This window comes from Idiomarina sp. PL1-037, from assembly GCF_034422975.1.
GTDB lineage: Bacteria > Pseudomonadota > Gammaproteobacteria > Enterobacterales > Alteromonadaceae > Idiomarina.
This window is the reverse complement of the sequence record NZ_CP139873.1, coordinates 975,061-1,032,731: the sequence shown is the minus strand read 5'-3', so window position 1 is coordinate 1,032,731 and position 57,671 is coordinate 975,061. Positions and strand designations below refer to the sequence as shown.

Sequence of the window (57,671 nt, the reverse complement as noted above, 5' to 3'; positions counted from 1 at the left end):
TTGGTGCGCTGTTGCGTAAGCATCCAGATTATCGTTACTTATTTGGCTCTGTCAGTATTAGCAACGCGTTACCAAAGGATGCGCAGGCCGCTTTAGTCAAATTTTACAGCAGCCATTTTCCACCGCAAACACCAATGGCCAGGGCGAACATTCCTTATCGTTTAAACACCGACTCAACGGTGCCTGACTTTACCGGTAACAACTACGCCGATGAATTTGTTCTGCTAAAAAGCTACATGGCGAATATCGGCTCTGCCATTCCCACGCTTTACAAACAATACTCGGAGCTATGTGAACCCGGCGGAGTGCAGTTTTTAGAGTTTGGCGTTGACCCGGACTTTAACCACTCGATAGATGGATTGGTGTTAGTGGATACCACCAAACTCAGTGCGAAAAAGCGCAAGCGTTACTTAGAAACGAGATAAGCACTAGCCTGCTGATACCAGTCGCCCAGTACAATACGTTTAGCGGGTTTGCCGTCACCGAGAGTGAAGCAATGCACTGCCGGACGGTGTGTGTGGCCATGAATGAGCTGTCTAACGCTGTGCTTTTCCATAACATGCAGCACTTCACTGTGCTGAGCATCCATTTTATAAAGCTGTTCCGGGGTTAGTTCAGGTCTTTGGCTACTGGATTTCTCCCGTAACCGGTTAGCAATACGCATACGCCAGGACAAGGGCAAGCTACGCATAATACCTTTGACCAGAGCATTCTGGATAATAGCCCGATAACGCAGGTAACCTTTATCCAGCGTGCATAAGGTATCACCATGCATCAGTAGTACCCGCTCGCCATACAAGTCAATGACCGTTTCATCAGGGAGAAGGGTTAAACCAACATCGCTGGCAAAACGCTCGCCCACCATGAAGTCACGGTTCCCGGCCATAAAGTAAAGGCGTACACCACTGTCCGTCATGTACTTCAGCTGATTTTTTACTTGCGCCGCAAATTCGCTGGTGTCGTCGTCGCCCAGCCAGGCATCGAACAAATCGCCAAGAATATAAAGCGCATCAAGATTAGTGTGTTGCTGACAAAAGTTATCAAAAGCAGCCAGAATATCTGGCCGCCCCGGACTTAAATGTAAGTCAGCAATAAAGCCGGTGGTCACGGAATCAGTCTTTAACCGACACACTTTCAATAACCACGTCTTCAACCGGCACGTCCTGATGGAAGCCCGCTGAACCGGTTTTCACGTCTTTAATGGTGTTTACCACGTCCATACCTTCTACAACCTCGGCAAATACGCAATAACCATAACCGTTAGGTGTTTCATTCTGAAAGTTAAGAAAAGCATTGTCGTTCACGTTGATGAAAAACTGAGACGATGCTGAATGAGGATCGGGCGTGCGCGCCATAGCTACCGAGCCAACCACATTCGGTTTTGCTGTCGGCGCTTCGTTTTCGATATTGTCGCGTGTTTCTTTTTGCTTCATGCCAGGCTCAAAACCACCACCCTGCACCATGAAGTTACTAATAATACGGTGAAAAATTGTGCCATCATAAAAACCGTCACGGGCATACTGTAAAAAGTTATCTACAGTCTTAGGCGCGGTTTCATTGTGCATTTCTAAAGTGATATCACCATGATTGGTATGTAAAACGACTTGCATTGAATGTACCTGTTTCATTGACTAAACCAGCCAATAGTGTACCAGAGCCGTACCATAGGTGGTATCATAAGCCCCCAGTTTTCATCGCTAACCGTTTAAAAGTAAGAGACACTATTTATGGCATTAACCGTATTTAACACCCTCACCCGCAAAAAGCAGTCATTTGAGCCTATTCAACCCGGCCACGTGGGTATTTATGTGTGCGGTGTTACCACCTACGACTACTGCCATATTGGCCATGCCAGAACTTATGTCGCTTTTGATATTGTTGTGCGGTATCTGCGAAAGTTAGGGTACAGCGTGAAATACGTCCGCAATATCACCGATCTGGACGATAAAATCATTAAACGTGCGGCTGAAAACGGAGAAGATTTTCATCAGGTTACTGAGCGCTTTATTCGGGAAATGCATAAAGATTTTGACGCGTTGAATTTAGTCCGTCCCGACATTGAACCGCGTGTAACCGGCCATATGGATGAAATTATCCAGATGATTGAACGCCTTGTTGAAAACGGCAACGCCTATGAAGCAGGCAACGGCGATGTTCTCTTTGATGTTTCTACATTTAACGATTACGGCAAGCTCAGTCGTCAGGACTTAGAGCAATTGCAAGCGGGTTCACGGGTTGATGTTGACGCAGCCAAACAAGATCCGCTCGACTTTGTGCTCTGGAAAAGCGCTAAGCCCGGCGAGCCCAGCTGGTCTTCGCCCTGGGGTGAAGGCCGCCCGGGCTGGCATATTGAATGTTCAGCAATGAATAAGAAGCACCTAGGCAGCACTTTCGATATTCATGGTGGCGGCTCTGACTTGTCTTTTCCTCATCATGAAAATGAAATAGCGCAAAGCTGCTGCGCGAATCAATCTGAGTACGTAAAGTACTGGATGCACAGCGGTATGGTGCAGGTCGACAATGAGAAAATGTCGAAGTCACTGGGCAACTTTTTTACGATTCGCAGCGTACTGGAACAATACGACGCGGAAACCGTGCGGTATTTCCTGTTGTCGAGCCATTACCGCTCACAGCTAAACTATACTCAGGAAAACTTGGATCAGGCGCATTCCGCTCTGGAGCGCTTATACACTGCATTGCGTGACATAACACCGCAAGCCGCCAGTGAAGAATTGCATAGCAAATACTGGCAGAGCTTTCAGCAGGCTATGGACGACGACTTAAACGCGCCGGAGGCCATGAGTGTGTTATTTGAAATTGCCCGGGAAATTAACCGCAACCGCGAGAGTGCTCCGGACGCAGCCGCGCAATTAGCGCACGTTTTACTTGAACTGGCTGAAGTAATGGGGCTGCTGCAACAGTCTCCGCAAGAGTTTTTACAAGGTGACGACGACGATGTCGCCAAAATTGAAGCGTTGATTGCCAAGCGTAATCAGGCCCGGGAAGATAAAGACTGGGCTGCAGCAGACGAAGCCCGTGATGAGCTAACCAACATGGGTGTTGTTTTAGAGGATGGTGCTGAAGGCACCCGCTGGCGTCGCGCTTAACCGACAAACTGATTAAGAGGTTTAACCTATGGCATTTGCACAACTGCAAATCGTCAGCTCACTGGCTGACGCATACTCAAAAGATGGTGCCGACGCACTTATCTTAATTGGAAATTTTGATTCTATTGACGATTCTGCTCTGGCTGAAACGATTCAGCAGGCACAAATTACCGATCAAAGAGTGGGAAAACAGCCTTTACTGTTACAGGCTGACGGTGTTCCGGGCCAGCGTTTGGTCGCTGCGCCTACCGGGCCGTTAAACCGCGACTTTGACGATGTTCGTCAGGTTTTCGATGCGGCACATGCGGCAGCAAAAGTTGCGCAAGATGCCGGCGCCCGACACCCGGTTATCGCGTTGAATAACGTCAATGTGAACGACGAGCGTTATCAGCAAGCCTTTTTAGCCGCTTATCTTGGCTTTTGTCAGGCACTTTATCAGCCACTGGAAGCTCGTGAAGCTCATGGTGAAGAAGCCATTGAACCGACTCAAAACGTCATTTTAGTTGGAGAGCTTGACGCTGAATGGGCCATGGCGGTTGAAGCCGGTAAACGCGTTGCCCGCGACCTTGCAGGTACCGAACCTGAGCGTATGGCACCACCTAAATTTGCTGAATATTGCCGCCAGGCCTTTGCTCACACTTCGGTCAAGGTCACTGTTATCGATGACTACCAGCAACTACAGCATGAGTACCCTTTACTGGCAGCCGTTGGTCGCTCATCAATGGCCGTAGAGCGTCATCGCCCTTGCGTTATTCGCCTTGAGTATCACGGCAACAACCCCGAGCGTACAGTTATGTTTGCCGGTAAAGGTATCGTTTACGACACCGGTGGTGCTGACTTAAAAACCGGTGGTCATATGGCTGGTATGAGCCGAGATAAAGGCGGTGCTGCAGGCGTTGCCGGCTTCTTAAAAACGGTTTCGGAATTACAGCCAGAGCACCTTAATGTGGTTGCTGAAATTGGCGCGGTACGTAACAGCATTGGTTCGGATGCTTTTGTGGCCGATGAAATTATTACCGGCCACAGCGGCAAGCGTGTCCGCATTGGGAATACCGATGCCGAAGGCCGCCTGATAATGGCCGACTTACTTTCGCATTTACGCGAAGAAGCGGCGAAAGCTGACGGCGAACACGAGTTATATACGGTAGCAACTCTGACAGGCCACGCAGCCCTTTCAAAAGGCCCATACAGCGCTCTGGTACCCAATGGCCATGCACGTCGTCAGAACCTGGCTCAGGCATTATTCGATGCAGGCGAAACCTATGGTGACCCGGCAGAAATATCCTGGTCGCGCCGTGAAGACTTCGACTTTGTTAAAGGCCGTACCCTTTGCGACGATCTGCTATCCTCCAACAACGGTTCTTCTGCTGCCACACCACGTGGACACCAATTCCCGATGGCATTTCTGAGCGGAGTATCCGGTCTGGACAATCATGGCATTGATAGTGAGCACCCGATAAGCTACATCCATATCGATATTGCCGGTAGCGGCGTAGAAGGCGGAGACTGGCAACACGGTAAACCAACAGCAGCTCCGGTTACTTGTCTGGCGGGTCATTACCTGAAGAAATAACTTTTACGAAAGCGCTTTATTGAAAACAATAAAAAAGCCCGGTTCCGCTTAACCAGAACCGGGCTTTTTTTATTTAAAATTTACGTTAAGAAATAAAGTCAGGGCCAAAACCATTGGTCCATAAAATGGCCGTTGTTGCCATAAGTACAACCATAGCAATAAGACCTGCGGTCACTACCGAGCTCGCGTACAGAAAACCCCGTTCTTCCGGAATGTGCATAATTACCGGTAGGCCTGAGTAAAGCAGGTAAACCGAATAAGCCACGCCAATAAGGAAAACGGACGCAACAAACCACAACTCAGGATAAACTGACGCTATTCCCGACATAATTACAGGAGTCGCCGCGTAGGCTGCTAATTCAAGCGATTTCGTATAACTGGGGTCGGCACCAAAGGTTTTTGCCATCCAATAAATTAAGTAAGCCAACGCAAACGTGGCTCCCAAAATACCAATATACATTGCAACGCCAAGCATAACACCACTGCTTTGGGTAAGATAAATGGACTCGCGTGCTCCAACGCTCCAGCCAATATGCGCTGACGCGTAGTAAGCGGCCAAACAAGGTAAAATTGCTACCAGTAAAATGTGAGAACACGAATAAAGAAAGCTCTCACGCTTGCTGTCTATCGATTTCCACTCTTGCACTGGATGGGCGTATAACCCCCAAATATGATTCAGTATCATAATTTCACTTCCCCATAGTTCGCGGTCATACCGCCGAATTCATAAATACGTTATAATTTTTGACGCGGGTACTGCTGAAAAATTCACCCCATGTATCTAATATTCAGCACCATCTGTATTCTGTCAAGGCCTTTTGTTATAGAACAAAGGGTTAGTTGTTAATTTATTATTACACTTTTTACGCCAAGAAGGATCGCTGTGAATTATAGTCTCGTCGAACCCTATCTAAATCTGCTCGACCCAATACACTCATTTTTACTTTGCCAGACGCCTTCAGAGTGGGTTAAGCAAGCGTCTATGGCTGAGAATCTGCCCGTCATTTTACTGGATCATTTACATTGTGAGTTAAAAGCGGCTCAAAGCGCAGCCTTATTGCTGCGCCGTTATGCCGTTAATAAAGATCACGGGCAAACCCTGCTTGACGCTCTGCAGCCATACGAAGATCTGGTTTATCGCGGCCTTGGAAATTTTCAGCAACTGAAACAAAGCAAGCAACTGTCTCACGCTTTACAAGCTGCTGAGTCACAACCGTACGCCGACGAAATTATTGATAAAATGTCCCGTTTAATACGGGAAGAGCTGCATCATTTCCAGCAGGTTCTTGAAATAATGCAGGCACGTGATGTACCGCTTTACAAGCTCAGCGCATCGCGTTACGCGGCCAGCCTTATTCGGCATGTACGTACTTACGAACCGCAGGCTTTAATTGATAAGCTAATTATAGGTGCACTTATTGAAGCACGTTCGTGTGAGCGTTTTGCCGCACTGGCTCCTTATCTGGATGAGGACATCGCCCGCTTTTATGTGTCCCTGTTACGTTCAGAAGCACGTCATTATCAGGATTACCTGGAATTAGCGCAAAAGCTAAGCGATACGGACATTACTGAGCGAGTTAATCAGTTCAGAGAGTGGGAGGCAGAATTGATTACGTCTGAAGATACTGAGCTACGTTTTCACTCAGGAGTACCGGTGCACGCTTGAATGTGCACCGGCTCTCGGAGAACAACCGGAGAAGTAACCGGAAAAAGCTCAGCAGTTAGAGCTCTTCCAGCTTTTTGCCAGCGTCTTTGTCGTGGTATACGTCTTCGTCAAAGTCGCCCTCTGAACGTGCCACCACACAACTGACCATAGCGTCACCGGTTACGTTAACTGCAGTTCGGGTCATATCCAGCAAGCGATCCACACCGATAATAAGGCCAATACCTTCAACCGGCAAACCAACTTGCTGCAGCACCATGGCGAGCATGATAAGCCCAACCCCGGGCACTCCGGCAGTACCAACAGACGCCAGTGTCGCGGTCATAATCACCATCAGGTATTCAGCAACGCCTAAGTCCAGCCCATATACCTGCGCAATAAAGACGGTAGCAACACCCTGCATAATAGCCGTACCATCCATATTGATGGTAGCGCCCAGCGGCACAGTGAAAGAACCTACGCTGTTACTGACGCCTAAACGACGGGTAACGGTTTCCAAAGTGATAGGCATGGTCGCATTACTGCTTGCGGTACTAAAGCCAAACAGTTGAGCGTCACGCATCTTACGCAAGAAAATTCCCGGTTTAACCCGGGCAAGAACGCGCATAAATAGTGGGTAAATAATTAAGCCATGAGCAATAAGCACAAACAGAACCAACAGGAAGTACTTGGCAAGACTGCCTATCATTTCCACGCCAATTTCTGTGAAAAGTTTGGCCATTAGTGCAAACACACCATAAGGCGCCAGGTTCATTAAGATAACAACCAGCTTCATGATGACCGAATTCAAATCATCGAAAAAGCCTTTTAAACGTTCACCCGGTTTGCCGACTAACGCCATAGAAATACCGAACAACAGTGCAAATACAATAATTTGCAGCATATTGCCTTCGGCCATCGCGTTGATGGGGTTATCAGGGAACAGATTAACAATGACTTCGCTAACAGACGGCGCTTCGCTGGGCTCAAAGCTTGCGTCCGAAGCACGCTCAATGCCGGAGCCTGGCTGCACCAGAATTGCCGAACTAATCGCAAAAGTAATAGCGATTGCCGTGGTGATCATATACATGCCAACAGCTTTTCCGCCTAAGCGTCCAAGCTTGCTGGGGTCACTTAAGGAACAAGTGCCGACCACCAGTGATACAAACACCAGTGGCACAACCAGCATTTTCAAAGAGGTAATGAATATTTGACCAACAACGTCGAAAAGACCGTTGGTTAAATACAGAGAAACCCAGGCATTATCACCGGCAACGTAACGAATAATGGTACCGAGAGTGATCCCAGCGACCATGCCGATAACAATGCGGCTAGTCAGGCTGAGTTTTTTCTTTTCGCTCATAAGCGTCCTTTATTATTCATTCTGAAAAACTGCGATAGCCTAGCAGAAAGCATTTAAATAAGCAGCTATAAAACTTTAAGCCTCGCTGAACACCTTCTATTGTGCGACATCTGACCGGGTTAAGGAAGATTTTAAGGTATGGATAATAACGGACATACCTTTTGCAAAACGTTCACTTAGCGGTTTACGGATAACATACTGTAATTGCAATACATCAAACCCCTTATGCTGTTTCATTAACCACGCGTCACTGGTTATCACTTCATCAATTAAGCCGAGATCTTTCGCTTCCTGACCTGACCAGACCTCGCCTGTTGCTACTTTGTCTATATCCAGCTCGCTGCGATTTTCCTGAACAAAAGACTTAAACTGATGGTGAATGGCCTCTAAATCCTGTTTAAACTTACGACGGCCTTCATCGGTATTTTCACCAAAAATAGTCAAAGTGCGCTTATATTCGCCCGCGGTTAATTGTTCAAAATCAACATTATGCTTTTTCAAAAGACGGTGGAAATTCGGTATTTGCGCCACCACACCAATTGACCCAATAAAAGCAAAAGGTGCCGCCATGAGCTTATGACCAACACAGGCCATCATATAACCGCCGCTTGCCGCCACTTTATCTATAGCAACATTAACGGTTAAGTTATGCTCTCTTAAACGCAGCAACTGAGCCGCCGCGAGACCATAACCATTAACCACACCACCGCCGCTTTCAAGTCTTACCAGTACTTCGTCTTTCTCAGTGGCCAAGTTTAGAATAGCGTTGACTTCATGGCGTAAACTGTCGACCTCTTTTGCATCCATGCTGCCTTTAAAATCAATAACAAAAAGGCGTTTCTCTTTGTTCTCCGCAGCCTTCTTTTTCTTTAACGCTTTTAGCGCTTTTTTCTGAGCTTTTTTATCCATAAGCTCAATTTTCAATTGCTCACTCAGCTCATTCAGCTCTTTAGATAAATGCGTGACTTGCAAATCGCCTTTACTCTTTTTCTGCTTCTGCGCCGCCTGAGCAATAAGGCCCACAATAAAACCAACAGCCACCACAATAATAGCGGCTTTTAGTAAAAAGCCTCCAATATCAGCAACAAAATCCATACCACTCTCCTAAAACGAAAAAGGCCAGCATAACTGCCAGCCTTTGAATACCAAGTGTTCAATAACCTGAGATTATTCTACCACTTCTTCGTTGGTTACTGGTAACTGCAACATGTCGGCTGCAAACCAGAAAGCAATTTGTTGCTGCATTTCTGCGGTAACTGCAGCAGATGGGCCTACGTCAACCAGTGAGCCGTGTTCTGCGTCACCACCAAAGCGAACAATGCCACGTACCGGTGTACCATCTTCAGACGTTGTCGTAGTTGAGATGCCTTCTAAATCTAACAGCGCAGCCAGAGGCTCGGTGCCACCAAGAGGAGGAACGTTATTTGGAATCACTGAATCACCGACCGCTTCTATCGCTAACAACGGTGTTCCGAGAGCTCTCAAACTTTTCGCATAATTAATTGGATCGGCAGAATCGACAACCGTTTGAGCGGCAAATGCAAACTGATTCAAACTCGCTTGAAGTTCAGCAACGGCTTCCGGGTCACCATTGGCTTCAAACTCTGCATAAGCGGCTGCTAAAAGTTCAAGATAAGCCGCTGTATTTTTCTCGATGCCAGCCGCCTCTGCTTGAGTATCGACGCTTTCCGCGAACGCCTCACTCGCGTTATAAGCAATATTACCTTTAATAACAGGTCCAAATTCTTCAGATGCAAGTAGGAAATTAGCTAAACTACCGCCAGGCATGCCAAGCGCAGACGCCTGCACTTTAAACATCGGAGCCAATGGCTCTAACTGGCTCTTACTAAACGGAGCATTCGCAATGGTTGTAAAGCCAGTTCCAGCAATGGCGCCTAATGAATGCCCAACAAAATGAACATCTTGAGCATTTATGGTGCTGCTATCAGGGAATGACGCATTACTTAAACTTAAGCGAAGGCCGATAAGGTCAGAAATTGATTGTCTGACGTTATCTCGCGTGGTCAGTAAGCTTTGTAAGTTCATGTAATTAATTGCACCGGCCTCGCTCGAAGCGTTGATTTCTCCGAAAGCTCTATCGCCATGCAGCGGATGATCAATTGCAACCATTGCATAACCTGCCACAGCAAGGGTTCCTGCAATTGCCGCAGCACTGTTCTTGTCTGCCGTAATGCCATGCTGAAAAATCACTACTGGCCAACCGTCGGCAGGAGCAGATAAAGGCTCTAAACCGAAGCTTGGACGTATCATGTTGGCTACAGCAACATTAGGTGTTGTCGCAAATACAGTAACCTCTTCATCTGATTGCTTTTCAGGAATTGGACTGTATTTAGTGACATGACGTTCCGGGTCAATTGGCTGATCATCTGAATCAGACAGATTAAAACACCCACCTTCATTTTCCATTACTAATAATTCTGGATTAGCCAGCATTTCCGCAGTAATGCCTGCTTCTGCCGGGTTTACTTCTCCATCTGCTACAGCATTAAGTATCGCAGCTGCGCTATCACATTTCGCTGTCCAGCGGCCGGTTAGTGGAGCAGTTGGGTTCTCCGCTGTAGGAACAGGAGAGTAATACGGTAATTCGACTTTACCGACATAAACATTAGCCGCAGATGCAACCTGAATCGCATCTTGACTGTATTTTTCTGGGTCCAGCAGATCACCAACGGTTGCAGCTCCGTCTGGGTGCGGGCCCAATCCTAATGCTGGAACTGCTCCCGCGGGAACTCGCTGAGCATACAAGCTTTTCACAGCACCTAAAGCTGTGCCTACTGACTGAGTAGTAAAGTTGGAGCTGTAAATGACATCTTCAGCGTCAACATTTGCCCCTACGGTCAATGCCGCTTCATAAACATTAATTAAGCTTTGTAAATTACGAGCATCATCTTCGTCCGAAGCTGGGTATTCAGCCACCGAACGTTTCATTAACGTGTATGTTTGCGATGCCTTTACACGACGACCTAAAGAGTCTTGAATATTGTCCGTTAACGCCACTAAATAGCCTGTTTCTGGCTCAAAAGGTTGCGTTGGAATAACGACAAAAGAGCCAGCACCTGTAGCTTGAACCTGAAAGTCCTCTCCATGAGTAAGTTCTTCACTAATTGAACAAACCGCCGCTGGGCTTGATGCAATGGTAGAGCTTTCACCGGCAGCTAACTGCGCTTCGTGTAAAGCGCCAACTACGGGGTTAGTTGACACGCAAGACTCAACGTCAACTTGTCCACCCTGAACAGTTTTGAATACTCGAACAGCGCCCTGAGCTTCAACACTTGCCGGATTCAATGACACTTGTTCACCATTTTGGTCAACAGGTAAAGAAAGCTCAAAGCTCAACGGCGAGTGAGTTCCCCAGCCATCAAGACCGTTCAACGCAATCCGTGTAGCTGCTTGAGCTGAGTTAGGATCACCAATTGGAAGCTCCAAAGTACCATCATTCTCACCCAACAAAATGTTTGTTGGAATTGGAATTTCACCATTCGACGGGTCAAAAACTACGCGTGACGCAGCAACACTAACTTCCTTTTCTGTAAGTGGAGCTTCGTCACCGCTACCACAGCCTACAAGGCTAAGTGCAGAACCAATTGCAAGCGGGAGTAATAATTTCTTCATGAGGTATCCTCAATTCTTTTTATGATTTGTTATTTTACGTCTTCTCTTAACGATTTTTATACACCTGTATCAAATAAGATGAAAGGCTTTTTACGGATTTTTCGTTCGTTTGCTGAGAAGTTACTCGAATATCGTTACAATAGCCCACTCACCCGACCACAGTCCAATGGTATTAAGAAACTGTTATGGAAATTAAAACCGTACATGATTATCAGGCAAGTCCTGAATTATTGAAAAATAAGGTTATTTTAGTTACTGGTGCAGGCGACGGCATTGGTCGTCAAGCCGCTCTGAGCTACGCTGAACATGGTGCCACAGTTATTTTACTAGGCCGCACTGTTAGCAAGCTGGAGTCGGTTTACGATGAAATTATCGCTCAGGGAAGCCCGCAACCGGCAATTATTCCGCTCGATTTAAAAGGCGCAACAGAAAATCATTACCGAGATATGGCGGCCACCATTGCGGATCAGTTCGGTAAACTTGACGGCGTGCTGCATAACGCAGGCCTGCTTGGCATTCTGTCCCCTTTTACTCACATTGAAAAAGACAGTTGGGACGACATTATGCAGGTTAACGTCACGGGTCAGTTTGCGATGACTCAGGCACTGATTCCGGTAATGGAAAAGTCTCCGAACGCTTCCTTAGTTTTCACATCCTCGGGGGTAGGAAGAAAAGGACGCGCATTCTGGGGACCCTATTCTGTCAGTAAATTTGCTACTGAAGGTATGGCTCAGGTTATCGCCGACGAGTATGAAGATACCAAATTGCGCACTAACGTCATTAACCCCGGCGCGACCCGCACATCAATGCGTGCAAAAGCGTACCCGGCAGAAGACGCTAAGTCGCTTAAAACACCCAAAGATCTGATGCCAACTTACTTGTACCTGATGAGCGATGACAGCATTTCTTACAATGGCTTGTGTTTCGACGCCCAGTAAACCGGCAGCTTCGAACTGACGTATCGGTAAAAAGGAAACGTGTTACACTCAGTAATATGCATAATTAATTAGGTTACGTCTATGACTTCGAAGCTACAGCAGCGAGCCATTAATATACTCAGGCTCGCTTTGCCTTTCAGCGCATTGTTCAGTTTATCAGCAGTTGCTGAGCCGCCGGAAATCGAAATTTTTGATAACGTCCGCCAGCAACAATGGGTGGGCGTGAGTCCGGTTAGTCGCGATACCATCTGGCTATCAGGTGAGAAAGGAACTGTAGCCAGAACCACCGATTCAGGAAAAAGCTGGGAATATTTTCAACCCGGACCCGGTGACCTCGATTTTCGCGATATTGAAGCTATTGATGACCGCCGAGCCTATGCGTTAAGCGTTGGTACCGGTGGTCAGTCACGTATTTACTACACTGAAAATGGTGGCAGCAGCTGGCGTCTACGTTATCGCGGTGAGTCAGATAGCTTCTTCAATTGTATGGCGCTCTCTCCTAGCGGTGAAGCCTGGGTGCATGGCGACAGCGTTGGCGATGAGTGGCGGATGGTACGCAGTGCCGATGGTCGCAACTGGATGCAAGTTCGCAGTGCGGTCGCCGAGCCGCCTCAGTCTAACGAAGGTGGTTTCGCCTCAAGTGGCAGCTGCGCCCGCTTTAATAACGACAATTGGATGATAGCAACAGGTAATGCTGATAAAGCTCGAGTATTAATTAAAGGCTCGTTTGGCATTCGCTTTCGTGTGGTAGAAACACCAATGGAAGCAGGACCTATGGCGGGCATTACCAGTGTATGGCCTATTGACGATAAAACCTTTTATATTGCCGGTGGTGACTTAAATGATGCTTCTGGTGACGAAAATCGTTTGTGGCATTATCAAAACAACGAATTTGAAGCCTTGCCCGGGCCGCCCATTAAAGGCGCTCTTTATAGCTTAAGCCTGGTCGACCACAATGGTTCCTGGTTATTGACGTCTAACCCTCAAGGCGCGGCAGCATTAAACCTACAGAGTAATGAGTGGTTTAAGCTCTCTGATGCCAATATCTGGAATATTCAGTGTCATGGGGATATCAGCTGCTGGCTGGTTGGTAAAGACGGCTACGTTGGCCGTTTGCAATGGCAGGCGCCGCAACAGCGCCCGAAACTCTGACGGTTACTCACATATTAAGCGGCTGGGGAACTTAATAAAGCCAACCCACCTAATAAGTGACGGCTATTAAATCCGTGCCGCTTAAGCACATTAGCGACAACCTGGCTTCTGTTGCCTGAGCGACACAAGCAAATAACATCTCGTTCGCGCAAGTGTGAGTTACTGTGTATAAATTGAATAACTTCGGTTAGTGGCACATTGACCACCTCTGCATTGCAGGGAATATCGGACAACACATGCTCCTGCCGCTCCCGCACATCAATAATGAGTAAGTCATTGCGATGCCAGAACTCGTCAGTATCCCCCACCGGAATATTAACCCCGTCATCAACACGACAGTCGCCGTTTAATTCACAAGGCGTGTAAACAATATGATGCTCCGAGTCTTGCCCCGGGCAAATAAGCGTACTCTCGCCGATAAAGCATTCGTAAGCACTTGGTGCTGCCTCAGAGCCAGTAAATAAAAAGTCTGAACCCACCCGGCTTTTCAGTGCAGCTGATTCACTTAATACGTAAACCGGATTGCGACTACCGACTCGAAACAAACGCCTCTCGCCTATACTCACACAGCCACTGACGCTACCCACGCATTCAACCGGAACCGCGTCACAAGAGTCAACAGCAGACTGCGGCCAGCCAAACACATCGTATTCACCAATAGACTGCTCGGGCATGAGTATTGGCAATAGCAACTCGATAGACTGGCTAGTTATTGAATCAGCGGATGTCGATACCACCGCTTTCACTTGATAGTGCTGGCAACTAACAATATTCTCAATTCTGCCAGCTAAAGCCGGATGAGGATCGATAACGGCTATTTCTTTCGCTTGCTTATCTATCACCAGGTAACAACAATGATCATCGTACTTCAGTTGCACAACGCCATCTAACTGAGCGTCGTTATCGTTATTCGTATCCGCAACAATCAGGCAAGAATTTCTCAATGCGTCAGCCGCTTGCTTTATACGGACGCAGGCCTCAGTAATTTCCTCTTGTCGCGTTGCCGGGCCAAAAGATAATCGAATAGCCGAACCGCTGCGCCACTCTTCCAGCCCCATGGCGTCTAAAACAAAGCTCTTTGTTACCTTAGAACTACAGGCAGAGCCTGAACTCACTCTTATCTGGCAGGCGTCAAAAACATCCATAATATCGCGCGATGCGACACCTTCTACGGAAAAGTTCAGTGTCGTAGGAACCGAATGCTCAAAGTCATGATTAAAGACAATAGAGGGAAAGGCGGATCGCAGGGCTTCAACCAACTGCGAACGATAATCCTGTAAAGTAGCCTCACTATGAAAACGGCGGTTACTGTCATCCAGCATTAATTCAAATAACGCATTTAATGCTGCTATTCCGGGTAAGTTTTCGGTACCGGAACGCAAACCTGATTCCTGCCCTCCGCCAATAATGAGCGGGGTATAAGGCGCTGAATGCCGAACTGCCATAAACCCGATGCCCTTGGGACCATAAAGCTTATGACCACTGAACGGAGCGTAATCAATGGTTGTTTCATCTAAATTAAGAGCTTTTTTCCCTAATACCTGAACGCAATCGACCATCCAGGGTACATCCGGGTTATGCTGACGTATGGTTTCTTCCAGTTGTTTTAAGTTCTGAATAACACCGGTTTCATTATTCACAGCCATAGTGCATATCATGGCAGCATCTTTTGCATGCTCAGCAATAAACTCGCTATCCAACAGGCCCTGTTTATCAACTGGAATGGCAACAAGCTCAGCTTTCAGCCCAAGTAACTGGTTCCAGTGAGCCAAGGCTTGGGGCACTGCTTTGTGTTCTGTCGCACCATACAGCAGATATTTTTTTCGCTTATCGGGAGCAACCTGCATAGCGGCGTTAATTGCAGAAACAACGGCAGTCTGTATGCCCTCTGTCGCGCCACTAGTAAAAATAAGCCGGCCCGACTGCAAGCCGACAATTTTGCGAGCTAACTGACGTGTGGTATCCAGAATATAGCGAGCTTTTAAGCCAGTAATATGGCTACTTGAAGGGTTCCCAAAAACCGTTTCCATAGTGTGAGAAACAGCTTGGATAATTTCGGGAAGTACCGGAGTGGTAGCATTACAGTCCAGATAGAGTTCGTTTGCGTTGGTCTGAATATCTACTGGTTTCATGCTACCCTCCAAATTAACTAAAAGTTATATGTTTATAACCTTTATGACTAAAAGGGTCAATGAATCTGGTTTTCTTTCCAGGCTTGTTCCTTTCTCATTCTATCTTTTCGCTTGTCACATGGTTCATCACAGTCACAGGCTTTTTCCATGCCCAGAGCGCCGATGCCACCACAGCTGCCGGAAATTGTCTTACGCTGTACAATATAACCAACGGCCATTGCCAGCACAACAATGATGAATAAGGCGAATACCATTATAAAGGTTTGCATTAAAACTCCTACTACTGCTCAGCCAACAACGGCTTAAATGCGTCACTCATATACTCTTCAAAACCGTCTTCGGTTTTATAAATGAGCATAACTGCCATATTGTGTTTTTTTGCGAAGGACTTTGCTCTTTCCGTTCCCATTACAAATAATGCAGTTGCATAAGCGTCGGCAGACATTGTGTCCTTAGCATAAACTGAAGTCGAAACTAAGTTATGCTGCACAGGAGCACCGGTTACCGGATTAATAATATGGGAGTATCGCTTACCATCTTCTTCATAATAATTGCGATAATCACCCGAAGTCGCCAACGCGCCGTCTTTAAATTGGACAACACGTTGCACCGCACGTTCCGTTGAAACCGGTTTTTCTATAGCCAGGCGCCATAATGCTTCATCCGGTTTGCCGCCTTTCGCGATAACTTCACCGCCAATTTCCACCAGGTATTGCTTTATCCGCAACTGATCTAACAAGTGAGCAACTCTGTCGACACCGTAACCTTTGGCTATAGTGGACAAGTCGACGTATAGATCCGGGTTACCTTTAATCAGCTGATGGTTTTCTACACGTAATTTCTGATAACCGGTTTTTTTACGAACCGCACTCAACTCTTCTTCAGACGGTTCTTTTTCTGGTCTCGACTGAGGGCCAAACCCCCAAAGGTTAACCAAAGGACCGACGGTTATATCCAGAACACCATCAGTTTCCTCCCCAATTTCAAGCCCGCGAGTGACCACCCGTTCAAGATCACGACTAATGACCATCGGTTCGGTACTTTTAAACTGATTAAACAGGGAAAGCTCAGACTCGGGATCATAAGTCGACATTTGTGCATTTACGCGTTCGAGCACAGTATCGACTTTTTTCTGAATTTCATCTCTGTTATGTCTGGGGTCTTTCGAATAAACAGTGACACTATAGGTAGTTCCCATAGTCTTTCCGCTAAACGAAATTTTCTCAGGTGAATCAGAACAAGAAACTAAAAAGGCCAGCCCCAAAAGGGCTAGCCAAATTTTAGCAATCGACAATTTCGATAGCATCATGAATTAACCACCAAAGTCATCCAACATGATATTTTCATCTTCAACGCCTAAGTCTTTCAACAAGTTGATAACTGCCGCGTTCATAACCGGTGGTCCACACATGTAATATTCACAATCTTCTGGGGCATCGTGGTCTTTAAGATAACGCTCATAAAGAACGTTGTGAATAAAGCCAGTATCACCTTCCCAATTGTCTTCAGGCTGCGGATCGGACAATGCCACGTGCCATTCAAAGTTGTCGTTCTCTTCGGCCAGCATGTCGAAATCTTCAACATAGAACATTTCTTTTTTCGAGCGGGCACCGTACCAGAAGGATACTTTACGATCCGTTTTTATACGACGCATCTGATCAAACAAATGAGAACGCATTGGTGCCATACCAGCACCACCACCTATGAACACCATTTCAGCATCCGTCTCTTTGGCAAAGAATTCACCAAATGGACCTGAAATTGTGACCTTGTCGCCTGGTTTCAGACTGAAAATGTACGATGACATTTTGCCTGCAGGCAAGCTTAAGTCGTTTGGTGGCGGCGTTGCTATACGGACGTTCAGCATAATAATGCCTTTTTCTTCCGGATAGTTAGCCATTGAATAGGCACGCTCAACTTCTTCATCAACTTTTGACTCTACGTCAAAGAAGCCAAAGCGATCCCAGTCTGCGTGATATTCTTCCGCAATATCAAAATCTTTGTATTTAACGTGATGCGGCGGAGCTTCAATCTGAATGAAACCACCCGCACGGAAAGGCACATCTTCACCTTCCGGCAATTGAACCACAAACTCTTTAATAAAGGTTGCTACGTTGTCGTTAGACTTAACCGTACAGTCCCACTTGCGAATACCAAAAACCTCTTCTGGTAATTCGATTTTCATGTCTTGTTTAACGTTAACCTGACACGAAAGACGGCAGCCTTCACGAGCTTCACGTTTGGTAATATGATCAAGTTCAGTCGGTAGAATATCACCGCCACCTTCTTTAACCGTGACACGACACTGCCCACATGAACCACCGCCACCACACGCTGATGACACGAAAATTCCAGCGTTAGCGAGCGCGCCCAGGAGTTTAGTGCCTGGCTGAGTCACGATCTTTTTGTCGTCGTCTTCATTAATCAGGATTTCCACATCACCCTGAGGTACCAGCTTTGATTTTGCGAACATGATAATCGCAACCAAAACCAGTACGATGATGGTGAACATCCCTACACCGAGATATATCTCTTGCATCGATTCGTACCTTTTTTTACCGATTCAACACGCTGGTTATAAGGATACGCCGGAGAACGACATAAAGCCCAAACCAATCAGACCCACTGAAATAAATGTGATACCCAAGCCACGCAGGCCATCGGGTACATCTGCATATTTCAGTTTTTCGCGCACTGCGGCCAAAGCAACAATAGCCAAAGCCCAGCCAACACCACTACCAATTCCGAAAACAACGGATTCGCCGAAATTGTAATCGCGCTCTACCATGAAAGCTACGCCACCAAAAATAGCGCAGTTAACAGTAATGAGTGGCAGGAAAATACCCAGTGCGTTGTACAATGCAGGCACATATTTATCCAGCGTCATCTCCAGAATCTGTACCAATGCCGCAATAACACCGATAAAGGTCAGAAATTTCAAAAAGCTTAAATCAGCATCCGGGAAACCGGCCCACTCTAGTGCGCCAGGTGCCAGAATGTTGTGGTAAATTAAGTTGTTTACTGGTACCGAAATACCTAGCACCACAATAACCGCAACACCCAAACCAAATGCTGTCTTAACTTTCTTAGATACGGCCAAAAACGTACACATACCTAAGAAGAAGGACAATGCCAGGTTTTCAATGAAAACCGCCCGGATGAACAGGTTGATATATTGTTCCATGACCATTACTCCTTAGGTTCAACTTGTTCAGTGCGGAAGGTACGCAGTACCCAGATAAACCCGCCAATGATGAAGAAGGCGCTTGGTGGCATCAGTAACAAGCCAACCGGCTCGAACCAACCACCTTGTGATGCCAGAGGGAGTATCTGTACATCAAACAGGCTGCCTGAACCAAAGAGTTCACGAATGAAGCCAACAACCAACAGCACCACTGAGTAACCTAAACCGTTACCCAATCCGTCCAGGAAAGACATAAACGGAGTGCTCTTCATAGCGTAAGCTTCTGCGCGACCCATAACGATACAGTTAGTAATGATTAAGCCAACGAACACTGACAATTCTTTAGAAATTGAGTAAGCGTAAGCTTTTAGTATCTGGTCAACGACAATAACCAAGCTCGCGATGATTGTCATTTGAACAATAATACGTACGCTTGACGGAATATGATTCCTGATAATCGAAATAAATAAGTTAGAGCAAGCGACAACAGCGGTTAGTGCAATGCACATAACCAGTGTGTTGCTCATTTTCGACGTTACAGCCAATGCAGAACAGATACCAAGGATCTGCAGTGCGATGGGGTTGTTGGCGAATATCGGTCCGAATAATACGGACTTCATTTCTTTTGCACTAGCCATTGTTCAACTCTCCCTCACGAAGTTTCTTGAGTAATGGACCGTAACCATTTTCGCCCATCCAGAATTGAACTAGGTATTCAACACCATTACTGGTCAAAGTTGCACCAGAAAGCGCATCAACTTCGTGCTCGCCTTTGGCGCCGCCTTTTACCACTTCAAACTGGACGTTACCGTCCTCGCCGTAAACTTCTTTACCTTGCCAAGTTTTTATCCAGGCCGGATTAGTGATTTCACCACCAAGCCCCGGCGTTTCAGAGTGCTCGTAGAAGTTAACGCCTTTAACCGTGTCAAAGTCGCTTTCTAACGCCAGCAAACCGTACATGGTTCCCCACAGACCCTGACCACGGATATGAAGAACAAGACCTGTTGTTTCGTCGCTGTCATCTTTCACAAGGTAAATCTGTGTTAAATTTTCTCGGGTACCTAAACCAGCAGGATCGTTCTTTTTCTTAAGTTTCTTACTTGTTTCAGGGTCACCGGCTGCTTTGCGGTTGCTGAACGATGTCGGGTCAATGTCATCCTTAACGGTTAAATCTTCAAGGCTGACAACCATGGTATCGATACGTTGCTTGTAAGTTTCAACAACGTCGGTATCGGCTTCCAGAATACCGGCAGCATCCAAAACGTTCTTCTGCATATCAAGTGCCGCATTCTTTTCCTGCATGGGTTTCAAACCAATAGCGGCACCAGAAACAACAATTGAGCAAACCAGGCAAAGCGCCAGCACGACACCAACGGTCTTGCCTAAACTTTCATTTTTATTAGCCATTGCGCGCTAACCTCCGTTTGATATTTGCCTGTGCTACAAAGTGGTCAAATAACGGTGCAAATACGTTAGCAAATAAGATGGCCAACATAATTCCTTCCGGGAATGCCGGGTTAATGACACGAATCATCACCGTCATAAAACCAATTAACAAGCCGTACGCAAACTTCCCTTTATTGGTAAAGGACGCAGATACTGGGTCAGTCGCCATAAACATCATTGCGAAAGCAAAACCACCCAATACTAAGTGCCAGTACCAAGGCATAGCGAACATTGGGTTTGTCTCGCTGCCAATAAGGTTCAGTAGTCCGGAGAACAGCACCATGCCGACAAAGACACCCAGAACAATACGCCAGGAGGCAATACGGAAATAAATTAACGCTAAACCGCCAACCAGAATAAGTAAGGTTGAAACTTCACCTACTGACCCCTGGATGTTACCAAGGAAAGCGTCCCACCAAAGCTGGGTGTTACCGTAATCCATTTCTCCCAGAGCCGCTTTACCCAGGTTTGTTGCACCAGAGAAGCCATCAACAGCCGTCCAGATAGAATCACCAGACATGCTGGCAGGATAAGCGAAGTACAAGAATGCGCGACCGGTTAGTGCCGGGTTAAGGAAGTTACGGCCAGTACCGCCAAAAATTTCCTTACCAATCACGACACCGAAGGTGATACCTAAAGCAACCTGCCATAGTGGCGTTGTTGCCGGCAAAATCAGGGAGAATAAAACCGAGGTAACGAAGAAACCTTCGTTAACTTCGTGTTTACGAATAGACGCAAACAGAACTTCCCAGAAACCACCAACAAAGAAGGTAACCGCGTAAATAGGCAGGTAGAAACACGCGCCATACCACATTTTCGCGCCCCAGCCGGCATTAGCACCTAACTCGCCGCCAAACAAGTGGAATAACCCAACTTGCCAGACGTCAGAAAGCGCATAGCCGTCAGCCAAAGCCAATGCAGCTTGGTTACCAACGTTATACATCCCCCAGAACATTGCCGGGAACGTCATCATCCATACCAGAATCATGATGCGCTTAAGGTCGATACGGTCACGAACGTGCGTAGCCGACTTAGTCACAGTTCCTGGTGTGTACAAAATAGTGGCTACGGCTTCGTAAAGCGCGTACCACTTCTCGTATTTACCGCCTTCTTCAAATTGCGGTTCAATACGCTCGAGTGTGTCTTTCAAGCTCATGGTTAGCCTTCTTTCTCAATCTTAGTGAGACAGTCACGCAGCACCGGGCCATATTCGTACTTCCCGGGGCAAACATAAGTGCACAATGCGAGGTCTTCTTCGTCCAGTTCAAGACAACCCAGCTGCTGACCTTCATCAGTATCCCCTGATAACAAGTCACGCAGCAGTAATGTTGGCAGAATGTCCAAAGGCATTACGCGTTCGTAGTTGCCAATTGGAACCATTGAACGTGAAGAACCATTCAGTGACGTGGTCATGCTGAATAACTTCTTCGGATTAAAGTGTCCGGCATAAGCGCGTGTAACTGAATGCAAGTCAGAACCAGGACGTATCCAGCCCAGGAACTCTTTATAATTGCCTTCCGGAATAACGCTAACCTGATTGTGAAAACGACCTAACCAGGCGTGCGCGTCATCCGCAGTGTGACCATGCAGGACTGACCCTGAAATAATACGTTGGTTATCACCGTTTAGCTCACCATCCGTTAACTCGTGCAAATTTGCACCTAAGCGTGTGCGCAGCAAACGAGGCTCTTTAACGGCTTCGCCTGCAACAGCAACAACGCGGTCAGTAAAGATTTCACCTGTCGTGAATAACTTACCGTAAGCAATAACGTCCTGATATCCGATGTGCCACACCGGGCGTTTGATGCTCGCAGGTTGAAGGAAGTGTATATGAGTACCAACCAAACCTGATGGATGAGGGCCGGAAAATGACTCCAGCGTGACATCTGCGTCGCCAGTATCCACTTCGGCGTCACTCGCTTTACAAACAAACAACTTGCCTTCGGTCAGGTTAGAAAGAACCTTAAGGCCATCAATGAAAGCTTGTTTTTGTTCATTTATAAATAAAGTTGGGTCGCCAGCTAACGGATTAGAATCCATCGCGTTGACAAAAATCGCGCTGGCCTCTGCATCTAATGCTGGAGTTTTGCTGTAAGGACGGGTACGAAGCGCAGTCCATTGACCAGACTCAACCAAAACGTCCTGAACTTTCTCACGACCTAATGAATTGAGTTTGTCGCTGTCAAATTTGTCAAAAGTAACTTGCTCGTCACCTTTCAGCTCAATAACAACCGCCTGCAACACTCGGCGCTCACCACGCAGGATGTCTTTTACTACACCAGCCCCGGGGGCTGTGTACTTGACACCAGGGTTTTTCTTATCCTCGAAAATCAGCTGACCTTTTTTAACCTGGTCACCTTCTTTCACGTGCATGGTTGGGCGCATACCCACGTACTCTTCACCAAGGGTAGCGACTGTCGTCACAGCCTTACCGTCGGATAGTTTTTGCTGGGGCGCCCCTTTAATAGGGATGTCCAGCCCTTTCTTGATCGTAATCATATGCGTTTGCACTACTCGTTAAGGGAAGATTCATCACAACCAGCCACTAGGGCTGGAAACCTGAATAATCAAATAGTTACCGACACAAGCAACCGCCTTCGGGGGGCTTATGGTCAGCAACCTGAAACATTTTCCACACTTATCTTTGGGATTTTAGCATTTTTCCCACAACGCTTACCAGTTTACTTTTGGATCAATATCCGCGTCATAATCGACATTATCGAAGCCAAAACCGAATAAGTGCAGAAACTCCTGATGGTATCCTTCGTAATCGGCAAGCTGGTGGAAGTTATCCTGAGTGACTTGCTCCCAGAGTGCTTCTATTTTTGCTTGAGTTTTATCGTTGGTTTCGTAACCGTCCATGTGAAGCCGACCGGCATCATCCAGTTCAGGGTTACTGCTATATAGGCCTTCGGTAAACAGGCGGTAAATTTGTTCGATACAACCTTCGTGTGTGCCTTCTTCTTTCATCACTTTATAAATTAATGAAATATACAGCGGCATAACAGGAATAGCTGAGCTCGCCTGTGTTACCAACGCTTTTAATGAAGAAACGTAAGCTTTCAGATTAAGATCATCACATTTGGCGACGAGCTCTGATGCCGCACGATCCAGATCTTCTTTTGCACGGCCGATGGTGGCATGACCATAAATTGGCAGTGTCAGTTTTTTACCTATGTACGTATAAGCAGTGGTTTGACAATTTTCGGCCAGCACGCCGGCATTATGCAGAGCTTTAACCCAGCGTTCCCAGTCTTCACCGCCCATTACTTTTACCGTATTGGCAATATCTTCATCGGTAGCCGGATCAAGTGTCACTTCGTGTACCTGATCTTTGTCCGTATTGTAGGTTTTGGTTGTGTATTGTTTGCCTATTGGCTTTAACACTGAACTGTAAACTTCGCCACTATCGGGGTCTTTACGTTTAGGTGATGCCAGACTGTAAACAACGAGGTCAACTTTCCCCATGTTTTGCTTAATGTAGTCGATACTTTCCTGCTTAATTTCATCAGAAAATGCATCGCCATTAATTGAATGGAAAGCTAAACCGGCTTTGTCCGCTTCCTTATGAAAAGCAGCAGTATTATACCAACCAGCTGTCGCTGTTTTCTTTTCTGTAGGCTCTTTTTCAAAACACACACCAAGAGTATGAGCTTCGCTACCAAAAGCCGCCGTAATTCTTGAAGCAAGTCCGTAACCTGTGGAACAGCCTATGACTAATACATTCTTAGGACCATTGGTAATAGCAGGTTTATTACGGACAAATTCGATTTGACGTTTAACGTTTTCGGCGCAACCCACTGGGTGAGAATTGGTGCAGATAAAACCGCGAATTTTTGGCTTAATGATCATGTTGATGTATCCCTGTTGTTCGCATTATTTCGGCTATTGTAACCAATCAAACGGCAGGAACACATCAGACATGCGGAATTTTTCTTAATTTGCCGCTATTTTCGACCCACCCAGACAGTTTGGTGATCGTCTTGACTCTCCCAGTTGCTCCCACTCACCTTGAGTATAGGTGTGTAGCGCCAAAGCGTGGATATGATTCATTAGTTCATCCGCTAAAATTTTATTAACCGCACGGTGACGGTTAATAAGTCTCTCGCCACTGAACTTAGGGGTAACTAAGACCACTTTAAAGTGAGATTCAGCATTAGCGCCCCCTGAATGCATATGGCTTTCGTCCGCTACTTCCAAATGCACGGGAGTAAATGCTTCCCGCAACTTATTTTCAATATTTAGCCCAATAGACATAACTGCTCTCCTCTGCGTTCGCCTCTAGTCTTCAGTTTAGGTTACTTATACTGAACCGCAGAAAATTTTTACAAAAACCTGCTAACTCTACGAATTTTCGACAAATAAAGTTTTTCAATATTCGGAGTCATCAACTGCCGCATGACAAACTTCCTCAGTTGAGGATAGGCTAACGACAGCAGGAAAGACCGCATCCGCAACTTCGCCTTTTGAGGCAGTTGCCGGTTTAACCACGTGATAGCGTTGTGCGCTGACATTCCCTTCTGCCTGCCACAATAACACATCGGTTTTATCAAAAAGCTTTGACAAGGCATTTATGCCCTCACTTCTGTATGGGGGAAACGCGGTGCTTTCTCCCGATAAGCGCCAACCTCTGAGCTCGGCCTCCGATGCCAGCAAAGCCTCATTAATGCGGTTACGACAAAAGCTGATCTCAATCGTTGCCCGGCTCAATTGCCAGTTATCATTAGGCAGTAACTGTTCGTCCAGAGCTTTGACTTCAGCACTTTGTAAACTCATTTTGTCTTCCTGACCGCAGCCACTAAGAACTGCGAAGAAGAGCCCTGCCACCAAAAATTTTTTAAAAGTCATAAGGAAACCTCCAGGGCTTCATATTATAACTGAAAAGCACAGATAAACCGTTGTCTTAGTGTTAAAATTTCTGGCAGTATAGAGTGTAATTTGTCATAGGGATCCAAATCAGTTTCATGTCATCCATCTCTTTTTTCCGTAACACCCTTATTGCTGGTGGTTTTAGCTTAATCATTACCCCTTCTGCGCTTAGCTCCGTTTGGATTGAAGCGAGTGACGCGGAATTGCGGAACAGTCTGATTGTTTTAGCTGAATCAGGTCTCATCAAAACACCCATCCAGCAATTTCCAGTAACCTGGAAAAGCTTATTGCCGGAGCTGGACGCGCTTGAATTAAAAGGTTTGAGCCCAACCCAGCAATTAGCATTACGCCATGTGCGCCATCAATTATCACAAGCTCAGAGCGGGCCTAAAACACGCTGGTATATCGGTGTAACAGATAGCGAGCAGGTCGTTCAGGATTACGGCGACGACATCTATGAAGAAGGTAAAATTAGCCTAAGCCGCAGTATGCACGGCACTAACTGGGCGGCCAGAGTTCAGGTAAATTATCGTCAGGATCCTTTTGAAGGCGACCACAAAAAGACCCTGGACGGCACTTACTTAGCTTATAACCTGAATGACTGGAGTTTCAGCCTGGATTCGCTGCCGTTGCGTTGGGGGCCGGCAGAGCACAGCAGCTTGCTGTTTTCTAACAATGCTCGTCCTATGCCTAAAATTCGAATCGATTACGCTCCTGATTATCCGCCTGCCGGAATGAACCCATTCAAAATCAGTTTATTCAGTGCCTATCAGGACGATGGATACAGCGACCATTATCGGGTTAGCGGCATCCGCTTTTCCAGTCAGTTATTTCAGCATTTATGGTTTGGTATAAGCGCTATAGAGCAGAGTGGCGACAACCGACCCGACAACCGGATGTTAACGGCTGATGCCAGAAGCGGTTTCGACTGGGGAGCTCATCAGTTTTCAGCTTACGCAGAGCTGGGTATTGACCGAAAACTGGAAACCGATGACAAACCAGTATATACCCTGGGCGCGCAATGGATGACAGGCTCTAAAGAGCGTCGTCATAGCTTCACGGTTGAATACAGTCAGTTAGATGGCGGAGAAAAGCACGACTTTTATTCACTGGACGAAAATCGAAAACAATACTTTCTGAACCACCAGCGTAATCCCGGTTCGCCTTTCCCCCGTGAAAGTCAGACCGTATCGGCCAGCTATCGCCAGTTTTCAGCCGATGGCTCTGCCTGGACGGCGCTGGTCAGTCATAGTAAAGAAAAAGACGATGACACCCTGTCACGAGCTTTACTACGGCGTACTGAACCAGCTTTTTCCGGTTTACTTAAACTCTCTTTGCAATACCTTGACGGCAGCAATTACGACGGTGAAGTAGGCGTGCAATTGAGTGGAGAATGGCGCTTTTAACGCGCCAGCTCCGGCACTTCAACCGCCTATTCGACGTCATTTTCTTCAGGCTCCGCTGAAATCATAGCTATTACCGTCCAACCCGGCTGCGGTATCAACTCCCTTTCAGTTGTAAAGATATGGAGTTTTTCGGCATCATCCAATGCGAACATGGGCAAGGCGCGAGTTCCATATTTCTGTTGGTAGTCTGCAAAACTAAAACTGTCGGTAATAGGTGTCGACTTAATTTTAGCGCCTTTAAAATGCAGGCTGGCAAGTTTTGAATACGTTACGCTGTCGCCAAACAAGTTTAGTGTCTTTCGGTAATTTTCGGTCAACTGGTGGCTGGCCCGGTAGTCCTGCTCCCCACCGTTCAGGCCATGCACTTTTCTGGAACCAAACCAGTCCTGATAGTACATCGACACTAAGGGATTCAACTGTTTGTAAGGCGACATAACCAGCAACTGACCAAGACCGGTTAAATCAATGTTGTTAGCTGCGTGCTCAGATGCCGGATTACCAAAATACACCGGTAAATTATCCATCCGCGCTAACTTGATATTTTCCCAGTTGGTATCGGCCAGGCGAACCGGAATGCCACTTTCTTGTAGGCTTTTTGCAACCGCCCGCGCCATTTGGTTAGCACCAAAAATTAAGAACCCTTTGGCTTGCGGCTCCAGCAGTCCCAGCATTCTGGCCAGCGGTTTCGCGGTCAAACTCTGTAGTACAACGGTGGTCATTATTACTAAGAAAACCAGCGGAACAACCGCTGCAGCTTCTGTCCAGCCAGACTCTTCCATTTTTAACGCAAACAGTGCAGAGACTGCCGCCGCAACAATACCGCGCGGCGCTATCCAGGATAATAAGACCTTGTCTTTAAATCTTAACTCGGTTCCTATCGCAGACAACCATACGGCCAAGGGGCGCACCGCAAACAAAATAATGGCAATTAGAATAACCGCAGGCATTCCCAACGCATCAAACTCGGAAAAATCCAATCGGGCGGCCAGAATAATGAAAAGCGCAGAGATAAGAAGCACACTGAGAGTTTCTTTAAACTCCAGTATTTCTTCCATATTGAGGTTACGGGTATTGGCCATAACCATGCCCATGACCGTAACGGTCAATAAGCCAGATTCATGCTGAATCGCATTAGATAACGCGAAAACACCCAGCACTATGGTTAAGGTCGCAACGTTCTGTAAATAATGCGGAAACCAGCCTCGACCCAAAGCCAGGCCAAGCAAGCGTGCTGCGCCCCAACCCAGAGCAAAACCCAAAGCAATAGTGGTTGCAAAAGCCTGCAGCGCATGCAGGAAAGCAACGTCCTGGCTGGCAATAATAAATTCGTATACCAGTACCGCGAGCAAGGCTCCAAGCGGATCAATAATAATGCCTTCCCAGCGCAGAATATTCGCCAACTTATTAATCGGCCGGATAGAACGGATCATGGGCTGGATAACAGTCGGCCCTGTGACCACAACAAGCGCCCCGAACAAGGCTGAAATTTCCCAGCCATACCCCATAATAAAATGCGTTAGTACGGCGATAACCACAAAAGTGACCAGCATGCCTATGCTAACCAAGTTGGTTACCATGCGACCATGACCTCGAATTTCTTCAAATTTCAGGGTCAGGCTGCCTTCAAATAAAATAACCGCAACCGCTAATGAGACAAAAGGAAACAGTAAGTCTTCAAATAGCGAGTCCGGTTCAAGTAACCCCAGAGTGGGCCCTAGCAGTAAGCCACAAATTAATAACGGCAGTATTGCCGGCAACTTAATACGCCACGCCAACCACTGACAACTAATGGACAACACGCCAATCAGGGCAAGCATCGATAAGTCAGACATAATTTCTCCGCTGAAAGTAAGTCGCTTTAGAATAGCAGAAGCTAACACTCTGACTACCCTCAAATAACGAATTTAGATGACTATTTTTTAAATGAGAATGGCTATCATTATTTGCTTTGTTTGATATAATCATAACGTTTCTATCAAGATAGTTCGTTAAGGAGTCATCTGAAATGCGTAAGTTTCATTCAATACTGGCAATACTTGCCGCGACTTCTGCGACACTGGTGTCCTTCACTAGCGCCGCTGCTGAAGTTAATGTTTACTCAGCCCGAAAAGAAGCGCTGATCAAACCCGTTCTGGAAAAGTTCACCGAAGAAACGGGCATCGAAGTTAATTTATTAACCGGTAAAGCGGACGCGCTACTTGCCCGGCTTAACTCCGAAGGCAAAAACACTCCGGCGGATTTATTCTTAACCGTTGATGCTGGAGCTTTGCACCGCGCTGTTGAAGCAGATGCATTCCAGGCAGTGGACTCTGGCGCGATTAACTCTGCCGTTCCGTCGCATTTTCGTTCTTCGGACAACCTTTGGTTTGGGTTAAGTTTACGCGCCCGCCCTATTTTTTACTCACCAGAGCGCGTAAACCAAGACGAACTGGACTCTTATTTAAGCCTGGCTGATGAAAAGTGGAACGACCGTATCTGCATCCGCTCTTCTAATAATCTGTACAACCAGTCCTTAGTTGCTGCGCTGATTGAACACCACGGTGCAGAGAAAACAGAAGAATGGGCAGAAGACTTTGTCGCAAACTTTGCCCGTAAACCGGTTGGGGGTGACCGTGACCAAATTAAAGGCGTTGCCTTTGGCGTATGCGATATCGCAGTTGCCAATACCTATTACTTTGGCCATATGCTGAACTCTGATGACGCCGAAGAGCGTGCGGCGGCCGAAAAAGTGAAGATATTCTGGCCAGCTCAGGACACACATGGTGCCCATGTGAACGTTTCTGGCATAGGTATTACTAAACACGCGAAAAACATTGACGAAGCTCAAAAGCTAATCGAGTTCCTGGTCTCTAAAGAGTCACAAAAATGGTATGCTCAGGCCAACTATGAATACCCAGTTCGCGAAGGCGTTGAGTGGAGTAAAACACTCCAGCAATGGGGTGACTTTAAGCAGGATGATATTGAAATGGATATTCTAGGCGAGAATAACGGCGACGCCGTGCGTTTAATGAACCGTGCCGGCTGGCGTTAATTTGCTACCAGGAGATGCGTAAATGAACCGTGGCACGCTGTTGCTGTTTGCCGTCGCGGTCTTGATAGGGCTACCACTCATTGTGGTAGCTTTGTCGTTACTGAACCCTCAATGGGACACTCTGCAACATCTTTGGCAAACCGTGATACCGGAATACATCGGTCATTCAGTGATCTTATTATTCGCTGTCGGTGCCGGTGTCACTTTGCTCGGGGTCAGTACGGCCTGGTGTATCAGTCAATACGACTTTCCCGGCTGGCGCTGGCTGAGCTGGGCGTTATTACTTCCACTGGCAATGCCGGCCTACATTACGGCCTATACCTATACAAGCCTGCTCGATTATGCCGGTCCGGTTCAGGGCCTCATCCGGGACATATTCTCTGTTAATATAGGCGAATACTGGTTTCCACAAATACGCAGTCTGAACGGTGCGATATTTGTTCTTTGTATTGTTCTTTATCCCTACGTTTACCTGATTACCCGATCCGCTTTCATGCAGCAATCAACAACCGCGTTTGAAAGTGCGAAAACCCTGGGTGCCAGCTCATTAAGAAGTTTCTGGAAAGTTGCTCTGCCACTGGCGCGGCCAGCTATAGCAACCGGCGTCACGCTGGCATTAATGGAAACTCTGGCCGATTACGGCACCATGGAATATTTCGGCGTCACAGTATTTACCACGGGTATCTTCCGAACGTGGTATGGCATTGGTGATGCGCAGGGAGCGTTACAGTTATCGGCTTTACTGCTGGTATTTGTCATTATTTTGATAATGGTCGAGCGCTACTCAAGGCGCCGTGCTCGTTTTTATCAGCAGCGTTCTGCAACCAAGCCTCCTCAGCGCCGACCATTAAGGGGCTGGCGGGCAGCACTGGCTTCTCTGATTTGCTGGCTCCCCGTTGTGCTTGGCTTTATAATACCAGCTGCGCAACTGCTCTGGTGGTCGGTTCAGAAGTCTGAAATATGGCAGCAAACCGAATTCTGGATGTTAACCTTCAACACACTCTGGTTAGGTTTACTAGCGGCATTGATCACTGTTGCTCTGGCCTTATGGCTAGCTTACGGTCGCCGTCGCCACCCTACCCGACCTTTACGCGCGGCTATCAGCCTGGCGGGCATGGGGTACGCTATTCCAGGCATTGTTATAGCGGTTGGGTTGTTGTCACCTTTAGCCTGGCTCGATAATCACATTATCGCTATCAGTGAATGGGTGTTTGACTTTAATCCCGGGTTATTATTTTCCGGTACCGTTATCGCGCTTTTATTTGCCTACAGCGTTCGGTTTTTATCAGTGTCCTTGCAAACCGTTAACTCCGGGCTGGAACAAATTACACCGCAAATGGACGATACCGCACGAACTCTGGGCGCCAGTGGTAAACGTATTTTATGGCGGGTTCACCTGCCGTTGCTCCGCAGCCCGTTATTGGCTGCGCTAATTTTAGTACTGGTCGATGTCATGAAAGAGCTACCAGCCACGCTGGTGCTACGCCCATTTGATTTTAACACCCTGGCGGTGCGGGCATTTGAAATGGCATCTGATGAACGCTTAGCCGATGCCGGGCCACCTGCATTGATGATTGTCGCAGTCGGGTTAATTCCGGTTATTATGCTGTCCCGGGCATTACGCAACAAAACACTGAAAGCAGGAGAGTAAATGAGCACATTACTGAATATTGACGCAGTCAGCATCCAGCTCTCCGGTGACCTCATCGTCGACAGACTGAATTTATCTTTAGAGCCGGGCGATATTGGCTGTCTGCTCGGCCCCAGTGGCTGTGGGAAAACCACTCTGTTGCGCGCTATTGCCGGCTTTATTCCGGTTTCCAACGGAAAAGTCGAACTGCACGGAAAAACGGTCTCATCCAGCCAGGTGCAAATACCGACCGAGCAAAGAGCAGTGGGTATGATGTTTCAGGACTTTTCATTATTCCCCCACTTAACTGTGGCCGACAATATCCGTTTTGGTATTAATCGATTACCCAAAAAACAGCAAGAAGAGCGAGTTAAAGAGCTGCTGATCCGCATTGGCCTCAATGGTTATCAAAATCGCTACCCGCACGAGCTATCCGGAGGGCAGCAACAACGTGTTGCTCTGGCCCGCGCTTTGGCTCCGAAACCTAAACTGATGCTGCTTGATGAACCTTTCTCCAGTCTTGATGCCGAACTGCGCGAAGTTCTTGCTCACGACGTAAGACGATTGCTAAAAGAAGAAGGTATTACCGCCTTACTGGTGACTCATGATCAGCAGGAAGCCTTTGCCATGGCAGATAAATCGGGCGTGATGTATTCAGGTCAGCTGCTACAATGGGAAACCCCTTATGCCCTTTATCACCAGCCCACTCATCAACTGGTCGCCGACTTTATTGGCCGCGGCGTTTTACTCAATGGCGAAATAAGAGAACAGCAACTGCATTGCGCATTCGGAGTCATAGAACACTCACAGTTGCACGATAAACCCGACATGAGTGTCAACTTTTTAGTGCGCCCCGATGACGTATTAATTAATAACGACAGCAGTATGCAGGCCATAGTGGTTGGTTGCGGTTTTCGTGGTTCTCATTATCTCTATACTCTGGAGCTGGCCGATACCAGTCACGTGCTGGCTGTAGGCCCTTCCCATCAACCGTTAAAAACCGGCGAACAAATCGGGATTGATATCGACTTTGATCACTTAGTGGTATTCGACTCGTCTTTGTGCGAATTGCCAGACTAATTGATGAGTAAAACAAATGACAAGTTGAATGCCTCACTATAGACTTTGAATAATTGTCATATGTGAGGATTCTATGGACTTTTTAATTGACGCCTGGGATTTCAGTCAGCATCCCGCAAAACAACTTCAGTCGCCATCGAGCGCCGCAGAAAACACCTGGTTTCATTTTCAGCGTGATGCCGATGGGTTGACCGAGTGGTTAACTCAAGCCGGTATACCTGAGCCTCTGATTGATGCGGTACTGGAAGAAGACACCCGCCCTCGTTTTCAGCGTTTACCCGACGGTTTCATGCTGTTGCTACGGGGCGTTAATTTAAACACCGGCGAATCTCCCGAAGACATGCTCAGCCTGCGCTTACTCTATTATAAAGGCGCGTTGTACAGTTTTCGTAAGCGTCCTTTTTTATCCATAGCAAAATTGCGTGAGCAACTTGACCAACAAATGGGGCCGGAGTCGTTACACGACTTTATCGTTGCCCTAATTGAGCAGCTGAACTTACGAATTGAAGATGTGGTTTCCTCTGCAGAACAGCAACTGGAAGCCATTGAAGGTGAAGGCTTTGATAATACGGCATCGGTTCAGGTAAAACTCACGGCTTTACACCGGCGCCTGTTACGACTTAACCGCTTTATCCGCCCGCAGCTGGCCGCTTTAGAAAAGCTCAGCACTGAAACCGAAAAGGTTATGAGCACCGAGTTGCACCAATGGCTTATCAACGAACGCGATACCACTCAACGTTTGTTCGAACAAATTGACCTGATGCTGGAACAGGTCTGGATGCAGCGCGAGCAACTGCAGCAAGCCATTGCCGAGAAAATGAACCGCAACACCTATTGGCTTTCGGTTATTGCCGGCGTGTTTTTACCTCTTAGCTTTTTAACCGGTGTTTTTGGAATAAACATTGGCGGCATGCCTGGAGTAGAAAGTGAAGGTGCGTTTATGGTTTTCTGTGGTGCGCTGGTAATTATCGCTATTGTCGAATTCCTGTTGTTGCGACGTCTGAGATTCTGGTAAACCTGACTTATATCAAAGCGGCTTAGACCTAAGTCGAATAGGAAATTTAAGCCAACAGAATATGCTTAAAGGCTCTGCATAAAAGGATTTGAGGTAGTGATATGCAAGCCTATAAAAACGTTTACTCCGAAGCTCAGCAAGATCCTGAAGGTTTTTGGCTGGAGCAAGCCCGTCGCTTAAATTGGTTCAAAACGCCGAAAGTCGCTGCACAGGTCAAAAAAAATGGACTGGCAGACTGGTTTCCGGATGGCGAAGTTAACATCAGTTATTTAGCACTCGATGCACAAATAGAAGCAGGCCGCGGCGAGCAAGTCGCTTTGTATTACGACTCTCCGGTCACCCAAAGCAAAGCAAGTTACACCTTTAACCAGTTGCGGGAACAGGTTGCCTGCTTTGCTCATGTCCTGAAGCAACAAGGCGTAGAAAAAGGCGACCGGGTTATTATTTATCTGCCCATGATCCCGCAGGCTGCTATTGCAATGCTGGCCTGCGCCCGCATTGGGGCAATTCACTCGGTTGTCTTTGGTGGTTTCGCAGCGCACGAACTGGCTGTTCGCATAGACGACGCGGCTCCCAAACTCATTATCACCGCGTCTTGTGGTATTGAAGGGACAAAAGTTCTGCCCTACAAACCTATTGTGGATAAAGCTCTGGCGGAAGCAATCTATAAGCCACGCACCATTGTCTACCAGCGCGAGCAGTGCCAGGCAGAAATGCAGGAAGGTCAGGACACCGACTGGGAGCGGGCACTGACGACAGCAAGCCCTGTAGAAGCAGTTCCTCTACCGGCAACTCATCCTCTTTATATTCTTTACACCTCGGGCACTACAGGAAAACCGAAAGGCGTTGTGCGTGACCACGGTGGTTATGCCGTTGCCCTGAATTTTTCTATGAATTACGTTTACGGATTAAAGCCAGGGGAAATTTTCTTCACGGCATCCGATGTAGGCTGGGTCGTTGGCCATTCTTATATTGTTTATGGTCCACTGCTTTTTGGCTGCAGTAGTGTACTTTACGAAGGTAAGCCGGTGAATACACCTGACGCAGGGGCTTTCTGGCGTATCGTTCAGGACTACAAGGTCAGCGCCATCTTTTCTGCTCCAACGGCTTTCCGGGCAATAAAAAAAGAAGATCCTGAAGGCGAATTTATGCAGCACTATAACTTAAGCTCTCTGAAACGCATTTATATGGCCGGAGAGCGTCTAGATCCGGCAACTTATGAATGGGCAACAGAGCTCACCGACTTGCCGGTTTACGACCACTGGTGGCAGACCGAAAGCGGCTGGCCAATGTGCGCTAATCCTGTCGGTATTGGAGCGGTAAAAGCAAAGCCCGGTTCATCCGCCTTTCCGGTTCCCGGCTACGAAATCAATGTCCTGGATCCATTGGGGAAAAGTTTACGCAGCAAAGAAGAAGGTGCCATTTGTGTACGCTTACCTTTACCTCCCGGCTGTCTGACCACAGTATGGGGCGACGAACAACGTCTGCACAGCAGTTATCTCAGCGCCTTTCCGGGTTATTACTGCAGTGGCGACGGCGGCTACATCGACGAACAAGGCTATGTTTTTATTATGGGTCGCACGGACGATGTAATAAACGTTGCAGGTCATCGCTTGTCCACCGGAGAAATGGAAGAAATCCTCGCAGCCCATAAAGACGTTGCTGAATGCGCCGTTGTCGCACAACCCGACGAACTAAAAGGTGAGTTACCGGTTGGCTTTGTTATTCTTAAAAACGCTTCCACTATTGATCACGAGCAATTACAACAGGAACTTATCCAGTCAATACGTGCAGAGATTGGCGCTATTGCCTGTCTGAAAACCTTACACGTTGTGCCCCGGCTGCCTAAAACACGGTCAGGAAAAATACTGAGACGGCTTATTCGGCAGGTATTACAAGGCGACGATGTCGCGGTTCCCTCAACCATTGATGATCCATCAAGTATTGATGCTATTAAGAAAACCATGCGTTAAACTAGCACCCTTTCTTTTAGACAGGATCAGGGTGTTATGACGTTATCGATTGTTGCGGTCATTATAGGTTTAGCTGTTTTGGTCTGGAGTGCTGACCGCTTTGTTGAAGGCGCAGCCGCAGTAGCAAAACATTTGGGCATGGCGCCATTAGTTATCGGTATGGTCATTATTGGCTTTGGTACATCGGCGCCGGAAATGGTTGTATCGGCACTGGCATCAATGCAGGGCAACCCTGCGTTGGCACTGGGTAACGCTTATGGCTCGAACATAACCAACATAGCACTGGTTTTAGGTATTACCGCTATGCTCGCCCCTATTGCGGTTAAATCTGTGGTTATACGTCGCGAGATGCCAGTTCTAATAGCCATAACCCTGTTAAGCGCTGTATTTCTGCTTGACTATCAAATCACCCGGCTGGAAGCCATTTTTCTGTTAGTTGTTTTTGTTGGCTACATGGGCTGGTCTGTATGGATAGGTTCAAAAAGCAGCGACGACAGCTTAGCCGCAGAGTTCACCGAAGAACTCGACTCTAACCCTCTGCCAATGAAACCCGCCATTATGTGGCTTATTGTTGGCTTACTACTGCTCATTGTCAGTTCACGTGCTTTAGTCTGGGGTGCCGTGAACATAGCGGTGTCACTTGGCGTCAGCGATTTAGTCATCGGTTTGACGGTGGTCGCCATTGGTACCTCCTTACCAGAGCTGGCTTCAGCCATTGCGGCAACCCGCAAGAATGAGCACGACCTGGCACTGGGTAACGTTATCGGCTCGAATATGTTTAACACCTTAGCCGTTGTCGGTATAGCGGGTGCTATTGAACCGGTTTCGCTTGAACCTTTGGTGTTAAGCCGCGACTGGGTTGCCATGGCCGTATTGACATTGCTGCTAATGGTCTTTGGTATTCGCAAGGCACGGCAAGGGCGAATTAACCGCGTGCACGGTTTTGTCTTTATCTGCCTGTACTTGCTCTATACCTTGTACTTGTTAAAAACTGGCTTTATCGCCCCCCAATAAAAACAATATTGCAAATCGTTCGTATTTAACATAGACTGTCATTATCAAGTGAGGTGATAGTCTATGTATGTTTGTCTTTGTAAAGGTATTAACGATAAAGTCATTCATCAGGCCGTAGTTTCTGGTGAAGTGAACTCAATGCGAGACTTACGCCAGCAATACGGTGTAGCCTCACAGTGCGGGTGTTGTAAAAACTGCGCCAAAGATGTTCTTCACGAAGCCCTCGAACAACGTTCTAATCAAGCAGGTAAAGAGACTCAACTTCCGGTTTCCGTATGCTACACTTAATTCATACCTAGTGAATTAAGGAGTAATACGGCTATGAAAGGTGATGCTAAAGTCATCCAGCAACTGAATAAAATACTGACACTAAAACTTACCGCTATAAATCAGTACTTTCTTCATGCCCGCATGTATCGTAACTGGGGCTTCGAAAGTTTGAACAAGCCTGTCTATAAGGCCTCTATTAACGAAATGAAGCACGCCGATGTTCTTATCGAACGTATTTTATTTCTGGAAGGCATTCCTAACTTGCAAGAACTCGGTAAATTATACGTAGGTGAAGACCCAAGAGAAATGCTGGAAATGGACCACAAAGTCCAGTTCAATGATGTCAGCGCAATACGCGAAGCCATAAAAGAGTGTGAGATACACAAAGACTATGTCAGCCGTAATGCTTTACGCGACATTCTCGACTCGCAGGAAGAGCATCTCGACTGGCTTGAAACTCAAATTGATTTGATATCGCGTCTGGGTAACGAGGTCTATTTGCAAACAAAAATTCAAGGAGCTGAATAATGCGCAGAGATAACAATATAGTTGAGCAGCTCAACCGTCTTCTGGCTTTTGAGCTGACATCAATTGACCAGTACACCTCGCATTCTCGTCAGTACGAAGACATGGGTTTAATGAAGCTTTATGAGCGCATTAACCATGAAATTGACGACGAACGCGGGCATGCGGACTTGCTTATTCGCAGAATTCTATTCCTGGAAGGCAAACCCAACATGAGTAATCGCGAACCTCATACCATAGGTTCGGATGTTCGGGAAATGCTGGAAAACGACTTGCAGCTTGAGTACAACAACGCAAAAACACTGCGTGAAGTCATTGAGTACTGTGAAGAAGTTGATGATTATGTCACCCGTGAGATGCTGGTCGGTATTTTAAAAGATACTGAAGAAGACCACGCGTACTGGCTACAGATACAGCTGAACTTGATGGATCGCTTGGGCGAGAAGCTCTATTTACAAAGCATGATGTAATCCATTTCTCATCAAGTCCCTACTTTCTGCAGACACAAAAAAACCGCCTCAAGGGCGGTTTCTTTGTATCTGGCGGAGAGAGAGGGATTCGAACCCTCGATACGTTGCCGTATACACACTTTCCAGGCGTGCGCCTTCAGCCACTCGGCCACCTCTCCAGAACGGCCGCTATGGTAGGGGGTTTGGCCGTTCTAATCAAGGGGTTTAAACAATTTTAAAGCGTTTCATGCCATTATTTAACCGTTTTGCCAGTTCGTTCAGCTCACGGCTGGCTTCACTAATCTGTTCTGAGCCAGCAGCTGTTTGCTCAGCAGCCTGAGTAATGGACGTGAAGTTTTGGTTTATTTCTTCCGCTACGGCAGTTTGCTCTTCCGCGGCAGTCGCAATTTGTGCGTTCATATCGCTCATTTTTTCAACCGAGCTATTCACCGCATGCAAAGACTCACCCGCGGAACGCGCCTGTTCAACACTTTCTCCAGCCTTTTCTCTGCCTTTTTCCATAACGGTAACTGCGTCGTTGGCGCTCAATCGCATGGTTTCAATTAAGCTCTGAATATTACGAGTAGAATCCTGAGTTCGGTTCGCTAACGCGCGCACCTCATCGGCAACCACAGAGAAACCGCGGCCATGTTCGCCTGCACGGGCAGCCTCAATTGCGGCATTCAACGCCAGTAAATTAGTCTGGTCAGCAATGCCTTCTATCACTTCCAGTACTTTATGAATTTCTGCGGTGTTATCAGATAACTGACCAATAACTTTTGACGCACCTTCAACCTGGTTTGCCAGTTCTTCAATAGAGCGAATGGTCGCTTCAACTTCACGGCTACCACCAACAGTCTCTTTATCAGTGTCGTCCGCCAACTGAGCCGCCTGCTCTGTATGCTGAGCAACTTCCCGTACCGTCTGTGCCATCTGATGAATTGCCGTTGCCCCCTGAGTGGTCTGCTCTTGCTGCTGAACCACTAGTTGCTGGTTATCATTCGCTGTTTCAGACAACTCGTTCGATGAGTTCAGAATCGTATCTGCAGAATCATTAACGTCCTGCAGAATCTCTCTAAGTTGACGAACCATGCGATTCACGTCCGCCATCATACTATCTTCATAGCGTGTTCGGGTTGAAACCGTTAAGTCACCATCAGCAATACGCTGCAATACTTCAGCCGCCTCTTCGGGCTCGCCGCCTATGGTGTGAGTCAGCTTAGCCACTATCCGCCAGGCAGCTATGCCACCCGTAATAATAGCGAAAGCCGTCACCCACCACATTAAAGTGGCAAAGTTTTCGCTGCGGTCCATAACACCTTCGGTACCTGTCGCTATGTTCTGCTCCTGATACTCAATGAAGGTATTAATGCGATTCAGCCATTCAGCGTAAACCGGAGACAATTCATTCAGTACGTATTCCTGCGCTTGTTGACGTTGACCAGAGCTTAATAAACGCTCAGTTTCTTCGGCGGCGGCCAGTCCTCGCACTTGCACGTCTTCAATAGCTGCCAATAATTCACGTTCTTTGCTGCTAACCAAAGTGCTGTCAGAAAAAATAGCGCTCATGCCCTTATCCGCTGTTTTGTAGTTAGACTTTAAATCATCAATTAACTCGCGGAGCGGAGGGCGATCAGCAGCATCATCCACAAGTACTAAATCGCGCAGAGCAATAGCCCGGTCATGTACACTACCGCGATAATTAATAGCAAAGCGTTGTTTTTCACTTCCTACTTCATTCACTCTTGTGAGTGTTTTATCGATTTCGCTAACCTGATACGTACCGACAATCGTCGTTATAACAAGTAACAATAGAATAAAGGCAAACCCCGCATACAATCGATTTGCTATGCTCATGTGGTACTCCAGAAAGTGATGATGATATATTTATCTATGTAATTGAACGATTATACTAACCAGGCTTAAGGATAGATCAAAAAAATTGATATATTGATGACAGTATAATCGAAATGTTTAATTATTGTTTGATAAGCCAACGGAAAATTCTGAGCTGGCTGGGCACATAAAAAAGATACTCAGGATGCCACTGCACGCCAATAATAGTTTGTTCGTTCTGGCCTTCAGAAGCCTGCAGAAAACCATCGAGATCCCAGCCCACAGCAAGCATACCGACGCCGGTTTGCTTCACAATTTGTGAGTGCAGGCTGTTAACTCGCAGTTTTTGTTTTTTACAAATTTTCGCCAACTGACTCCGGGGCTCAATAAACACTTGTTTGGTTGGCAATAACCCGGGCCTGTTATAGGTTAGCCGTCGTAGCTCCCGGATATTCTGATTCAGTTCACCGCCCAACACCACATTAATCAATTGCGAGCCACGACAAATACCCAACAGAGGCTTTTTCTTTTCCAGTGCCCAACGTATCCAGGCAATTTCAAGCTCGTCTCTGTCAGGGTCGTACTCACCGTCACGCTCAGGTGGTTGATTATACTCCGAAGGACTAATGTCATCGCCGCCACCAATAATCACGGCGTCAATGCCTTCGTGTTCACAGCGGTGCCTGACACTCGCGCGCACAGGGGCTGCCCCAAGACACTTCAGAATAAGCCACGTACACCACCAGGAAGGCGACCACCGCCTGGCGGTCCCGGTTACAACCACTCGCGGTCTTTGAGCCATTGCTGCAACCTTTCCTTCCAGTCTTTCTCTGAAACTCCTATTAACGGGCGCTCAGCATCAGTAAACGCCTGCTTCCAGTATTCTAATGCCTGTTCGTCATTTGCAAGAGCATCCACTATCCACCAAATTCTCCATGGTTCGGTTAAATTCCAGTCAGGGTGTTCAAGCTGACAATTCGGTAAACGATAATGAAATGTCGGGCGGGCTTTGATCTTATTATCTTCCACTGCTTTTTTAATTTTTTCTTCATCCAGAAAAGCAAACAGTGGCAACATATCCAGCGCCCGATTACGAGTCGCGTTATGTTCCAGATAATCACTAATCAGTTGCTCCTGACTTACCTCCTGCTGAGAGACCAGCAAACGGGTGTAAGCTTCAGGGTATTTATCAATATAAGGACTCAGCTTTCGTGTTGTATCAACCCGGTGAGCCTCTACTAGCCACCATTGTAACAAAGAGAATGCCTGCAAATAACGCAGCAGGCTATTTGGGTCTAAAGATGGTACCTCGGGATTAATGTGTACACCGTAAGCCGCAATCCAGGATTCATCGGTACCTTTCGCCCCGGCTTCGCGTAAAGCGTCCGTCAATGGAATTAGCTGCTCACACTGTTCAAGAGTCAGTGGTGGGCAAACAATTTCAATCGGTACCAGGTTCTCAGCTATGCTACCTAACTCGCGCACCCAGGCAGACTTGTCTCCACCTTCGGCTTTGGCTTTTCGCTTTAAATAGTCCCAGTCTATCTCAACTGTAAATGACCCCAGTTCATCCACTTCAAATTTTTGCTCGGCTTTAGAGACAGCGACCCGTTCCCCCGACAACTGTTGTTGCAGAACTTCGACGGTTCTCTCCAGGGTTAAACCGCTAAACTCCAGTTCAAAACCAACTCTTCGGTCTTCCCCTTCATAATTTAGCGGCTCGGTTAATGCTTTGAACAACCTTTTACTCAATTGAAAATGTCCCCGCTGGTCCCGGAAATACGACTGGGCTTTCAAAGCCATCGTTACTGACACTAGCTACACCAAAAATGTAATTATCGATCACCACATTCTCCAGTGTGTATTCGTTTACGTTACCCACATAGCGACTGAACTGCCACTGCGGAGCGCTGGTTAAACGCCAGTAAACTTTATAACCCGCAATATTTTCTTTATCTTCCTCTTGGGCTGCCCAGCGCAAGGTTGTATCCGGTTTTACTGCACCTTCTATTTCGACATTAGCCGGTGGTCTTGGTGCCCACGACATGCTCGCCATAGAAACGGCGTTTAATGCCGTCAGTTTCGCTGCGTAGTCAAAGTCTACGCCCTCTATGGTGTCGCCATATTTAATGCCATCTTCCACACGAAGGTCCTGGTGCTGACGATTATAGTTTTCGTTGGTTTCCATAATGCGGATACCGGCATAGCCTAAGTCATTAAAAGGTCTGTGATGCCCTCCGCGACCAAAACGATCTAAGCGATAAACAATCATTGTATCTAAATTGTTGATGTAGCGATCAGCCACTGTATCAATGTAGCGCGCTAAGTTCCGTGAAGGGGAATCCACTTCGCCACCATAAAAACGACGCATGGTTGCTTCGCGATCCGATTCATTCATACGGGTGCCTTCAGCAAAAATACGTGCAGTGGTGTTATTAATGACTCCGTTAATGCCTTCAATGTTACCAATCATGTCATTATTGAGCACAGCGGTCAGATGCCAGCCTTCTTCTTTGGCCTTTTCAGCCAGAATTTTTCCGCCAAACAGGCCTTGTTCCTCACCGGCCAGTGCCGCATAAACAATAGAACCATCAAACTCGCACTGAGTCAGCACTCGTGCCGCTTCTAACGCGCCAGCGACACCGGAGGCATTGTCGTTTGCGCCAGGGGCGTCCGAGGTATAATCCATAACATCGCTAACGCGCGAGTCGATATCACCGGACATCATCACATAACGATTAGGGTCTGTTTTGCCACGCTGAACAGCAATGACACTTTTTACTTCCACAGGGTCGGGTATGCGCTTTTCTCCCGAAATAGTGTCGCTGACATACATGACTTCTAGACAGCCACCACAGGCTTCTGATATGCGCTCAAATTCGGCAAAAATCCAGCGCCGCGCAGCACCAATGCCGCGCGTATCCGACTCGGTTTCAGATAAGGTATGGCGTGTGCCGAAATCCACCAGGGTCTGAATATCACTTTCAATACGGTCAGCCTGCATGGCGTCAGCTATTTTATGTAGCTTTTCCTGCTCTTTATAATCAATGCTATCCTGAGCGATAGCGCTCAACGGCGTGGCTAAACCAACACTTACCGCCAGTAATGAACTTGTCCACAATTTGAACATAATTGAATACCTGTTAATTAATAAGCTTGATTCGATTATGCGGTATATAACAGAGGATGGAAAGCCATGCGCTGGAACAGCCTGCAATAACCTTTATGACTGCTCCGTTAGTTTGGCAAGCCCGCTTCCCCTTCAAAGCTGTCGTACTCGCTAAGATGTTGTTTAAACAGAGACTGAAATTGAGAGCGGTGATAATCTGTTTTAAGCTCATCAATCAGACTTTCTATTGTAAGGCTCACTGCTCATAATGGGCTATTGGTCAGTATCTATATTAAGTTCAACATTTCTTTTTCATTAACGCTAAGAGGATCTTCATGCAAACGCTTTTACTCGGTTACGGCGACATTGCAGACCGCGTTGCGCAAAGGCTCAGCGATCAAAACGAGCAGGCCACCGGAGTTTGCAGAACCCCGGAGAGCAAGCCGGTGCGCAAAGGAGTCAATTTAGTTGCAGCAGACTTAAACAATGAACAAGAGCTTCACCAACTGTTCCAGAATAAATGGGATAATGTTGTCATTACCCTGACCCCGGAAAAAGGCGCAGAAGATAGCTATCATCATGGCTACGTCGTTCCCTGCCGTCACCTGCAGCAAGTGCTGTCGCAGCAAACTCATCAGCCTAATATTATTTACGTTTCCAGCACCGGCGTTTATGCACAACGCGACGGCGAGTGGATTGATGAAAACAGTGCAACCGAGCCTACATCAGACTCTGGTAAAGCTCTATTGCAGGCTGAATCCATTATCGATGCCTTACCGGGGCAAACCTCGATTCTTCGTTGCAGTGGTATTTACGGAGAAGGGCGTGACTTTTTGCTGCGTCAACTAAGTCAAGGTAATGTCCAGCTTCGTGACAGCTGGACCAACCGCATACATCAGGACGATGTCGCTGGCTTTATTGTGCATTTACTTACCCAGGTTAATCAGCCAAGTCCTGTTTATTTGGTTAATGACGATGAACCGGTCAAACAATACGAAGTTTACCAATGGCTGGCTGAGCAGCTTGGAATTGAGCTGACCGGAAGCATTGATACAGACGTTGGTCCAAGAGGCTCTAAACGCTGCATGAATAAGGGCTTGAAAGAAAGCGGTTACCCACTTCAGTATGCGAATTTTCGCGAAGGTTACGCACCAGTTATTAAACAATGGCAGCGCTGATTGCGCTGCTCATAACTTATACGGCGTCGAAATAATCGAGCATTCCCTCGGCGGCGTTGCGTCCTTCGGCTATCGCCGTCACCACCAAATCGGCGCCGCGCACCATATCGCCACCGGCAAATATTTTCGGGTTGCTGGTTTGCATAGCATACGCAGTATCGCCAGTAGCCAGCACGGTGCCCCAGTCGCTTAGCGCCACTTTGTGCTGTTGTAACCATTCCGGCGGGTTAGGTTGATAGCCAAAGGCAATAATGACTGCTGTGGCCGGCATAACGAATTCTGAGTCCGGCACAGGCTGTGGACGCCGGCGACCGTCTTCATCAGCTGGGCCAAGCTCAGTGCGTACCATTTTCACGCCGCTAACCTTACCGGAATTGTCCGTAATCACTTCCAGCGGTTGCAGATTAAACTCGAAAGAAACTCCCTCTTCACGAGCGTTTTGCACTTCTTTGCGTGACCCGGGCATATTGCCTTCATCCCGACGATAAGCACAGACCACTGACTTCGCTCCTTGTCGTATTGAGGTTCTGACGCAGTCCATCGCGGTATCGCCACCGCCAAGTACAACCACCGTCTCGTCTTTCACATCAATCAGCGGATACTGAGACATTGGTTCATGAGCCATGAGTTTTTGCGTATTACCAATCAGAAACGGCAAAGCAGGATAAACCCCGTCGGTATCCAGACCTTTTAATTTTCCATCCAGCGCTTTGTAGGTTCCTAACGCTAAAAATACCGCATCGTAACTGGCTTCCAGTTCAGCAAAACTGATGTCTTTACCCACTTCGACACCCAGCTTAAACTCAATGCCCATGTCAGTGAATATTTCACGACGTAAAGTCATTACCTCTTTGTCCAGCTTAAATGGCGGAATGCCGTAAGTCAGCAGTCCGCCAATTTCCGGGTAGCGATCATACACTACAGCTTTGACACCATTGCGGGCGAGCACATCAGCGCAGGCCAGCCCGGCAGGCCCGGCCCCTATCACAGCAACCCGTTCCTGACGTTGAGTCACACCACTTAAGTCTGGCCGCCAGCCCTGTTTAAAAGCTTCATCGACCATTTGTTTTTCAATACTGCCAATAGTTACTGCGCCGAAACCGTCATTCAGTGTACAGGCACCTTCACACAGACGATCCTGCGGACAGACCCGGCCACAAACCTCAGGCAGGCTGTTGGTTTTATGCATAAGCTCAGCGGCTTCAATAACCCGCCCTTCGTTGGCCAGCTCCAGCCACTGAGGAATATAATTGTGAACCGGACACTGCCACTCACAATAAGGGTTACCGCAATCCAGACAACGGTCAGCCTGACCTTTTAGCTGTACATCGGGCATTGGATCATAAATTTCTTTAAACTCGATGCGACGCTCTTCAACCGAACGCTTCGGCGGATCAATGCGCTGCACGTCCAAAAATTGATAAATATTCTTGTTCATTACATCACCTGCACACGTAATTCTGCGGTTGACCGCGCCCGATGCCCTAAAAGCTCTTTCACATCTGCCGCTTTTGGTTTGACGATATAAAAGCTGTCCACTATTTGCTCGAAGTTGTTTAGCAACTCGCGCGAGTAGTGACTTCCCGTTGCTTCGTGATGCTCATGAATTAAACCGCGCAAGTGCTCCTGAATAATCGGGGTATCCACTGCTACGGCTTCAACCAATTCGTGGTTAAGCCGACGGTGCAAATCACCGTCGCTGTCTCTTAAATAAGCAAAACCGCCGGTCATGCCCGCACCAAAATTGATGCCGCAGTCACCCAGTACCACCACAATTCCGCCTGTCATATATTCACAGCCATGGTCACCAATGCCCTCTACCACAGCTGTAGCGCCGGAGTTACGAACCGCGAAACGCTCGCCGGTACAACCGGCAGCATAAAGCTTGCCGCCAGTCGCGCCGTACAGACAGGTATTCCCCATAATAACGGCTTCGTGCGTGTTATAACGACAGCCTGCTGGTGGCTTAATGGTAATTTCACCACCGGCCATACCTTTCCCGACGTAGTCGTTGGCGTCTCCGGTCAGGTGTAGCTTTAAGCCACCGGCATTCCATGCACCAAAGCTTTGTCCTGCGGTACCAATAAAACCTAAGGTAATTGGCGCAACCGCCATTCCCTGGTTTCCATGCTGACTGGCAATGTAACCCGATACACTTGCAGCAACCGAACGGTCATCGTTACGAATAGCCAAGGACCAATGACCTCCGCTGCGCTTATCGATAGACTCTTTGCACAACTCCAGTAATCGCTGGTTCAGCTTGCCCTGATCAAACGGCGGGTTCTTCTCGGTGCAATACAAAGAATGCTCTGAACGCACTCCTGCGGACTGCAGCAAGGCATTTAACTGTAACTGCTGCTGGCGTTTGGTTTCACCAGTCAGCCGTTCCAGTAGGTCAACCCGGCCAATAGCGTCGGTTAACTTCTCCAGCCCCAATTGGGCGAGAATGTCACGCACCTCTTCCGCCATAAACTCAAACAGTTTCACCACGCGTTCCGGCAAGCCGGAGAAATGTTCACGGCGCAGAGTTTCATCCTGAGTAGCTACGCCGGTTGCGCAGTTGTTCAAATGGCAAATGCGTAAATATTTACACCCCAGAGCAATCATAGGGGCTGTGCCAAAGCCGAAGCTCTCAGCGCCTAAAATAGCCGCCTTCACAATATCCATACCGGTTTTTAAGCCGCCATCGACCTGCAACCGAATTTTATGACGCAAGTTATTGGCGACCAAGGCTTCATGCACCTCAACCAGACCAAGCTCCCACGGTGAGCCCGCATACTTGACCGAAGTCATGGGGCTGGCACCGGTTCCGCCGTCGTAGCCGGACACAGTAATTAAATCGGCGTACGCTTTAGCAACCCCCGTAGCAATGGTGCCAATACCAGGCGTAGAAACCAGCTTGACTGAAACTAAGGCTTTCGGGTTCACCTGTTTTAAATCAAAAATCAGCTGGGCTAAGTCTTCAATGGAATAAATGTCGTGATGAGGCGGCGGGGATATCAAGGTAGTTCCAGCAACGGCGTAACGCAGCTGGGCAATTTCTGCAGTGACTTTTTCGCCGGGCAGCTGGCCACCCTCGCCGGGTTTGGCCCCCTGCGCAACTTTTATCTGTATAACATCAGCATTAACCAGATAATGCGGCGTAACACCAAAGCGTCCCGAGGCCACTTGCTTAATTCGCGAATTTTTTGCGTTGTTAAAACGCTTCGGATCTTCCCCGCCTTCACCAGAATTTGAGTGCCCGCCAATAGTATTCATGGCAATAGCTAAGGCTTCATGAGCTTCAGCGCTTAACGCACCTATCGACATAGCCGCCGTATCAAAACGCTGAAAAAGAAGCTCTTTAGCTTCTACCTTTTCTTTTTTAATTTTTGCTTTTTCAGGCAATTTAATGCTGAGCAAATCACGCAGGTGAGTCACCGGCCTCTCATTAACGAACTTAGCGTAAACGTCGTAATCTCGCTGCTCGCCTGTTGCTACCGCTCGTTGCAGTGAAGTCACAACATCCGGGTTGTAAGCGTGATACTCCCCGCCGTGCACATATTTTAGCAAGCCGCCCTGAGCCAGTTTTTTTCGTGTTAACCAGGCACGGTGGAAGCTTTGCTGAAGATCCTGCTGTATATCGTCAAACCCAGTACCATCAATGCGTGCTGGCACGTTTTCAAAGCAAAGACGACGCACATCTTCGTTTAGCCCAACCGCCTCAAACAAGGAGGATCCCCGGTACCCCGCCACTGTCGCAATACCCATTTTCGAGAGTATTTTCAGTAAGCCTTTATTCAGGCCTTTACGGTAGTTGAGCAACGCCTCCTTTATGTCCAGTGTGACTTTGCCCCTGGCCACCAGTTGTTCCACGGTCTCATACGCAAGGTACGGATAAACCGCAGTGGCGCCTAAACCTATTAATACTGCCATATGGTGCGGATCACGCGCGGAGGCGGTTTCAATAATAATGTTTGAATCACAGCGAAGATCATTATTCACCAGCACTTGTTGCACCGCCCCAACAGCCATGGCTGCCGGTATCGTCAGCTGTTCCCGCTGTAAATCTCTGTCACTGAGAACCAGAATAACCGTTTGTTCATCCTTAACCGCGGCTTTTGCCTGTTCAACCAGGCTATCGATGGCTTGTTGCAGGTTTTGCTGCTTCGGTTTAAAACCAAGCGATAAAGTGGTTGCACGGTAATGTTGTTCGTCCAGTTCACGTAGCTGTTTTAAATCGGTGTACATCAGGATAGGAGATTCAAATACCACCCGATCGGCATCGCCCGATGCTTCGTTAAATACGTTATGCTCACGCCCGATAATAGTGGAAAGCGACATGACATGGCTTTCACGAATCGGGTCAATGGCCGGGTTGGTCACCTGCGCAAACTGCTGGCGGAAATAGTCGTAAAGCAAACGCGGCTGCTTTGAGAGCACCGCAGTGGGTGTATCGTCGCCCATAGAACCCACAGCTTCCTGACCATCTTTGGCCAGAACACTGATAATTTGCTGGATTTCTTCTTCGGAGTACAAATACGCTTTATGAAAAACCAGCATGGTCTTGTCGTCATACAAACGCTTACCCAGCTTGTCAGCGTGGCTACGCTCAAACGGTATTAAGTGACGACGGTGCTGTTCCAGCCATTGTTTATAGGGGTGACGCTGCTTGAGTTCTTCTTCAATTTGGTCGTTATACCAAATTTTGCCGGTATAGGTATCCACCGCCATCATTTGTCCCGGTCCTAAGCGACCTTTTTCAATCACTTCCTGCTCGTCGTAATCCCAGATACCCACTTCTGAAGCAATGGTCAGAATACCCGAACGGGTCAGAACATATCGCGCCGGACGCAGACCATTTCTATCCAGACTGCAGGCCACATGTCGGCCATTGCTCATGACAACGCCGGCAGGCCCATCCCAGGGCTCCATATGCAGGGAGTTAAACTCGTAAAAGGCGCGCATTTCGTCCGACATAGTGGCATCGCCCTGCCATGCCGGTGGAATCAGCAAACGCATTGCCCGGAATAAATCCATGCCGCCAGCCAGTAATAGCTCCAGCATATTGTCTAACGACGCAGAATCGGAGCCTGACAGGCCCACCAGTGGCTTTGCGTCTTGTAGATCCGGCAATAAGGGCGTCTGAAATTTATAAGCTCTTGCCTGTGTCCACTGACGATTTCCACGTACAGTATTAATTTCACCGTTGTGAGCAAGGAACCGGAAAGGCTGAGCCAGCGGCCAGCGCGGTTCTGTATTGGTAGAGAAGCGTTGATGGAAGACACAAATAGAGGTTTTCATTTCGGCATCGGCTAAGTCGATGTAATAAGCCGGCAAGTCAGCTGCCATCATCAGGCCTTTATAGACTAAGACCAGACTCGACAACGACGAAATATAAAGCTCATCCTGATTAGGCATCCGCTTTTCGATGCGCCTTCGGGCCATATACAAGCGTCTTTCTAGATCTTTTTTACGCCAGCCCGGCGGAGCCGACACCAGAACCTGCTCAATAACCGGCTCAGACGATTTAGCGCCTTCACCCAGTACTTGGTTGTTAACCGGAACTTTACGCCAGCCAGTGACCGCTAAAGTCTCTCTTTGAAGCTCTTGCTCAATAAGATGGCGGGCAGACTCACGCTTATCCTTGTCGCCGCTAAAAAATATCATACCGACAGCAAACTTCTTGCTTAGCTGCCAGCCTTGGGTTTCTGCGTAATGGCGGAAAAACTGTTCGGGTATTTGCAGTAGCAGCCCACAGCCATCTCCGGTTTTACCATCGGCGCCAATACCACCACGATGTTGCATACGATCCAACGCTTTTACTGCGGTAGAAATTAAACCTTGCTGAGCTTCGCCATTAATATCAGCGATAAGGCCAAAACCGCAGTTATCACGGACATCAGCTGGATCATAAAGTCCCATGCTTACACCACTCGAATAATTATTCAATAAAGTTAGATTAGCATGCAGAAATTCACTTCGGTAGGCACTGAAGTTATTATTGTTATAAATATGTTTTATGGACCAATAGTAAAAAGGCTCCCGAAGGAGCCTTTAAATTATTTTAAGCTAGCTGAAAATTCCAGCATTCGGTCTAACGGCACCATGGCTTTTTGACCCAGAGCTTCATCGACATGAATCTCATGTGTTGCTCCACCATCCGTTAACGCCTCTTCTATCGCTTTTAAGCCGTTCATTGCCATCCAGGGACAATGTGCACAACTGCGACACGTTGCACCATTACCCGCGGTTGGGGCTTCAATAAAGGTCTTATTCGGCTGCAACTGCTGCATTTTATAAAAAATGCCTTTATCGGTTGCTACTATGAAAGTCTCATTCGGTAATTCCTGACTCGCCTTAATAAGCTGCGAAGTAGAGCCAACAGCATCCGCCATCGCCACAATATTCTCCGGCGACTCAGGGTGCACGAGAATAGCGGCCTCAGGATGAAGCTTTTTCATATCCTGCAGAGCTTTCGCTTTAAACTCATCATGCACGACACAAGCACCCTGCCACAGCAGCATATCTGCACCGGTTTCCCGTGCGATATAGCCGCCTAAATGCTTATCCGGTGCCCAAAGAATTTTTTCTCCTTTGGAATCCAGATGATCGACAAGCTCAAGCGCCATACTGGATGTCACTACCCAGTCTGCACGAGCTTTTACCGCTGCCGAAGTGTTAGCGTAAACAACAACGGTCCGGTCAGGATGTTGATCACAAAACTCAGCAAATTTTTCCGGTGGACAGCCAAGGTCAAGAGAACACTCGGCCTTTAATGTCGGCATCAGTACTTGTTTGTGAGGCGTAAGAATTTTTGCTGTCTCACCCATGAAACGGACACCAGCTACAATCAGTTTCTTTGCCGGGTGATCTCGCCCAAAACGAGCCATTTCTAAAGAATCGGCCACACAGCCACCGGTTTCCTCAGCTAATGCCTGAATATCAGGGTCTGTGTAGTAGTGCGCCACCAATACAGCGTCTTCATCAATCAGAAGCTGCTTAATGCGATTAATGGTTTCAGACTTTTCTTCCGCACTTAAAGGTTTAGGTTTTGGAGGAAAAGTATAATCAAGGCTATCCAGAGTTTGAATCTCGGTCATGATACTACGGCTTGTTTTCTAAGTGTTCTCAGTAAGTGAGGGCTATTATAGCTGAATTCAAGGGATGCTTATAGCTAAGTCCGTATCACTCTTAATTCATCGGTATGGATAAGTGTTTTTTAATGAGGTATTCAGTGAAGTGGTGGGTTGTGCAGGATTCGAACCTGCGACCAATTGATTAAAAGTCAACTGCTCTACCAACTGAGCTAACAACCCAAATTCTGGTAAATATTTTCATTGGCGACGTGGTGGGTTGTGCAGGATTCGAACCTGCGACCAATTGATTAAAAGTCAACTGCTCTACCAACTGAGCTAACAACCCAAACGCCAATAATGTTGCCCGTTTCTGCTTGGCAACGGCGGCATAGTTTACTGAAATAGTGCGCGTATGCAACTGAAAATTGAAAAAAACTGTTCGATTGCTTAATTCACGAACACATGTTGCTCAGTTGTTATTTATTTAAGCGTTGTTTTGCCAAATTAGATTCGGTACTTTCCGGGTATTCTTCGATCACTTGCTCGTAATAAGCTTTTGCATCTGCTGATTTATCTTGCTCACTGGCGATAACACCAAGCTTTAATAAACAATCGCCACGTTTATTACTGTCTGGGTAGTCATTAACGACAGTTTCAAACTGTTGCTTTGCCTGATCGTATTGTCGTTTAGCAAAAAACAACTGACCTAGCCAGTAATGGGCATTAGGAGAGTATGTTGAATTTGGAAAGTTCTTCAGAAAAGACTGAAATGCGGGTATAGCTTCATCGTAACGCTTATCCTCAAGAACTAAAGCTATCGCTTTGTCATAAGCATCATTCTCGCTAAGGTTTGGAGAATAGCTGCTATTGTCTGTTTGTGTCGGTACCTGCTCCAGATCATTGTAACCATCGCCTGCACTTTCACTCTGGTTATTGCTCGACTTCAAATTACTGAAACGACGATCAATTTCCTGATACAGTTCGCGCTGGCGTTCCAACAATTGCTCCAGACGGTATTCATGCTCTTCCGTTATGCCTCTTAATTCAGCAACATTTTGCTGCAAAGAACCTAACTGATTAAGCATTTCAAGCTGAGCACTGGAGCGCGCTTCGAGCATGCGCTCGATCTGCTCTAGTCGTTGCTCAACGTCACCTGAAGACGACAGTCCAGAAACAGGAGCCTGGGCCATAACAACCCCAGGCACACACAAACATACAGCTAACAGCGTTTTTCTCATTACTATCCGTTACTTTTAAATTAGTAAACTAAAACAGCGCGACGGTTTTTCGCGTATGCGCGTTCGTTTGACTCATTTACCATTGGCTTTTCTTCGCCATATGAAACAGTCGAGGTTTGAGAATCCTGAACACCCAAGTTGTGCAAATAGCTCTCAACTGCCTTAGCACGTCGTTCGCCTAACGCGATGTTGTACTCAGGCGTACCGCGCTCGTCGGTATGACCTTCGACAACAACTTTCACAGACGGATTTTTGACTAAGTAATCAGCATGCGCTGACAACATTTCCGTGTACTCTGACTGCACATTAGATGTATCAAAAGCGAAGTAAACGATGTGTTCTTTACGTAACGCTTCCATTTTTTGCTGACGTTCTTCTTCCATCGTTTGTGCGCGTTCTGCTGCACCAACTTCGACACCAGAGTCTTGCTCAGCTTGTTGATTGGTTTCCTGACCTGCGCCCATACCTGAATCAGTTTCCTGGTTTGAGCTACAAGCGGCCAGAGTCGCCATTGGTACAACGATTGCCAGAGCTTTTAAAAGTTTATTAAGCTGCATCCTTTTCGTCCTTATCGTTTTTATCGAACAATTCAACCATTCAGGCTTTTGTTTTACATAAATGGCGACCAAGTCGGTGACTTAACTTCACCATCGGTTGCCGGTAATCGTGCTTTAAAACGCCCATCGATAGAAACCAAAGCCAGTACTTGTTTGTTATTATGCGTTGTACTGTAAATAACCATGCTGCCATTTGGTGCCACACTTGGTGACTCATCTAAAGACGTTTTCGTTAAAACCTGCATATTTCCACGTGGAAACTCTTGCTTCGCGATATGATAATTGCCACGTGTTCGGTTCACTAAAATCATATCTTCGCCAGACGGCAATATAGTACCGCCCAAATTCTGCTCACCCTCAAAGGTTAACCGACGAACCTGACCTGACGATAAATTTACGCTATATAGTTGCGGTCTGCCACCTCTTTCTGAGGTAAACACTAAAGATTCACCATCTGGTGTCCAGTTAGGCTCTGTATCAATCGTACGATTACGAGTAACACGTTGCAAGTCCTTAGTTTTAATATCAAACACATAAAGTTCAGGATTCCCATCCTTAGATAAGACCATAGCTAACTTTTCGCCATCTGGCGAGAAAACGGGGTTACCGTTTATCCCGGGAAACGATGTCAGTTTCTCACGCCGGGTAGTATAAATATCCTGCATGAATATTTCTGCCGTTTTATTCTCGAAACTAACATAGGCCAGTTTATTACCATCTGGGGACCAGGCCGGAGACATCAATGGCTCGGGCGAACGCAGCAATATCTTCTCGTTTGCGCCGTCATAATCAGCTACAGCCAGTTTATAGGGGTAGCGGTCATCATGATTTACCGTGACATAAGCGATTTTGGTCATGAAAGCACCACGTTCGCCAGTTAATGCTTCATAGGCCACGTCTGAAATTCGATGTGCGTAAGAGCGGAATTGATCACCATCAATAACACTAGATCGGGAATCTAGGATATGGTCATTACTCTGCACCAGCTCGCCATTGCGCAGCATTTGAGAGTTACCACCGGTAATTTGTCCCCGGAGTACATCAATAACTTCAAATTTAACCATATAGCGGTCAACGGAATACGGTTCTATTGAACCGACTAAAATGGCTTCGACGCCCATCTTAGCCCAAGCTGAGTAATCTATCTCATCATCGGCAGTCGGCCGTTGTGGCATTGCACTTGCTGGAATCGGATTAAATTTACCGCTGCGCATAAGATCTGCAGCAATAACATCGGTCAGCTCGTTTGGTGCCTTTCCTTCACCTTTCCACTCGAACGGCACCACCGCAATCGGCCTTGCCGTATCAATACCTTCCGTGATGACGATTTCCAATACTCCTGCTCGCGCAAAAGCAGTTAGCGCAACAAAGAGTAAAATGCTTTTAATTAATATATTTTTCATCGGTCACCTTGTTACAACTGCGGTTTTACAGTCAGTTTAATTGTACTCATTTGTTCATAAATTTCCGGATCTTCAGAAACCGGCAGTGTTGTAGCTTTCAATACGGCATTTTGCGCTGAACGACAAACGTTCGTATCGCCACTACCGGTGTCTACTGACTTGACGAACCCACTCGGAGCTACTCGTATGGTTAACTCACATGACTTGCCACGCATTGAGTCATCAACATTCCAGTTTCTTTGAATAGTTTGCTGAATAAGTGCCTGATACTTTTCAACTTCACTCAGTACTTGTTGACGACGAGCGGCTTGCCGACGCGCCCGTTCCGCTTCCATTTCTTTTTGCAACTGAGCTTCTCGTTCAGCCGCTTCACGCTGTTGTTGTTCACGTTTACGCTGCTCTTCCAGACGTTTACGACGTTCTTCCTCAGCACGGCGTTCGGCTTCCTCTGCTTCGCGTTTACGCCGCTCTGCTTCTTTCGCCGCCGCCTCAGCTTTGGCACGCTCCTGCGCCAGGCGTTCAGCTTCTTTCTTTTCTCGCTCTGCCTGTTTGCGTGCTTCTGCAGCTTCTTGCCTTTCTAATTCCTGTTGACGCTCTATTTCTTTTTTACGTTGCTCTTCTCTTTCGCGCGCTTTACGCGCTTCTTCAGCACGCTGCTCAAGTCTCTCTATACGGCGCTGTTCAGCCGCCTCTTTTTCCGCTTTCTGCTGACGAATTTTGTCTGCCTGCTGTTGAACCTTGGATTTATCTACTGTGACTGCACTGACAATCTCTTCTGACATATCCAGCTCGCTTTGATCTAAGTTGACTTCCATCGCCTCCGGCGTTGAAGGGGTAAATTCAAAGCTAATCAATAACACGCCCGCAATCGCAGCGTGTATCACAATCGAATATATCAGCGGTAAGGTTAAGCTATCTGATTTTGCCACAACTAATTATCCGACGAATCTGTCATTAAACCGACTGAGGGCACACCCGCTCTTTGCAGTAATACCATCAGTTGCACAATTTGGTTGTAAGATACCGAACCATCGCCATTGACCATAACCGGGGTGTCAGGCTCTACTTGCAGGTGAGCAGCAACCAGAGTAGCGAGTTCATCAGCCTGCATGGGCGTATCTTGGGAGTCACCCTGATTTAAATAGTAACGCCCTTCAGCATCAACCGATGCAACCAGGGGTGGTTTACTCTCTTCAGAAAGAGGCTCGGCCGTTGCTTTCGGTAAGTCGACTTTAACCCCCTGAGTGATCAAAGGGGCTGTTACCATAAAAATGATCAGTAGCACCAGCATCACGTCGATGTAAGGCACTACGTTAATTTCCGCAACCGGCTTACGACGCTTGCGCGGCATTACCATCATACCGTTTCGCCCTCTACTTTACTTTTGCCAGCCTGAGCCGACGACTGCCGCTGTAAAATTGAGATGAATTCATCAATAAAGTTCATGTACTGATTATCAACTTTTTCCACACTGGTGGTGAATCGGTTGTAAGCAATAACGGCCGGTATCGCGGCAAAAAGACCCATCGCAGTAGCGATCAATGCTTCGGCGATACCTGGTGCAACCATCGCCAACGTGGCCTGTTGCACGGCACCTAATGCGATAAAGGCGTTCATAATTCCCCATACCGTTCCAAACAAACCAATATAAGGACTTATAGAACCAATAGTGGCCAGAATACCTAAGTTGTTATCCAACTTTTCGGTTTCTCTGGCGTGCGCTACGCGCATGGCACGAAACGCGCCTTCAAGCATTGTTTGCGTATTCGTTGTTGAGTGGTTACGTAATCGGGCATACTCTTTAAAGCCAGCGTGAAACAATAACTCCATTCCTCGTGCGTTTTTAGCGCGAGCCGAGATTTCCTGATAAAGGCGCGCAAGATCAACGCCTGACCAGAATCTATCTTCGAATTTTAGCGCGTCATTTCTAGCCTGCTTCAGCACCTTTTTGCGCTGGAAAATTAATACCCAACCCCATACCGACATCGCCAGTAACATAACCATCACCAGTTTGACCAAGAAACTGGCTTGCATGAATAAATCAATAAACGATAGTTCTGCTTCCACGCTTTAAACCCCTGACTGAATACGCGATATTATCGGTTCCGGAATAGCCACAGCTTTCATCGCCCGGTTATCAACACAGGCGGCTACAACTGTTGCCTGGCAATGCACACTGCCATCCTTCGCCAAAACTTGTTGTTCGAAAACCAAAGAGGCTTTCTTAATGTTTGTTACTTTGACAGTGACCGTTAACTCAGCATTAAACTTAGCCGCCTGCCGTAAATCCAGTTCTACCTTGCGAACCACAAAGGCTATATTGTGAGCTAACCAGGTATCCTGTTCAATCCCTAATGATCTTAACCACTCTGTTCGAGCTCTTTCAATGAACTTGAGATAATTAGCATAATAAACGATACCACCTGCATCCGTGTCTTCGTAATAAACCCGGATAGGCCATTCAAACTCATAGTGAGACATTACCACCTCAAGTAAAGTTCCGAAAAGTTACCTTTGTGTAATATTTTGTAAAGAAGCCCTTAAAACTACAACTAACTATTTTGTCAGCCGACTTTTTTTTATAACAGAACGAAAACAGAAAAATTTCAATACTATGATTTTTAAGGCTTTCCCTTTTTTGTTATAAATATGTTGCGCTTTTTTTGTACAAAAATATCAACCTTCAGATTAGTTATTATAATGCGAACATCTAATTTTTCTTGTTTGATCAGAGTCAGATTAACTTTATAATACTCAGCATATCAAAGACGAAGAGATTGGTTGTCACTTTTTCTGAGATTGTTTATTCAGTAATAGTTCCCTGGATTTAACTTCCTTCTTGTTGTTCTTTTGCCCGCACATTGTGCGGGCTTTTTTTTACCTATTTTTCAGGCTTTAATCCAAAATGCTGATAAGCTCTGGGAGTCGCTACGCGTCCACGCGGCGTGCGTTGTAAGAACCCTTGTTGAATTAAATAAGGTTCCAGAACGTCCTCAATAGTATCCTTTTCTTCGCCTATCGCTGCTGCCAGGTTATCTAACCCCACAGGTCCACCCATGAACTTTTCCATAATGGCCAATAACAACTTCCGGTCCATATAATCAAAACCGGCCTGATCAACGTCCACCATAGTCAAAGCCGCATTGGCTGTTGCTTCGTCAACGTCACCATTACCTCTGACTTCTGCATAGTCGCGTACCCGACGCAATAAGCGGTTCGCTATACGTGGAGTGCCCCTTGAGCGGCGAGCTATTTCACGAGCTCCACCATCAAGCATTCGGACATTCATAAAATGAGCCGACCGCGCAACAATGTCGGTTAGTTCATTAACATCATAAAACTCAAGACGCTGCACAATACCAAAGCGGTCGCGTAGCGGTGACGTCAGTGCTCCCGCACGGGTGGTGGCTCCAATAAGGGTAAAGGGTGGTAAGTCTAATTTAATCGAACGCGCTGCCGGACCTTCGCCTATCATAATGTCGAGCTGATAGTCTTCCATAGCTGGATACAGAATTTCCTCAACAACCGGGCTTAAACGATGAATTTCATCAATAAACAAAACATCGTGCGCTTCGAGGTTGGTCAGCAACGCCGCTAAATCTCCGGCTTTTTCCAGAACCGGGCCCGAAGTTGTTTTAATACTCACATCCAGCTCATTCGCCACAATGTTCGCTAGCGTCGTTTTACCCAGCCCCGGAGGACCAAAAATTAAAAGGTGATCCAGTGCTTCTCCACGCTTCCGCGCGGCCTCAATAAAAATTCCCATCTGCTCAACGACGTGTTTCTGCCCGGTATAATCCGCCAGGTTTTTAGGCCGTATGGCACGATCAACGGCTTCATCTTCCCCTTGTACGTCGGGT

At 47.2% G+C, this 57,671-nt stretch carries 51 protein-coding genes and 3 tRNA genes (2 of these 54 only partly in view); 17 read left to right on the top strand and 37 right to left on the bottom strand.

The annotated features are described in order from the left end of the window. Positions 1 to 425: the 3' end of a bifunctional ornithine lipid synthase OlsF gene (locus tag U0358_RS04720; protein WP_322407235.1), read on the top strand. Its footprint begins 1,279 nt before the window's first position; the window shows 425 of its 1,704 coding nt (coding positions 1,280-1,704); the start codon falls outside the window, past its left edge; the stop codon is at positions 423 to 425. On the opposite strand, the gene U0358_RS04715 is transcribed toward U0358_RS04720, so the two are convergent. Together U0358_RS04715 and U0358_RS04710 are read right to left on the bottom strand one after the other, a co-directional pair. Next, positions 407 to 1,153 (bottom strand): UDP-2,3-diacylglucosamine diphosphatase, encoded by a 747-nt coding sequence (locus tag U0358_RS04715; RefSeq protein ID WP_322407234.1) that lies wholly within the window; start codon positions 1,151 to 1,153, stop codon positions 407 to 409. The two genes, U0358_RS04720 and U0358_RS04715, sit on opposite strands and share 19 nt — an antisense overlap. Beyond that, a complete protein-coding gene (locus U0358_RS04710; protein ID WP_317496509.1) occupies positions 1,113 to 1,610 on the bottom strand; it encodes a peptidylprolyl isomerase in 498 nt (165 codons plus the stop codon). Before U0358_RS04710 ends, U0358_RS04715 begins: the two co-directional genes overlap by 41 nt. A 117-nt stretch (positions 1,611 to 1,727) precedes the next feature. On the opposite strand from U0358_RS04710, the gene cysS reads away from it, so the two are divergent. Together cysS and U0358_RS04700 are read left to right on the top strand one after the other, a co-directional pair. Beyond that, positions 1,728 to 3,107, top strand: a complete 1,380-nt coding sequence (cysS, locus tag U0358_RS04705) for a cysteine--tRNA ligase (protein WP_317496508.1) — start codon at positions 1,728 to 1,730, stop codon at positions 3,105 to 3,107. A gap of 28 nt (positions 3,108 to 3,135) precedes the next feature. Then, positions 3,136 to 4,680 (top strand): M17 family metallopeptidase, encoded by a 1,545-nt coding sequence (locus U0358_RS04700; RefSeq protein WP_322407233.1) that lies wholly within the window; start codon positions 3,136 to 3,138, stop codon positions 4,678 to 4,680. 85 nt (positions 4,681 to 4,765) lie between these two features. Here U0358_RS04700 and U0358_RS04695 read toward each other — a convergent pair whose 3' ends face one another. Beyond that, positions 4,766 to 5,365 carry a Yip1 family protein gene (locus tag U0358_RS04695; RefSeq protein WP_317496506.1) on the bottom strand — a complete coding sequence of 200 codons (600 nt, stop codon included), beginning with the start codon at positions 5,363 to 5,365 and terminating at the stop codon, positions 4,766 to 4,768. Positions 5,366 to 5,563: 198 nt separating this feature from the next. Between U0358_RS04695 and miaE the strand changes: the two genes are divergently transcribed. Continuing rightward, positions 5,564 to 6,346 carry a tRNA isopentenyl-2-thiomethyl-A-37 hydroxylase MiaE gene (gene miaE / locus U0358_RS04690; RefSeq protein ID WP_322407232.1) on the top strand — a complete coding sequence of 261 codons (783 nt, stop codon included), beginning with the start codon at positions 5,564 to 5,566 and terminating at the stop codon, positions 6,344 to 6,346. 55 nt (positions 6,347 to 6,401) lie between these two features. On the opposite strand, the gene U0358_RS04685 is transcribed toward miaE, so the two are convergent. The 3 genes from U0358_RS04685 to U0358_RS04675 all read right to left on the bottom strand — a co-directional run bounded on the left by U0358_RS04685 (position 6,402) and on the right by U0358_RS04675 (position 11,318). After that, entirely contained in the window at positions 6,402 to 7,685 is a 1,284-nt protein-coding gene (locus tag U0358_RS04685) for a dicarboxylate/amino acid:cation symporter (protein ID WP_322407231.1), read from the bottom strand. A 96-nt stretch (positions 7,686 to 7,781) separates the two neighbouring features. Beyond that, entirely contained in the window at positions 7,782 to 8,780 is a 999-nt protein-coding gene (sohB, locus tag U0358_RS04680) for a protease SohB (protein ID WP_322407230.1), read from the bottom strand. 72 nt (positions 8,781 to 8,852) lie between these two features. Then, a complete protein-coding gene (locus U0358_RS04675; RefSeq protein WP_322407229.1) occupies positions 8,853 to 11,318 on the bottom strand; it encodes a VolA/Pla-1 family phospholipase in 2,466 nt (821 codons plus the stop codon). A gap of 185 nt (positions 11,319 to 11,503) precedes the next feature. Here U0358_RS04675 and U0358_RS04670 point away from each other — a divergent pair, with 185 nt between their 5' ends. Together U0358_RS04670 and U0358_RS04665 are read left to right on the top strand one after the other, a co-directional pair. Further along, complete coding sequence (locus U0358_RS04670) at positions 11,504 to 12,256, top strand: YciK family oxidoreductase (protein WP_322407228.1); 753 nt, start codon at positions 11,504 to 11,506, stop codon at positions 12,254 to 12,256. A gap of 81 nt (positions 12,257 to 12,337) precedes the next feature. Beyond that, positions 12,338 to 13,408: a WD40/YVTN/BNR-like repeat-containing protein gene (locus U0358_RS04665; protein WP_317496500.1), complete on the top strand. Its 1,071-nt coding sequence runs from the start codon at positions 12,338 to 12,340 to the stop codon at positions 13,406 to 13,408. Between the two features lie 14 nt (positions 13,409 to 13,422). Here the strand turns inward: U0358_RS04665 and U0358_RS04660 are convergent, their stop codons facing one another. From U0358_RS04660 to U0358_RS04605, 12 genes are all read right to left on the bottom strand, one after another. Further along, complete coding sequence (locus U0358_RS04660) at positions 13,423 to 15,540, bottom strand: aminotransferase class V-fold PLP-dependent enzyme (RefSeq protein WP_322407227.1); 2,118 nt, start codon at positions 15,538 to 15,540, stop codon at positions 13,423 to 13,425. A gap of 56 nt (positions 15,541 to 15,596) precedes the next feature. Further along, complete coding sequence (nqrM, locus tag U0358_RS04655; protein ID WP_287795902.1) at positions 15,597 to 15,809, bottom strand: (Na+)-NQR maturation NqrM; 213 nt, start codon at positions 15,807 to 15,809, stop codon at positions 15,597 to 15,599. A gap of 11 nt (positions 15,810 to 15,820) precedes the next feature. Beyond that, positions 15,821 to 16,849, bottom strand: a complete 1,029-nt coding sequence (locus U0358_RS04650; RefSeq protein ID WP_317496498.1) for an FAD:protein FMN transferase — start codon at positions 16,847 to 16,849, stop codon at positions 15,821 to 15,823. 3 nt (positions 16,850 to 16,852) lie between these two features. After that, complete coding sequence (nqrF, locus tag U0358_RS04645) at positions 16,853 to 18,079, bottom strand: NADH:ubiquinone reductase (Na(+)-transporting) subunit F (RefSeq protein ID WP_317496497.1); 1,227 nt, start codon at positions 18,077 to 18,079, stop codon at positions 16,853 to 16,855. A gap of 36 nt (positions 18,080 to 18,115) precedes the next feature. Next, entirely contained in the window at positions 18,116 to 18,724 is a 609-nt protein-coding gene (nqrE, locus tag U0358_RS04640) for an NADH:ubiquinone reductase (Na(+)-transporting) subunit E (protein WP_126782735.1), read from the bottom strand. Positions 18,725 to 18,729: 5 nt separating this feature from the next. Continuing rightward, positions 18,730 to 19,362, bottom strand: a complete 633-nt coding sequence (locus U0358_RS04635) for an NADH:ubiquinone reductase (Na(+)-transporting) subunit D (RefSeq protein ID WP_317496496.1) — start codon at positions 19,360 to 19,362, stop codon at positions 18,730 to 18,732. Beyond that, positions 19,355 to 20,131, bottom strand: a complete 777-nt coding sequence (locus U0358_RS04630) for a Na(+)-translocating NADH-quinone reductase subunit C (protein WP_317496495.1) — start codon at positions 20,129 to 20,131, stop codon at positions 19,355 to 19,357. The genes U0358_RS04635 and U0358_RS04630 overlap by 8 nt, the downstream gene beginning before the upstream one ends. After that, on the bottom strand, positions 20,124 to 21,326 hold the full coding sequence (locus tag U0358_RS04625) for an NADH:ubiquinone reductase (Na(+)-transporting) subunit B (RefSeq protein ID WP_317496494.1): 1,203 nt from the start codon (positions 21,324 to 21,326) through the stop codon (positions 20,124 to 20,126). Before U0358_RS04625 ends, U0358_RS04630 begins: the two co-directional genes overlap by 8 nt. A 2-nt stretch (positions 21,327 to 21,328) precedes the next feature. Continuing rightward, on the bottom strand, positions 21,329 to 22,669 hold the full coding sequence (locus U0358_RS04620) for a Na(+)-translocating NADH-quinone reductase subunit A (protein WP_317496493.1): 1,341 nt from the start codon (positions 22,667 to 22,669) through the stop codon (positions 21,329 to 21,331). Positions 22,670 to 22,843: 174 nt separating this feature from the next. Beyond that, positions 22,844 to 24,022: an enoyl-ACP reductase FabV gene (fabV, locus tag U0358_RS04615; protein ID WP_322407226.1), complete on the bottom strand. Its 1,179-nt coding sequence runs from the start codon at positions 24,020 to 24,022 to the stop codon at positions 22,844 to 22,846. Positions 24,023 to 24,106: 84 nt separating this feature from the next. Then, complete coding sequence (locus U0358_RS04610; RefSeq protein ID WP_034819916.1) at positions 24,107 to 24,427, bottom strand: BolA family protein; 321 nt, start codon at positions 24,425 to 24,427, stop codon at positions 24,107 to 24,109. Between the two features lie 114 nt (positions 24,428 to 24,541). Then, the gene (locus U0358_RS04605; protein WP_317496491.1) at positions 24,542 to 25,018 is read right to left on the bottom strand and encodes a hypothetical protein; all 477 of its coding nucleotides are present in this window, start codon (positions 25,016 to 25,018) and stop codon (positions 24,542 to 24,544) included. 116 nt (positions 25,019 to 25,134) lie between these two features. Here U0358_RS04605 and U0358_RS04600 point away from each other — a divergent pair, with 116 nt between their 5' ends. Continuing rightward, positions 25,135 to 26,445, top strand: coding sequence for a capsule assembly Wzi family protein (locus tag U0358_RS04600; protein WP_322407225.1), 1,311 nt, complete (start codon positions 25,135 to 25,137; stop codon positions 26,443 to 26,445). A gap of 26 nt (positions 26,446 to 26,471) precedes the next feature. Here U0358_RS04600 and U0358_RS04595 read toward each other — a convergent pair whose 3' ends face one another. Then, complete coding sequence (locus U0358_RS04595; RefSeq protein WP_322407224.1) at positions 26,472 to 28,277, bottom strand: cation:proton antiporter; 1,806 nt, start codon at positions 28,275 to 28,277, stop codon at positions 26,472 to 26,474. A 173-nt stretch (positions 28,278 to 28,450) separates the two neighbouring features. Here U0358_RS04595 and U0358_RS04590 point away from each other — a divergent pair, with 173 nt between their 5' ends. The 9 genes from U0358_RS04590 (at position 28,451) to bfr (U0358_RS04550) (ending at position 37,453) form a co-directional block, all read left to right on the top strand. After that, on the top strand, positions 28,451 to 29,476 hold the full coding sequence (locus U0358_RS04590) for a Fe(3+) ABC transporter substrate-binding protein (RefSeq protein ID WP_317496488.1): 1,026 nt from the start codon (positions 28,451 to 28,453) through the stop codon (positions 29,474 to 29,476). 22 nt (positions 29,477 to 29,498) lie between these two features. Further along, positions 29,499 to 31,127, top strand: a complete 1,629-nt coding sequence (locus U0358_RS04585; RefSeq protein WP_322407223.1) for an ABC transporter permease — start codon at positions 29,499 to 29,501, stop codon at positions 31,125 to 31,127. Continuing rightward, on the top strand, positions 31,128 to 32,186 hold the full coding sequence (locus U0358_RS04580) for an ABC transporter ATP-binding protein (RefSeq protein ID WP_322407222.1): 1,059 nt from the start codon (positions 31,128 to 31,130) through the stop codon (positions 32,184 to 32,186). Positions 32,187 to 32,259: 73 nt separating this feature from the next. Next, positions 32,260 to 33,201: a CorA family divalent cation transporter gene (locus U0358_RS04575; protein ID WP_317496485.1), complete on the top strand. Its 942-nt coding sequence runs from the start codon at positions 32,260 to 32,262 to the stop codon at positions 33,199 to 33,201. 101 nt (positions 33,202 to 33,302) lie between these two features. Next, entirely contained in the window at positions 33,303 to 35,174 is a 1,872-nt protein-coding gene (locus U0358_RS04570; protein WP_322407221.1) for an acetate--CoA ligase, read from the top strand. 36 nt (positions 35,175 to 35,210) lie between these two features. Next, the gene (locus U0358_RS04565) at positions 35,211 to 36,188 is read left to right on the top strand and encodes a calcium/sodium antiporter (protein WP_317496483.1); all 978 of its coding nucleotides are present in this window, start codon (positions 35,211 to 35,213) and stop codon (positions 36,186 to 36,188) included. Positions 36,189 to 36,251: 63 nt separating this feature from the next. Next, on the top strand, positions 36,252 to 36,476 hold the full coding sequence (locus U0358_RS04560) for a (2Fe-2S)-binding protein (RefSeq protein WP_114981584.1): 225 nt from the start codon (positions 36,252 to 36,254) through the stop codon (positions 36,474 to 36,476). Positions 36,477 to 36,509: 33 nt separating this feature from the next. After that, positions 36,510 to 36,986 carry a bacterioferritin gene (gene bfr, locus U0358_RS04555; RefSeq protein WP_317496482.1) on the top strand — a complete coding sequence of 159 codons (477 nt, stop codon included), beginning with the start codon at positions 36,510 to 36,512 and terminating at the stop codon, positions 36,984 to 36,986. After that, positions 36,986 to 37,453 carry a bacterioferritin gene (gene bfr, locus U0358_RS04550; protein ID WP_317496481.1) on the top strand — a complete coding sequence of 156 codons (468 nt, stop codon included), beginning with the start codon at positions 36,986 to 36,988 and terminating at the stop codon, positions 37,451 to 37,453. Before bfr (U0358_RS04555) ends, bfr (U0358_RS04550) begins: the two co-directional genes overlap by 1 nt. Positions 37,454 to 37,523: 70 nt before the next feature. Here bfr (U0358_RS04550) and U0358_RS04545 read toward each other — a convergent pair. From U0358_RS04545 to U0358_RS04525, 5 genes are all read right to left on the bottom strand, one after another. Next, a tRNA-Ser gene (locus U0358_RS04545) sits at positions 37,524 to 37,611 on the bottom strand. A 46-nt stretch (positions 37,612 to 37,657) separates the two neighbouring features. Continuing rightward, positions 37,658 to 39,289 carry a methyl-accepting chemotaxis protein gene (locus U0358_RS04540; RefSeq protein ID WP_322407219.1) on the bottom strand — a complete coding sequence of 544 codons (1,632 nt, stop codon included), beginning with the start codon at positions 39,287 to 39,289 and terminating at the stop codon, positions 37,658 to 37,660. A 121-nt stretch (positions 39,290 to 39,410) separates the two neighbouring features. Continuing rightward, positions 39,411 to 39,968 carry a gamma-glutamyl-gamma-aminobutyrate hydrolase family protein gene (locus tag U0358_RS04535; RefSeq protein ID WP_322407218.1) on the bottom strand — a complete coding sequence of 186 codons (558 nt, stop codon included), beginning with the start codon at positions 39,966 to 39,968 and terminating at the stop codon, positions 39,411 to 39,413. Between the two features lie 74 nt (positions 39,969 to 40,042). After that, entirely contained in the window at positions 40,043 to 41,020 is a 978-nt protein-coding gene (locus U0358_RS04530) for an amidoligase family protein (RefSeq protein ID WP_322407217.1), read from the bottom strand. Next, positions 41,013 to 42,398, bottom strand: coding sequence for a M28 family metallopeptidase (locus U0358_RS04525; RefSeq protein ID WP_322407216.1), 1,386 nt, complete (start codon positions 42,396 to 42,398; stop codon positions 41,013 to 41,015). Before U0358_RS04525 ends, U0358_RS04530 begins: the two co-directional genes overlap by 8 nt. A gap of 314 nt (positions 42,399 to 42,712) precedes the next feature. Between U0358_RS04525 and U0358_RS04520 the strand changes: the two genes are divergently transcribed. Next, a complete protein-coding gene (locus tag U0358_RS04520; protein WP_322407215.1) occupies positions 42,713 to 43,555 on the top strand; it encodes an SDR family oxidoreductase in 843 nt (280 codons plus the stop codon). A gap of 16 nt (positions 43,556 to 43,571) precedes the next feature. On the opposite strand, the gene U0358_RS04515 is transcribed toward U0358_RS04520, so the two are convergent. The 13 genes from U0358_RS04515 to ruvB all read right to left on the bottom strand — a co-directional run. Beyond that, positions 43,572 to 44,993, bottom strand: coding sequence for a glutamate synthase small subunit GltD family protein (locus U0358_RS04515; RefSeq protein WP_322407214.1), 1,422 nt, complete (start codon positions 44,991 to 44,993; stop codon positions 43,572 to 43,574). Then, positions 44,993 to 49,459, bottom strand: coding sequence for a glutamate synthase large subunit (gene gltB / locus U0358_RS04510; protein WP_322407212.1), 4,467 nt, complete (start codon positions 49,457 to 49,459; stop codon positions 44,993 to 44,995). Before gltB ends, U0358_RS04515 begins: the two co-directional genes overlap by 1 nt. Before the next feature lie 137 nt (positions 49,460 to 49,596). Next, positions 49,597 to 50,637: a quinolinate synthase NadA gene (gene nadA, locus U0358_RS04505; protein WP_317496473.1), complete on the bottom strand. Its 1,041-nt coding sequence runs from the start codon at positions 50,635 to 50,637 to the stop codon at positions 49,597 to 49,599. Positions 50,638 to 50,777: 140 nt separating this feature from the next. Then, positions 50,778 to 50,853: transfer RNA gene (locus U0358_RS04500), tRNA-Lys, on the bottom strand. Between the two features lie 30 nt (positions 50,854 to 50,883). Continuing rightward, positions 50,884 to 50,959, bottom strand: a tRNA-Lys gene (locus U0358_RS04495). A 130-nt stretch (positions 50,960 to 51,089) separates the two neighbouring features. Next, positions 51,090 to 51,851: a tol-pal system protein YbgF gene (gene ybgF / locus U0358_RS04490; RefSeq protein WP_322407211.1), complete on the bottom strand. Its 762-nt coding sequence runs from the start codon at positions 51,849 to 51,851 to the stop codon at positions 51,090 to 51,092. A 20-nt stretch (positions 51,852 to 51,871) separates the two neighbouring features. Beyond that, positions 51,872 to 52,408 (bottom strand): peptidoglycan-associated lipoprotein Pal, encoded by a 537-nt coding sequence (gene pal, locus U0358_RS04485; RefSeq protein WP_317498541.1) that lies wholly within the window; start codon positions 52,406 to 52,408, stop codon positions 51,872 to 51,874. Positions 52,409 to 52,461: 53 nt separating this feature from the next. Further along, positions 52,462 to 53,811, bottom strand: a complete 1,350-nt coding sequence (tolB, locus tag U0358_RS04480) for a Tol-Pal system beta propeller repeat protein TolB (RefSeq protein ID WP_322407210.1) — start codon at positions 53,809 to 53,811, stop codon at positions 52,462 to 52,464. An 11-nt stretch (positions 53,812 to 53,822) separates the two neighbouring features. Then, complete coding sequence (gene tolA, locus U0358_RS04475) at positions 53,823 to 54,740, bottom strand: cell envelope integrity protein TolA (protein WP_322407209.1); 918 nt, start codon at positions 54,738 to 54,740, stop codon at positions 53,823 to 53,825. Between the two features lie 2 nt (positions 54,741 to 54,742). Then, a complete protein-coding gene (gene tolR, locus U0358_RS04470; RefSeq protein WP_317498538.1) occupies positions 54,743 to 55,171 on the bottom strand; it encodes a protein TolR in 429 nt (142 codons plus the stop codon). Beyond that, complete coding sequence (gene tolQ / locus U0358_RS04465; RefSeq protein ID WP_034819846.1) at positions 55,168 to 55,878, bottom strand: protein TolQ; 711 nt, start codon at positions 55,876 to 55,878, stop codon at positions 55,168 to 55,170. Before tolQ ends, tolR begins: the two co-directional genes overlap by 4 nt. Positions 55,879 to 55,881: 3 nt before the next feature. Beyond that, entirely contained in the window at positions 55,882 to 56,292 is a 411-nt protein-coding gene (gene ybgC / locus U0358_RS04460; RefSeq protein WP_317498537.1) for a tol-pal system-associated acyl-CoA thioesterase, read from the bottom strand. Between the two features lie 400 nt (positions 56,293 to 56,692). After that, a protein-coding gene (gene ruvB / locus U0358_RS04455) for a Holliday junction branch migration DNA helicase RuvB (protein ID WP_317498536.1) crosses the window boundary here: on the bottom strand, positions 56,693 to 57,671 show its 3' portion. Its footprint extends 41 nt past the window's final position; only the last 979 of its 1,020 coding nucleotides appear in the window; its start codon lies off the right edge, out of view — the gene reads right to left on this strand; its stop codon occupies positions 56,693 to 56,695.

Excerpts from the sequence above, each read along its gene's own strand:
- nqrE (WP_126782735.1), bottom strand. The coding sequence starts at position 18,724 with ATGGAACAATATATCAACCTGTTCATCCGGGCGGTTTTCATTGAAAAC.
- nqrM (WP_287795902.1), bottom strand. The coding sequence starts at position 15,809 with ATGCAAACCTTTATAATGGTATTCGCCTTATTCATCATTGTTGTGCTG.
- U0358_RS04520 (WP_322407215.1), top strand. The coding sequence starts at position 42,713 with ATGCAAACGCTTTTACTCGGTTACGGCGACATTGCAGACCGCGTTGCG.
- U0358_RS04695 (WP_317496506.1), bottom strand. The coding sequence starts at position 5,365 with ATGATACTGAATCATATTTGGGGGTTATACGCCCATCCAGTGCAAGAG.
- ybgC (WP_317498537.1), bottom strand. The coding sequence starts at position 56,292 with ATGTCTCACTATGAGTTTGAATGGCCTATCCGGGTTTATTACGAAGAC.
- tolB (WP_322407210.1), bottom strand. The coding sequence starts at position 53,811 with ATGAAAAATATATTAATTAAAAGCATTTTACTCTTTGTTGCGCTAACT.
- U0358_RS04525 (WP_322407216.1), bottom strand. The coding sequence starts at position 42,398 with ATGTTCAAATTGTGGACAAGTTCATTACTGGCGGTAAGTGTTGGTTTA.
- U0358_RS04565 (WP_317496483.1), top strand. The coding sequence starts at position 35,211 with ATGACGTTATCGATTGTTGCGGTCATTATAGGTTTAGCTGTTTTGGTC.
- fabV (WP_322407226.1), bottom strand. The coding sequence starts at position 24,022 with ATGATCATTAAGCCAAAAATTCGCGGTTTTATCTGCACCAATTCTCAC.
- nqrF (WP_317496497.1), bottom strand. The coding sequence starts at position 18,079 with ATGCAAGAGATATATCTCGGTGTAGGGATGTTCACCATCATCGTACTG.
- ybgF (WP_322407211.1), bottom strand. The coding sequence starts at position 51,851 with ATGAGAAAAACGCTGTTAGCTGTATGTTTGTGTGTGCCTGGGGTTGTT.
- U0358_RS04665 (WP_317496500.1), top strand. The coding sequence starts at position 12,338 with ATGACTTCGAAGCTACAGCAGCGAGCCATTAATATACTCAGGCTCGCT.
- U0358_RS04625 (WP_317496494.1), bottom strand. The coding sequence starts at position 21,326 with ATGAGCTTGAAAGACACACTCGAGCGTATTGAACCGCAATTTGAAGAA.
- U0358_RS04635 (WP_317496496.1), bottom strand. The coding sequence starts at position 19,362 with ATGGCTAGTGCAAAAGAAATGAAGTCCGTATTATTCGGACCGATATTC.
- U0358_RS04595 (WP_322407224.1), bottom strand. The coding sequence starts at position 28,277 with ATGTCTGACTTATCGATGCTTGCCCTGATTGGCGTGTTGTCCATTAGT.
- U0358_RS04670 (WP_322407228.1), top strand. The coding sequence starts at position 11,504 with ATGGAAATTAAAACCGTACATGATTATCAGGCAAGTCCTGAATTATTG.
- tolR (WP_317498538.1), bottom strand. The coding sequence starts at position 55,171 with ATGATGGTAATGCCGCGCAAGCGTCGTAAGCCGGTTGCGGAAATTAAC.
- U0358_RS04605 (WP_317496491.1), bottom strand. The coding sequence starts at position 25,018 with ATGACTTTTAAAAAATTTTTGGTGGCAGGGCTCTTCTTCGCAGTTCTT.
- sohB (WP_322407230.1), bottom strand. The coding sequence starts at position 8,780 with ATGGATTTTGTTGCTGATATTGGAGGCTTTTTACTAAAAGCCGCTATT.
- pal (WP_317498541.1), bottom strand. The coding sequence starts at position 52,408 with ATGCAGCTTAATAAACTTTTAAAAGCTCTGGCAATCGTTGTACCAATG.
- U0358_RS04660 (WP_322407227.1), bottom strand. The coding sequence starts at position 15,540 with ATGAAACCAGTAGATATTCAGACCAACGCAAACGAACTCTATCTGGAC.
- U0358_RS04610 (WP_034819916.1), bottom strand. The coding sequence starts at position 24,427 with ATGTCTATTGGGCTAAATATTGAAAATAAGTTGCGGGAAGCATTTACT.
- gltB (WP_322407212.1), bottom strand. The coding sequence starts at position 49,459 with ATGGGACTTTATGATCCAGCTGATGTCCGTGATAACTGCGGTTTTGGC.
- nadA (WP_317496473.1), bottom strand. The coding sequence starts at position 50,637 with ATGACCGAGATTCAAACTCTGGATAGCCTTGATTATACTTTTCCTCCA.
- bfr (WP_317496481.1), top strand. The coding sequence starts at position 36,986 with ATGCGCAGAGATAACAATATAGTTGAGCAGCTCAACCGTCTTCTGGCT.
- U0358_RS04650 (WP_317496498.1), bottom strand. The coding sequence starts at position 16,849 with ATGATGCTATCGAAATTGTCGATTGCTAAAATTTGGCTAGCCCTTTTG.
- U0358_RS04580 (WP_322407222.1), top strand. The coding sequence starts at position 31,128 with ATGAGCACATTACTGAATATTGACGCAGTCAGCATCCAGCTCTCCGGT.
- U0358_RS04675 (WP_322407229.1), bottom strand. The coding sequence starts at position 11,318 with ATGAAGAAATTATTACTCCCGCTTGCAATTGGTTCTGCACTTAGCCTT.
- U0358_RS04710 (WP_317496509.1), bottom strand. The coding sequence starts at position 1,610 with ATGCAAGTCGTTTTACATACCAATCATGGTGATATCACTTTAGAAATG.
- U0358_RS04540 (WP_322407219.1), bottom strand. The coding sequence starts at position 39,289 with ATGAGCATAGCAAATCGATTGTATGCGGGGTTTGCCTTTATTCTATTG.
- U0358_RS04590 (WP_317496488.1), top strand. The coding sequence starts at position 28,451 with ATGCGTAAGTTTCATTCAATACTGGCAATACTTGCCGCGACTTCTGCG.
- U0358_RS04700 (WP_322407233.1), top strand. The coding sequence starts at position 3,136 with ATGGCATTTGCACAACTGCAAATCGTCAGCTCACTGGCTGACGCATAC.
- U0358_RS04570 (WP_322407221.1), top strand. The coding sequence starts at position 33,303 with ATGCAAGCCTATAAAAACGTTTACTCCGAAGCTCAGCAAGATCCTGAA.
- U0358_RS04630 (WP_317496495.1), bottom strand. The coding sequence starts at position 20,131 with ATGGCTAATAAAAATGAAAGTTTAGGCAAGACCGTTGGTGTCGTGCTG.
- U0358_RS04685 (WP_322407231.1), bottom strand. The coding sequence starts at position 7,685 with ATGAGCGAAAAGAAAAAACTCAGCCTGACTAGCCGCATTGTTATCGGC.
- U0358_RS04620 (WP_317496493.1), bottom strand. The coding sequence starts at position 22,669 with ATGATTACGATCAAGAAAGGGCTGGACATCCCTATTAAAGGGGCGCCC.
- U0358_RS04600 (WP_322407225.1), top strand. The coding sequence starts at position 25,135 with ATGTCATCCATCTCTTTTTTCCGTAACACCCTTATTGCTGGTGGTTTT.
- bfr (WP_317496482.1), top strand. The coding sequence starts at position 36,510 with ATGAAAGGTGATGCTAAAGTCATCCAGCAACTGAATAAAATACTGACA.
- U0358_RS04585 (WP_322407223.1), top strand. The coding sequence starts at position 29,499 with ATGAACCGTGGCACGCTGTTGCTGTTTGCCGTCGCGGTCTTGATAGGG.
- cysS (WP_317496508.1), top strand. The coding sequence starts at position 1,728 with ATGGCATTAACCGTATTTAACACCCTCACCCGCAAAAAGCAGTCATTT.
- U0358_RS04575 (WP_317496485.1), top strand. The coding sequence starts at position 32,260 with ATGGACTTTTTAATTGACGCCTGGGATTTCAGTCAGCATCCCGCAAAA.
- U0358_RS04560 (WP_114981584.1), top strand. The coding sequence starts at position 36,252 with ATGTATGTTTGTCTTTGTAAAGGTATTAACGATAAAGTCATTCATCAG.
- U0358_RS04515 (WP_322407214.1), bottom strand. The coding sequence starts at position 44,993 with ATGAACAAGAATATTTATCAATTTTTGGACGTGCAGCGCATTGATCCG.